This is a genomic window from Xenorhabdus vietnamensis, from assembly GCF_002127535.1.
GTDB lineage: Bacteria > Pseudomonadota > Gammaproteobacteria > Enterobacterales > Enterobacteriaceae > Xenorhabdus > Xenorhabdus vietnamensis.
In genome coordinates this window covers 86,905-144,575 of sequence record NZ_MUBJ01000002.1, presented here as the reverse complement: position 1 = coordinate 144,575, position 57,671 = coordinate 86,905, and the positions used below count along the sequence as shown (strand labels likewise).

The following is a 57,671-nucleotide window of genomic DNA, read 5'->3' as shown; positions in this document are numbered from 1 at the left end:
ACTGGTGGCAGACAAATCGATGGTTCACTGACACACGAGGGGACAACTTATATTATTGAATTAAAATTCACCAAAGAACAATCAGATGCAACAGACATTGATAGCCTCAAAGCTAAAGTAAATAAAATGGCTGATAATACTATGGGAATTATGGTATCGATTGCAGGATACAGTCGTATTGCGGTATCTGAAGCTTCTGGCAGTAAAACTACTCTTATTATTATGGATGCTAGTCACCTATACATGTTTCTTACAGGAAACATGTGCTTCAAAGAAATTATTTCAAGATTACGAAGACATGCATCACAAACAGGAGAATCTTATTTACCAGTCAATAAGTTTGGCGGATAAAATCATTCAAATCAGCCAGTTTAACCACACCCTCACTCTAAAACTGGCTCTATTTCTTTCCTCTCCAATTACAAAAAATATGCCTCCCTACAATTTATCTAACCTGCCTTAGTTTTGTGAACAATGGTTGAAAAAATACTGCTACCAGAAGTCATAGAATAAATCATAGATGATTTCTGGGCTGTGATTTTCATAACCCACAAGGATACGGGCATAACACAGAAAAATGGAATTACTTTAAGCCTGTTTTGGCTATAATACCCCGCACTCCATTTTGGTTTGAAATTGAAGGAAACTTTTTATGAGCCTGAACAACGTACCGGCGGGAAAAGAACTGCCTGAAGATATCTACGTCATCATTGAGATCCCAGCAAACGCAGATCCAATCAAATATGAAGTAGACAAAGAATCTGGTGCTCTGTTTGTAGACCGTTTCATGTCAACCGCAATGTTCTATCCATGTAACTATGGTTACATCAATAATACTCTGTCCCTTGACGGCGACCCAGTTGACGTATTGGTTCCAACACCATACCCATTACAGCCAGGTTCTGTTATCCGCTGCCGTCCAGTCGGTGTTCTGAAAATGACTGACGAATCAGGTGAAGATGCAAAATTGGTCGCAGTTCCTCACACCAAACTGAGCAAAGAATATGATCACATCAAAGATGTGAACGATCTTCCAGAATTACTGCGTGCCCAAATCACTCACTTCTTTGAGCACTACAAAGATCTGGAAAAAGGCAAGTGGGTGAAAGTTGATGGCTGGGATAACATTGAGGCTGCTAAAGCTGAAATTCTGTCTTCTTTCGAACGCGCTGCAAAAAAATAATCCGAACAGATAATTGCGGATTCTGATGCAAAAAAACCTCTGCCTCGACAAGGACAGAGGTTTTTGTTTGTCTCTCGATTTTGTCAGAGTAATCTTTGCTGGCACAATTCATTTATAACTACATAAAAACAAAATCACACAACAAACCACTAATTTTTACTCTTCTCCGTGGCGTTTCAGCCAATCACCACTTGTTATCCTATGCAACCCTTCAACAGACAAGTTATAGAGATAGATCCATGCCTTACCATAAGGTGTTTCAATCAGCTCCCTTTGGTACTCCTGAAAGTTCTTTTTCAATTCATCCAATTCTGTCAGGATCGATGGCGTAATACGATATACTTCACACTCGATTGTGCCTTCACCACGGATAACCGCCGGATAGTGCCCCAGATCATAAATTTCATAGCCTTCTAATCTATGTTCTCCTAACAATTGGGCGTCAGTCATCCAGTGATGATTGCCTTGTTTTCGCCTCAGGCTACCATAAACAATAATTCGCATCTTTAAAACTCAAACTCATAGAGCAAATCTAAAGCTTGATCAATACCAGATACTGCTTCCAGATACAATCTTGGCATAACACGATAACGTAACGTCAGTGTCGCCAAAGAGTCAAAAATGCCAACGCCATACTTCACTTGTAAGTCGTTGGTAATTCTCCCACTGACAACAACCTGAGATTTATTACCTACACCCTGAGTATCCAGGGCCAAATCAGAAACACCAAAAGTTTTCCCAATCTTACCGATTAATTGACCACTCTGGGCAACCCCCAATCCAATCAGCATTGCCGTTATTTGCGAGTTGTCAGAGTCCCCTTTTTCCAAACCTTCACCGCGTAATAAGTAAGATAAGGCTTCCTGTTGTGATTTTACTGGATCAGAAAAGACTTCTACTTTAGGTTTATCTGCCAAGCCCGTGACACGTACACCAGCTATAACTTTGTTTGCTGTCGATTCAGGGTTACGGATAGCTTCAATGTTCAACAATGGCTGCTCTGGTGGGCCAGAGAACAGAATGGTTCCCTTACGAACTTGCAAATCTTGTCCATAAGCATGGAAGCGCCCTTCCGGGATATCAATCTGACCATTCAGCCCCAATCCCTGTTTATCCTGAAGGACTTTCAACACCCCTTTGAGCTGTGCCTTTAAACCAAAGGCATCCAAGTGCACATCATTGCCAATATGAACATTTAAGTTACTTTGAATCAAAATAGATGGTTTTTTCTTCTCTATTGGCTGGAGGTTTTTATCCAACATGACTTCATCAGAAGAAACACCTACCGCTGATTCCGGTAACTCTTGAACCTTAATACGTGCCCATGGGATATTCACATTACCATCGAGTTTCAATAGATTTGGTTTCGCCTCCAACACTAAATCCGGGCTGATATCCACCTTTACCATCGGAGGAACAATGATGCGTAGCTTGTCAGCATTGGCAGCAATTCTGGCGTACCATGCATCTAAATTGCGCCAATCGGCATAACCATTCAGGTTTAGTTGTCCCTTAGGTGTATTAATCATGCCATTTAAATTAGAATTGGTGCCTGCAAACTGAACGGCTAACTGGCCCTGGGTGATATCGAATGGAAGCCAATGGCTACTCATTTTCAAGTCATCAGCTTTAAATAGGCCAAATAACAGAGGGTTCTTAGCATTTCCACCAATACGTAAATTCGCATTTAATCCCCCCTCTGCTTTTTCACCTTTACCCAAAATAGGCTTAATCAGCTTTAAGGACAGTGCTTGAATATCTACATTCCCCGATAATTTTCGGCTGCCTTCTAAATCAGCTACCTGCATATTACCTTTCAACTGTCCATTGCCAGCCAATTTGAATAACCATGACAAATTAGCCCTGCCATTTGTTAACCCTGCATTCAAGGTGAATGTTTCAAAATCAACCGGGAATGTATTACCTTCCACAATCTGACGAACTTGCACACCATCCCCTTGAAGAACAACTTTTGCTTGCGGCAACCCCTGTGCTTCTACCCATCTGATATCAGCATTACCACTGAATACCCCCTTAAGCTGAGTGCTTTTATCAAGGAATGGCTGGATCATGGCTAAATCAAAGCGTTCAAGCGCCACTTGTGCATGGCCGCTGGTTCCCGCTTCAATAGGTTTTGAAATACAAAGATGTGCATTGGGATTAAGCCAGCAATGAGTTCCAACCAAGACTTTTTTCTGTAAATTGAAATAATCTATGGATATCGCTTTGCTTAAACGCCACTCACCGACAGGTGTATCGAAATAAGTATTATTGATGCTGCCTTTCCAGCGCTCTTTTTGGCGATCAAAGCTGCCATTGAGTGCCAACTGGCCTGATACCGGAGCACCCTCGATTTTCAGTTGTAAATCATGTTTCCTTTCTGTGCCCTTAGCGTTGAGTATCAAATTCTTGATAGTTAAATCTGCCTGTTTCAATTGATGTACAACAATCGATAACTGGCCTTGAATCTGTTCAGCCGAGCGCACATCCCCCTTAATAGTGGCGCTATCCACTCTTAAATCATCCTGCCAGCGTACCCTATGCGCGTTCAAATCAGCCACAATCTGTGGGGCTTTCATGTTGCCACGCAGTTTGATATTACCAGCAATAAAGCCAGCTAAGCCCGGAAGTAAACCGTCTAATTGCGGCGCATTAATTTCACCATCGAGTTTCCACGCTTCATCCGTAAGCCGGCCTTGTACACTTAAGGTATTACGTCCAACTACAAGATCGAGTTGAGGAATATCCCACTGACCCGCCGCATTACCTGATGCCTTGCCATATGCTTTAACTACATTTTGTTTCACATGACCATCAAGAGCAATCTTGGGGATCTGTAGCTGCCAGCTTCCGCCATACAGGCTGCCACGAACTGCTATTTTACCATCCATCTTGGCAGGCCATTCTGGCCATTGTTTGGCTGTATTAATGCCATCCAAAACGAGATTGGTATTCCAACTAATGGCCTTACTCCAATCAATTACGCCTGAAATATCTGCTTTACCCTGCAATGCAGCCAAACGCAAACGTGTTAATTTAAGCAATTCTTCATTGCCTTTCGCATCCAACGTCAGCAATGCAGGGGGAAGATCATTGCCCTTAATATCAGAACGAAAAGAAAGGTCGTAACTACTAGCCTGACCATTCAAACGCAATTTGACACCATCAAGCTGATATTCTGGCTTACCTTTCAATGGCCATTGTAATTGGCGGCTTTCTAATGTCAGACGCACAGGCAAATCTGCTTTTGCCAATTCAGTCTGAGCATCCAGACTGGCGGCGACAGGGCCAGAAAGATTCAATACAAGATCAAGCTGCTGCAATAACGCACCTTTTAGCGTTAAATCAATTTTTTGCCCTTTCAAGTCGTCCAGATTTACATCATTTAAATTATCTACATTTCCCGTAGCCACTAAGTTGACTGGCCATTGTTCAGAGAGTTTTACTATCCCCTGTATCGCCAGTGAGCCTTCAGGTGCCTGTAGATTCAACGTTTTTATATTGACCACCTGCCCCTGATTTCTGGCCTGTAGTTGCAAATCATTAATCTTGATGTCGGTATCACCCGTTAAATGAAGATGCCGGCCATGGATACCTTCCACGGTGATATCAAGAGGAATGGGAATATTGGGTAGCTCCGTTAATAGAGGTTTGGCAAACAGCGCCTTCAATGTTTCACCCAATGATTTCTCAGTTTCAGACTGCTGCTTATCCTTTGATTTTGTTTTTTGGACTGTCCCGATTTTTTCAGATGAACTCTTTGGTAATGCCACCAACAATTTATTAATTGCTGTGGGTTTTAATATCAGCTGCTTTTCCTGCCACTGCGCCCCAGTTTTAAACTCATCCAATGTAATGGCGATACCATCTACCTTCACATGAACGTTCTTCAAGGAAAGCAAGTCCAGTGAGATAGGATACGGTGTTTGCAATTCAGTCAATGGTTCCGATTTAGAAGGGGGTGCCGACGGTGGAAGTTCAGCAGTATTCACCGAAATGGCCACACCTTCAGTCGTCAATGCGTTGACACACACCTGACTGTGTTTCAGGCAGGAAAGCCGCATAGAGAGATATAAATTATCAGCATTAACGTTAACTCCCGGCATCTCATATTTCACGCCCTTTAGCGTCAAATTGCGCCAGCCACCACTAACATTGGCAATATCCAATCCGGGCACCCAACGTACCGCGCTTTTAATCACAAAATGCAAGCCAGTTTGTGTACCGACCAGCCCCACAACGGTTATCAATAACAGGCCAACAATCAGCAGGAAAGCAATGCTAACCCTTTTTGCCCACTTCATAGCTCAGCCCCTAAGCCGATGTAAAATTCAACATTATGACTATTTGGATCTCCGATCGGAGTCGCCAAATCAAATTTTATCGGCCCAACAGGTGAAGCCCAGCGCACACCAATTCCCGCACCTGTTTTGAAATTACTCCTCTTAATATCATCCACAGCTTCACCCGAATCTACAAATAAGGCACTCCACCAATTACCATAAATATTGTATTGATACTCCAACGAACCAACCGCCAACTTTGATGCCCCTATTAATTTACCTTCACTATCTGTCGGTGAAATTTTCTGGTATTTATACCCTCGGATACTGCGATCTCCTCCGGCAAAGAAGCGAAGATCTGGTGGCACTTTGTCGAATTCATTAGTTTCTATCCAGCCCAAATCTGCCCGCACTACAAAGCGATGATTCTCCTGATAAGTTCTAACCCAGACGTGATGAGCCTGTAACACAAAAAAATCAACATTGGACTGCCAGGCTGTATCAGAAATATCAATCGAGTAACGCTGGCTGTCTCCCCAATAAGGCATAGTACCGCCACGTTGGCGAATACGGCTGACACTTACTCCCGGATAAAGCAACATAGTAGTGTTTGTTACGTTGGCCTGCGTAAAGTGGCTAAGACTCCAGCGGAGATTAACGCCATACTGCCAGCCCGTAAAACGATCCCAGTTACGGGAAAGGTTCAAAGTTGCCGTATCCGCAATGGTATCGTTAATATCTTTACGTTTATAACCCGTTTGTAGTTGATAATATTCTTCAAGAGGGTTGACCTTAAGCGGCATTTTATATGAGCCATCAATTAATTGTTCTCGTGCAGAAAGGTTAAGGTTAGTACTCAGACTATGCCCACTGGAATTAAGCCACGGTTTTTTCCATTTAACCTGAACATGAGGCCCAACATCTGTCGCATAACCGCCACCCAATTCGACATAATTGGCAGAGCGAGGGACCAAAGATGCATCCAATGGCAATATCTTATCCTTGCTCTCACGCCCCACTTTAAAATCAGGCACAACAACCACAGAGTTAAACCATCCAGTGTTTACCAGGCGGCGGTTAAATTCAGCTAATTGTTCTGAGGTATAGTATTCACCTTGTTTGAAAGGAATCAGGTTATCCAAATAAGTTTCACTAATTTGCGATCTGTGGAATGCCACAGGGCCAAAGCGATAACGTTGCCCGCTATCAAAATCAAAACCCCAGATAGATTCGTGCAGCTCTTTTGATACTCCCAACTCACTTTTCTTCATCACCGCATCAAAATAGCCTTTCTTAACAGCTAAATTAGTCAATGCGCTTTTAAAATCTTCATATTCAGCGTGATTAAGTATCGTCCCTTTTTTGGGCATATTTTTTTTGATAAGGACGGCATAATCTTTATCTGTTTTAGCACCACCTTCCAAACCAACATTGACTTCAGCGACTTTCACAGGTTCGCCAAGCGTTACTTTTGCTGTTAAAACAGGACGGGCGGGAGGTGTATTCTCTTGATAGGTAAATGTAACGGAGGGAGCATAATATCCCAATGGACGAAGCCCTTTTTGTATCGCTTTCTCCACCCTAGCTCGAAAACGTCCATCAGGAGCAACTTCATCAGTGCTGATATTTGAAAGTTGTACTCTGGCATTTTTTTCTAATTCGCCAGAAAGCCCTTCTATTTTTAACCGTAAATTTGCACTATAAGCCGACGGAGTGATGATAGATACAAAAAGCGCACATATGAGGGGATATCGTGACACTCGGACTCCTAATATTTATCTATCTGTAGGGTAAAACCCAACAATATAAAAATGCTGCAATAAATTAATTCTGGTAAAGTTTTAAAGATATACAAGCAACACATAATCATAAAATTCGTGAATAACAGGAGAGAATCTTGCCAAATTCAGTCAATGAAAGCCAACATGTTTCTTCACAGGATGTCCTATCTGGTAGGGCCATCCCATTGACCGTATCACCCTACCATGTCATCACAAAGCATGCGATAAATAATATCCCAGAAAACATGGAAATAGCCTATGTAGGAATGGGATGTTTCTGGGGCGTTGAACGCCTTTTCTGGCAACAGGAAGGCATTTACACCACCTCAGTGGGGTACAGTGGTGGCACTACGCCAAATCCAACTTATGAAGAAGTCTGCACTGGCTTAACTGGTCATGCAGAAATAGTCAGGATCGTATTTGATCCAACCAAAATTACTTATTCACAATTACTCACTCTGTTCTGGGAAAATCACGATCCAGCCCAAGGCATGCGCCAGCATGGTGATATCGGTACCCAGTACCGTTCTGCTCTTTACACGGTTTCACCACAACAGTATGAACAGGCAATTGCCAGCCGCAATCAATACCAGCAAACAATGGAAAAAAATAGCGATCAACGCACTATCACAACGGAGATTAGCGAAACTGGGCCATTCTATTTTGCGGAAGATTATCATCAGCAATATCTCCATAAAAATCCTGAAGGATATTGTGGATTAGGTGGTATTGGGATTTGCTTCCCACCAACGAACAAAAACTAGCCGATTTAGTGAGCCCAATGTTATAATCATTGGGCTAAACTTATTGATCTTGCAGCACCTAGCCGTAATACTTTTTATTTGTATAATTTTTCATCTCGCCTCCAGTGCTATTCAAATAAAACCTACCCTATTACTGGAGATAAAACACGGATACTTTATGTTAAACAGTTTATTAGTAATACTTTTACTTTGTGCTATTAGCGCATTTTTTTCGTTATCAGAAATTTCTCTGGCTGCTTCAAGAAGAATAAAATTAAAAATGATGGCCGATGAAGGGAACCTCAATGCTGCCCATGTCCTTAAGCTGCAAGAAACTCCCGGTATGTTCTTTACTGTGGTTCAAATCGGCCTAAATGCCGTAGCAATCCTTGCGGGGGTAATGGGAGAATCCGCCTTTTCACCCGCATTGAAGGTGCTGTTTATAAAATTCATGCGACCAGAATGGGCAGATCAACTGGGATTCATCTGCTCTTTTACTATCGTTACCAGTACCTTTATCCTGCTTGCTGATTTAACCCCTAAACGCATTGGCATGATTAAGCCCGAAGCCGTTGCCGTGAGAATTGTCAATCCAATGCGTTTCTGTCTGGCAATTTGCCGTCCTCTGGTTTGGTTGTTCAATGGTCTGGCCGACTGTATCCTCAAAATCTTTAAGATCCCGATGGAACGCAATGAAGATATCACATCTGACGATATTTACGCTGTCGTTGAAGCGGGAGCCATTGCTGGTGTACTCCGCAAACAAGAACATGAGTTAATTGAAAATGTTTTCGAACTGGAGTCTCGCACAGTCCCTTCAGCCATGACTTCCCGTGAAAGTATTGTGTATTTTGACAAGAATGAAGATGAAAACAGCATCAAAGAAAAAATCTCCACTCATCCTCACTCAAAATTCCTTGTTTGTGATGGTGACATTGACCATGTTATCGGTTATGTGGACTCAAAAGATTTGCTCAACAATGTCTTGAATGGACAAAACCTCAACCTGAAAGATGGTGTCCAAATCCGCAACGCCTTGATGATCCCTGACACGCTTTCACTCTCTGATACACTGGAAAGTTTCAAAGCCGCTGGAGAAGACTTCGCTATTATTCTCAATGAATATGCCTTGGTAATGGGTGTCATCACTCTTAATGACGTCATGACTACCTTAATGGGAGACTTAGTCGGGCAGGGCCAAGAAGAACAAATCGTTATACGGGATGAAAATTCGTGGCTGGTTGAAGGCGGCACACCAATTGAAGACGTCATGCGGGTTCTGGACATTGATGATTTCCCAGACTCCAGTAATTATGAAACTATCGCGGGCTTTATGATGTTCCGCCTGAGAAAAATTCCAAAACGCACGGATTATGTGAAATTCAGTGGCTATAAATTTGAAGTGGTCGATATCGATAATTATAAAATCGATCAATTGTTGGTGACAAAAGTTGTCGATACTCACGCGCAATCCAATCCTTCCAACAATGAGCAACCGAATGAAGCATAAACATAACGAGGACAAGATCAAAAAACGGCCGTCAGGCCGTTTATTACACTAATGGTATGTATGCTATTGTTCTTATTACACCCTCATCAGTAATGGATAGTCATCAGTAATGGATAGTTGAAAAACCTCATCCCATTTCGGTCTGTAAGCGTAATACTTGCTGATTAACTTCACTCATTACATGGAAATGACGTTTATCTTTTATCCTCGGAAGTAAAATCTTTCCATAATTAAATTCAAAAGCGCCCATGTCCTTAATATATAAACGCCCACGAAATAGAGTTTTTACGTAGAGAGCAATTTTCAGTGGGTTATAATGTCGAAAGATTTTCATCTCTGTTTTTTTTCCTCCCATGCTTCTTACGGTACTGTTCTATTCTTCTATTGCATCACATAATCACTGAGTCAGAAGACACATCACTGTGATGCAAAATGTATAGACTACATATATAGAAATTTGTTCCCCTGAAGATCAAGATTCAATCACTAATTTTATGTAACTTAATGATATTAGTGAGCATTAAGTTATATACTTCATCTTGTTTACTTATATCTTATCCTGAATGTTATCAAATTGTTTATTTTATTGAGGACAGACCAGCTAACAAGCGCTATGCTGAATAAGGTGTTCCTTGATAACATGCCACACCATGATAAATGAGGTATAAAGATGATAAAAAACATTGTGTTATCTGCAATATTGAGTTTAACGTCAATATTTGCATTCGCCCATAACATCACATTAGAACAACAAGTTCCCGCGGTCAGTGTGACAGACAAAGGTGAGCTGTTACTAAAAAACGGTAAATTCAGCTACCAAAATTGGAGCAACACTGAACTGCCGGGTAAGGTAAGAACGATCCAGCACATTGCCGGTCGTAGCGCCGCAAAAGAGATGAACGATCCCTTGATTCAAGCATTGAAAAATGCTGATTTACCCAAGGATAAATATCAAACAACCACCATCGTGAATACCGATGATGCTATTTTTGGCACCAGCATTTTTGTTCGCAATAGTCTTGAGGACAGCAAAAAACAGTTTCCATGGTCACAATTTATTGTAGACAGTAACGGACTGGCTAAAAAGGCTTGGGGACTGGAACCTAAAAGTTCTGCAATCATTGTGCTGGATAAAAACGGCAACGTGAAATTTGTCAAAGATGGCAAGTTAAGTAAAGAAGAAATCACGCATGTCATCAGCCTGATCAAAGGCGAATTGAAAAAATAACCTAAAAATACCTCTGATTTTTAATCGCGGTAATTCTAATAATCGTACAGTGATAATGGTTCTCCCACTGTGAACCATTATCACTTTAATATCAAAAAATGCTGACTCTGAATCCTGGATTCAGAAAAGATTCACGTGGTGTATAATTTAGTGTTTTCCCTTCCCAATCCGTTACGTGCGCCCCCGCAGCAATAGCAATGGCATGGCCGGCACCAGTATCCCAGATGTTGGTCGGCCCAAAGCGCGGGTAAAGTTGAGCCTTTCCCTCTGCAACCATGCAGAACTTGAGTGAAGATCCGGCCGAAAGTATATCGTGCACACCCAACTGGGAAAGATAATCTTTTAACTCCTCATCATCCCTGTGAGAACGACTGACTACCACGATTGGAGGCTTCGCCGACATCACTTTGATAGGAAGTGTCTGACCATTGATCTCTTTCCATGCCTGACGCCCCTGCCCTGAATACAAAACATTCTGCACAGGAACATAGACAACGCCCATCACAGGCACACCATTTTCTACCAGTGCGATATTGACGGTAAACTCACCATTTCGGCGAATAAATTCTTTCGTACCATCTAACGGATCAACCAGCCAATAGCGCTGCCAGTTTTTCCGTTCCTCCCATGTAGGAGGATCTTCTTCTGATAACAACGGGATATCAGGCGTAATACGTAACAATCCCGCTTGGATGATCTTATGAGCGGCAATATCCGCGACAGTAACAGGCGAATCATCCATTTTATGCTCTACTTGCAATGGTTGTTCAGCCTGATAAACCTCCATGATCGCCGCGCCTGCTTCCCGTGCCAATTGGCAGATCTGTTGTAGCATCATACACCTCTGCGTTCATTGTTCAGCTACCCCTTCATACTTTCAAATTGCAATTTTTTGGCTGTACTGCAAATTGAAATCTATTTTGGGTATACCATTTTAAGATACATTTTTAGCGCATTTTTTACTGGAATAGCGAATACTTTATTCCTCTATGATTCCCAAATACGCGTAAAAAAATAGCCGGCTAACCGGCTATTTGCTTAATTATCAATACAATTGCAGAGCAATAGAATTACAAGATTTCCAGTAATTCTACTTCGAAGATCAATGTGCTGTAAGGAGGAATGGACGCACCTGCACCACGCTCACCATAAGCCAGATTGTGAGGGATATAGAGTTCCCATTTAGAACCTACTGGCATCAAAGTCAACGCTTCAATCCAACCAGGAATCACTCCGCTGACAGGAAATTCTGCTGGTGTACCGCGCTGTACTGAACTATCAAATACAGTGCCATCAATCAGGCGACCAGTATAGTGAACACTAACACGGTCGGTACGGGCAGGGATAGCTCCATCACCTTGTGTCAGGACAGAAAATTGCAGACCAGATTCAGTGCTGCTCACGCCTTCACGCTGAACATTTTCCGCCAAGAATTTTTTGCCTTCTTCTGCCATCACCTGCTGACGTTCACGACGAACGCTATCAGCACGTTCATGTATCTCACGTAGCGCACGATGCAATTCTTCTACAGGAATAGCAGGAGCCCGGCTTTCTAATGCATCACATAACCCTGCCAACAGAGCTTCTGGTTCCAACCCTTGTAAGCCAGATTCCTGTAATTGTTGCCCAACCTGCAAGCCAATACCGTAACTCGCACGTGCTTCAATAGACTCAAAAGAAGGTTTTGTCATGAAAATACCTGTTATTAAATAAATGAAGGCTCAAGCATAACAGCACTGCCTAGATGGGTAAACGCGTGAAGGGGATCAATAATAATGTAAAACACCAATTATTGATGTATAACTACTGCCACGTCCTGATATTTAAGGCGTGTTTCGGAGGCATAAAAAAACGCTGGCATTGCCAGCGTTTTTTATCGTCACATATTCTTCAGCTAATCAGAGATTAAGCTTCTGGAACGATGTTAACGTTCAACTGTGCGAATACATCGCTGTGTACTTGGAAGTGAACTTCGTGCTCACCAACAGTACGCAGAACACCGTTAGACAGGCGAACTTCGCTCTTAGATACTTCAACGCCAGCAGCAGTAACTGCATCAGCGATATCACGAGTACCGATAGAACCGAACAGTTTACCTTCGTCACCCGCTTTAGAAGCGATGGTGATAGCGCCCAGTGCATTGATTTTCTCTGCACGAGCTTGCGCTGCTGCCAGAACGTCAGACAGTTTAGCTTCCAGCTCAGCACGGCGAGCTTCGAAGAATTCGATGTTTTTCTTAGTTGCAGGAACAGCTTTGCCCTGTGGTACTAAGAAGTTACGGGCATAACCCGCTTTAACGTTAACTTGGTCACCCAGGCTACCCAGGTTCGCTACTTTATCAAGCAGAATAACTTGCATTACCTTATCCTCTCAAAGTCGTTAATGGACTGAGCCTATTACTGATGGCGATCAGTGTAAGGCAACAGGGACAGGTAGCGTGCACGCTTGATAGCACGAGCGAGCTGACGCTGGTATTTTGCACGAGTGCCAGTAATACGGCTTGGTACAATTTTACCGCTTTCGGTAATGTAGTTTTTCAGCGTAGCAATATCTTTATAATCGATCTCTTGTACGCCTTCCGCGGTGAAGCGGCAGAACTTGCGACGACGGAAATAACGTGCCATTTGGCTAGTCTCCAGAATCTATCAATTCAATCTGCTCGGCATGAAGAACCAGTTTGCTAAGACCATTACGCCCATAATGGGAATTAATGAACCCTGAAACGGCTATTCGGCTGCCGACCGTTATACTGTGAGTATGTTCCTGTAACAACTGTCCGCTGGCAATGACGGGCATTCTGCACCATGACTGCCTGCTGAATCCGGCTTCCTGTTGCTGTGAACGATGTTCAAGCACAAACTGACAATGTGGAATACCAGATGGACTGACTCTTCGTATCGGTGCCTTGCACACTGTGCCAGAGAGCACCAAACGATTGGTTGTCACGGTAATTACTCTTCAGAATCCCCAGCTTCATCAGCATCATCAACCAAGTCTTCTTCCAAGACCAGATCACGGCTGCGACGTTCGTCTTTAGCCTTAACCATTGGTGATGCTTCAGTTACTGCGTGCTTAACGCGCATAACCATGCTGCGGATAACGGCGTCGTTGAAGCGGAAGTTAGTTTCCAGCTCATCAATCGCTTCTTGTGGCGCTTCAACGTTCAACAGAACGTAGTGAGCCTTATGCAGTTTGTTGATTGGGTAAGCCAGTTGACGACGACCCCAGTCTTCCAGACGATGAATCTGACCTTGCGCGTTAGTGATAGTCGCACTGTAACGCTCGATCATGCCCGGAACCTGTTCGCTTTGGTCAGGATGGACCATAAAAACGATTTCGTAATGACGCATTAGCATTGCTCCTTACGGATTATTCAGCCTCCTGTCAGGGTCAGCCGTGGCCCATGGAGGCAAGGAACGTGTTTAGTTACGGCTGAAAAATTGACGCGTCACTATACCCATACAATATAAAAAATTCAAGGTACAGATAGCGAAAAACGCCTTTATTCTTCTGTTGATTTTAAGTTATTCAAATTAAGTCATTCAATGCAGATAAAGAATTACTGAGCACTTCTCTGGCGCACAATTTCAAACAAGCATATCCCTGTTGCAACCGATACGTTCAAAGAAGAAACAGAACCGGCCATCGGAATACTAATCAATTCATCACAATGCTCGCGAGTTAATCGGCGCATTCCTTCACCTTCCGCTCCCATTACCAAGGCCATCGGGCCAGTCAGCTTACTCTCGTATAAAGCATGTGTAGCTTCACCGGCAGTTCCGACAATCCAGATATTATGTTCTTGCAGTAAACGCAATGTCCGGGCAAGGTTAGTAACACGGATCAACGGAACACTTTCTGCTGCGCCACAGGCCACTTTTTTGGCTGTCGCATTCAATTGTGCGGAACGATCGCGGGGAACAATAACCGCATTCACCCCTGCAGCATCCGCTGTACGCAAGCAAGCCCCTAGATTATGTGGATCGGTAACACCATCCAGTACCAGCAGGAATGGGCGATCCAACCGGGATAACAGATCCGGCAAGTCATTTTCCTGATACTGACGCCCCGGTTTGACTCGTGCAATGATTCCTTGATGGACCGCACCTTCCGTTTGGGCATCCAGCCATTGGCGATTGGCAATTTGTACTGCAATGCCGATACTTTCCAATTCCTGCAACAGTGGTGTTAAACGGCGATCTTCACGCCCTTTCAACACATAAACTTCCATGAAACGTTGTGGATCGCGCTCCAGCAAGGCTTTAACGGCATGGATACCGTAGATAATTTCACTCATGACTGACTGATACCTAACTTACTGATATCTTATAAGATACCGAAAAATAGCGGGCGGTAGAATCCGCCCTGATTTACGATAGTATGGACTAACTTTTACGGGCTAATTTTTACCGACCATTATTCTGTGCTTTTTTTCGCACGCTTTGTCTTCAATTTTTCCGTAATTTTCTTAGTCTTGCTTGACAGTTTTTTCTTTTTGCCTTGCTTAGAATTACCCGGCTTAGGCTTTTCCGCACTTTTCTTTTTACGAAAGGTGTTATCTGGCTCAAAATTGGCTGATTTTTTATGATCACGGCCTTTTTTACCATTTTTACGCTCTGGCGTACCTTTTTTTGCCTTATCACGAACAGTTTTACCCTGATTGCGTGCTTTACGGGTCGTTGAAAGCAAGGCAAAATCGATATTGCGCTCATCCATGTGAACCGCTTCCACACGGATCTCTACCTCATCACCAAGACGATAAGTTTGCCCGGAAGATTCACCAATCAAACGCTGACCAACATTATCATATCGGTAATAATCGTTATCCAACGTCGAAACATGCACTAAGCCATCAATGAACAAATCATTTAAGCGAACAAAAAAACCAAAGCCTGTTACGCTGGTAATCAATCCGGTGAAGACATTACCTACCTGATCTTGCATAAAATCACATTTCAGCCAGTCTGCCACATCCCTTGTCGCTTCATCAGCACGACGCTCGGTCATGGAGCAATGGTCACCCAATTGCAACATGTGTTCCATGTCGTTGTGCCAACCCCCAGTTGGCGTCCAGCGATGCTCCGCAGCACTATCTTTTTGTACTGGCTCTTTTTGTACCAGCTCTTCTTGTGCCAACAAATACTTGATAGCCCGATGCAGAGCCAAATCAGGATAACGGCGGATTGGCGAAGTAAAGTGAGAGTAAGAGCGCAATGCCAAACCAAAGTGTCCCCGGTTTTCCGGTTCGTAAATCGCCTGCTTCATGGAACGCAACAACATGGTTTGCAGTAATTCGCGATCCGGCCTGTCGGCAACTTCTTTCATCAATTGCGCATAATCTTTCGGATCTGGCGTCATGCCCCCCAACAAGCTCAACCCTAACTCGTTGAAAACCGAACGCAGGTTCAGAATACTTTCTTCTTTTGGTCGATCATGGATACGATATAACGCAGGTTCGTGATGTTTTTCAACAAAGCGAGCGGCCGCAATATTCGCCAAAATCATACACTCTTCGATAAGTTTATGCGCATCGTTACGTACAACAGGCTCAATGCGCTCGATACGACGCTCAGCATTAAAGATGAACTTGGCTTCTTCAGATTCAAACGAAATGGCCCCGCGCTGTTCACGTGCCTGCTCCAGTGCCTGATAAAGCTCATGCAGATGCTCAATATGCTTCACCAGCGGCTTGTAGTGATCACGCAACTCTTGATCGCCCTGCAAAATCTTCCAAACTTTTGTATAAGTCAAACGGGCATGTGAATTCATCACCGCCTCGTAAAACTTGTAGGAAGACAATTTGCCCTGAGCAGAAATGGTCATTTCGCAGACCATACATAGGCGATCAACTTCCGGATTGAGGGAGCACAATCCATTGGACAGCACTTCCGGCAGCATAGGTACGACTTGGGACGGAAAGTAGACAGAGTTACCACGGCTGCGTGCTTCTGCATCCAAAGCCGTTTGCGGGCGAACATAGTAACTGACATCTGCAATCGCTACCCACAACCGCCAACCACCGCCATGTTTTCTTTCGCAAAAAACCGCATCATCAAAATCACGGGCATCTTCACCATCAATCGTCACCAACGGCAAATCACGTAAATCTACACGGCCCTGTTTGGCAGATTCCGGCACATTTTCATCCAAATCAGCGACCTGCTTTTCTACCATTGGCGGCCAGCTATGTGGAATTTCATGGGTGCGCAGCGCGATCTCGACCGCCATGTTCGTTCCCATGTTTTCACCCAACACTTCAACAATTTTACCGATGGCTTTCGTGCGACGGGTCGGGCGGTTGGTTAATTCAACCACCACGACATTACCCATTCTCGCCCCGCAGATTGCTTCTTTTGGGATAAGGATATCAAAACACAGACGGCTATCATCAGGAACGACAAAACCCATGCCAGCGTCTATAAAGTACCGGCCAACAATCTGGCTGCATTTGGGTTCCAAAACCCGCACGATGCGTACTTCAATGCGGCCTTTTCTGTCTGGTCGCAAAGGCTGCGCCAGTATAACATCCCCATGGATCGCCATTTTCATCTGTTCGGCGGACAGGTAAAAATCTTCTTTGTGGCCTTCCGCACGCAGGAAACCATAGCCATCACGATGTCCAATCACCGTGCCTTTCAATAAATCCAACCGATCTGGCAATGCATAACATTGGCGGCGGGTAAAAACCAACTGTCCATCACGTTCCATTGCCCGCAAACGGCGGCGCAATGCTTCTTGTGCATCTGGAGTGGTTAACTGAAGTTCTTGTGCTAATTCCTGACGGCTTACCGGAATGGTGTGTTTAGAAATGATATCCAAGATGTATTCACGGCTTGGGATAGGAGATTCGTATTTTTCAGCCTCTCGTTCCTGAAAAGGATCTTTTGACATCGTCATTCCTCTGTTGTCATCAGCAAGCTGTTTATCCCCTTGCTTCACTTAGCCAAAAGCAATTGATAAAGGGGACGATTATCTTTGACCATATCGGCCAAAGTATGTTTATCCAACTCTTCCAAAAAATTTTCTACCGCTTGATTCAAGACTGATTTTAAGCGACATGCAGGCGTGATTTGACAGGCACTACAGTTGACCAATGAAAGTGGCTCCAAGGAGCGAACTACATCACCAATTCTGATCTCGTTGGCAGGTTTACCTAAACTGATGCCGCCATTTTTTCCTCTGACAGCATTCACCAATCCTAAATGACTAAGTTGATTGATGATCTTTACCATATGATTACGTGAGACACCATAAACTTCAGTGACCTCTGTAATGCTCGTCATTTGGCCTTCAGGTAAAGAAGCCATATAAATCAAAGCACGTAATCCATAATCGGTAAAACTGGTTAACTGCACACTCACCTCTGGGAGATTGAATATAACGGAATTTATTTGGAACCAAAAAATGTATGTTTATTGGTTTTCGTTAGTTGTTCATCATTATGTGGGTATTTTAAGAATTAAGCAAAACAGGAGACTCGCTTATTTATCTCTTATTACTTTGTTCTAATAACTAAAAAAATAAAAATACCTCAGACAAACCGAAGAAACTCCCTAAAAACAAAAACCGGGCATTAAGCCCGGTTATGTATACTTAAAAGATTAACTATCTATTAAGCATCAAATGGATCACGCAGGATCATGGTTTCTGCACGATCTGGGCCTGTAGAAATAATATCAACAGGAACGCCCGTCAGCTCTTCTACACGTTTGATGTAGTTCAATGCTGCTTGTGGCAATTGGCTGTGATCTTTCACGCCAAAAGTGCTTTCATCCCAACCTGGCAGGGTTTCATAGACTGCTTCAAGACCTTCCCAGTTTTCTGCTGCCAATGGAGTTGTGTCAATGACAGAGCCATCAGCCTGACGGTAGCCAATGCAGATCTTCACTTCTTTCAGGCCATCCAGTACATCCAGTTTGGTCATGCAGAAGCCAGACAGAGAGTTGATTTGGATTGCGCGGCGGATAGCAATGATATCCAACCAGCCAGTACGACGGCTACGGCCTGTAGTCGCCCCAAATTCCTGACCTTTCTGACGCAGGTATTCACCTGTTTCATCAAATAACTCAGTTGGGAATGGACCTGCACCTACACGGGTAGAGTAAGCTTTGATGATCCCCAGTACATAATCAACATAACGTGGACCCAGACCGGAACCCGTTGCAACACCGCCCGCGGTGGTATTGGAAGAAGTCACATAAGGATAAGTACCGTGGTCAATATCCAGCAAAGTACCCTGAGCACCTTCGAACATCACAAGCTCACCTTTCTGAGTTGCTTTGTAAAGCAGGTCAGAAACGTCAACTACCATGCCAGTCAGAATATCGGCAACAGCCAAAATGTCATCCAATGTTTTCTGGTAATCAACGGCGGGTTCTTTATAGTAGTTAACCAACTGGAAATTGTGGTAATCGATGATTTCTTTCAGTTTGATAGCAAAATCTTCTTTATCAAACAGATCGCCGACACGCAGACCACGACGTGCGACTTTGTCTTCATATGCAGGGCCGATACCACGGCCTGTTGTACCAATCGCCTTGGCACCACGCGCTTTTTCGCGGGCGTTATCCAATGCAACATGGTAAGGCAGGATCAGCGGACAAGCTTCAGAAATAAGCAAGCGCTCACGTACAGGAACCCCACGTGATTCAAGCTCTTTCATTTCTTTCATCAAAGCATCTGGTGCTAAAACGACCCCATTTGCGATAATGCTAATGACATTTTCACGTAAGATCCCAGATGGGATTAAGTGGAGAACGGTTTTTTCACCGTTGATGACTAGTGTATGGCCCGCGTTGTGGCCCCCTTGATAACGAACTACGTACTTAGCTCGTTCAGTCAGCAAGTCGACGATTTTACCCTTGCCCTCGTCACCCCATTGGGTGCCCAATACGACAACGTTCTTACCCATTTCAAAAGTTCACTCGGTTGCTTAAAAATGGATTCTACCATCTCATTTAGCACCTTTCAGTATTTTTTGTCACTTCTGTTATTTCGTTTCGTTATATAAATGGTCTGCTAAGTAAGCATTGGTAATGATGACGGAAACAAAAAGCCACTGTATGTTTTTTACAGTGGCCTGATAAACAGCCAGATATAACAGCCGCATTAATGATTTTTTGTCAATGACAGTAATTGCAGTTTATCTGCTAATCGACTTAGTCATTCGCATGACGGAGCTGCTTAGATGGCTCTTTCATATAACGGAAGAAATCGTTATCTGGACTGAGTACCATCACATCATTATTTTTGAAGCTCTTCTCGTAAGCACGCAAGCTACGGATAAATGAGTAGAACTCAGGATCCTGATTGAACGCATCAGCAAATAGTTTAGTGGCTTCTGCATCACCTTCACCACGTAAAGCCAATGCCTGACTTTGTGCTTCTGCCCTAATTTCAGTTGCTTTTTTATCTGCAGTAGCTTTGATCTTCTCAGCTTCTTCCAAGCCTTCTGAACGCAGAAGACGAGCCTCTGCTTCACGGTCAGCACTCATACGCTGGTAAATGGATTCTGAAATTTCCTGTGGCAGGTTGATCTGTTTGATACGAACGTCAACAACCTCAATACCTAACGCAGCCATGCTGCTTGGGTTAATGTCTGGTTGCTTGCTTTTCGTCTCTTTTTCAACCAAAGCAGCAGCAGATGCGATCTCACTATCGGCATCCGTTGTCCCACCTTCTTCATAAGTTCCCTGATTCAGGGCATTGCGCACATCTGTAGTTAAAGTACCGCGAGAATCAGTCACAATGCCTTTTACATTAAGACGACCAATTTCAGAACGCAAACGGTCACTGAATTTACGTCTCAGCAACATTTCTGCTCGAGAAATATCACCGTTACCTGTTGCCAGATAGTAACGACTGAAATCATTAATGCGCCACTTCAAGTAGGAGTCAACGATTAGGTCTTTATTTTCACGTGTCAAGAAACGGTCAGCCTTGATATCCATAGTTTGAATACGGGCATCAAGTGTTTTGACTGTTTCCACAAACGGAATTTTAAAATGTAGGCCCGGATCATAAATGACCGGTTTATTCTCTGCGTCACGTACAACTTTACTAAAACGCAGTACAATGCCACGCTCGCCTTCTTTCACAATAAAGATTGATGAATAGAGAACAACCAATACCGCGATAATCGCAACAATTAATGAATTACGCATAATTATGGTCTCCCTACTCTAATCGTATCACCACTCGAGTTATCGCTACTGTTATAAGTATTCGATTCCGGTCGTTGTGTTGATTGACTTTGATGAATCACCTTCTTGACCGCCGCGTTAGTGGATGCTTTTTGCTGCATTTGCACCTGATCATTCACTGCTTGATCTAATGGCAACAACAGCACGTTGTTACTCTTCTCGTTTGCAATGATTTTACGTGTATTGCTCAACACACGCTCCATCGTCTCAATATACAGACGTTCGCGAGTAATCTCTGGGGCTGCCTTATATTCAGGCAAGATTTTGGCAAAACTCGCCACTTCACCCTTAGCATTCAATACTGAGCTAACTTTATAAGCTCTGGAATCTTCAATAATACGCTGTGCTTCACCGCTCGCTTTAGGTAGTACTTCGTTTTCGTAAGCACGGGCTTCACGAATGGTTTGCTGCTTTTGTTCGCGTGCGGCAATTACATCATCGAACGCAACCTTAACTGCTTCTGGCGGACGAGCAGTCTGGAAGTTTACATCGACCACCGTAATACCCATATTGTATGGACGGATAGTTTCTTCCAGTACCTTCTGAGTATCGTTACGAACAACAGTACGCCCTTCCGTCAGATTTGTTTCCATTGAGTGTTTGCCAACAACACCGCGGACAGCACTGTCTGTAGCTTGACGAAGACTATTATCGGGGCTGGTAACATTGAAGAGATAAGCTACCGGATCAGTAACACGGTATTGAACGTTCATTTCAGCTACTACAACGTTTTCATCCGAAGTCAGCATGGCACCAGATGTTGCCAGATCGCGAACAGACTCAACGTTAACGGCTTGCACTTGATCGATAAACGTCATTTTCCAGTTCAAGCCAGGCTGAACAAGGTGACTGAATTTACCCAATCGAGTAACCACGCCGCGTTCTGTTTCTTTAATCGTATAGAAACCACTAACAACCCAGACAACAACCGCAGCAGCGACGGCAAGGCCAATAAGACGCCCGCCAAATTTTGGGTTCTGTGCAGAACCATTTCCACCTTTGTTTCCACCGAAACCACCGAGTTTTTCACTCAGTTTTCGGAACAAATCGTCGAGATCAGTTGCCCCACGCTTTCGACCACCTTTATTGTTGCCGCCGGAGTTGCCGCCATTATTATCGCTGCTTCCCCACGGGTCGCGGTCCTGTCCGTTATTACCGGGCTGATTCCACGCCATGTTTTAGCTCCACTTTTTAGTTTTTACTGGTTTTTCAGAGGTGACTGCTCTCCACCCGGATGGGTGAGGCTTCCCACGTCACAGGCCGTTGCCTAGCCCTGCCAGGTCTGACAGCGGCCTCAGTGGGCAGAAACGACGAACTTCATCGTTTTTGTAAGCAACCAATATAATTGGGTGATATCTCTGACAGTGCTAATCCTGTCACTGCAATTCTGGCACAGTCATTTCACCACCGCCATTTCATCTCTGCTACTTCATGACTATATGTCACTCTGAAACGGCGGATAAAATGATACCTTGTTTGTCGTCTTGCGCCAATAAATCAGACAACATAGTCTGGTAAATTAGGTTCTTGTTTGCACAAGCGACGCCAATCGACCATCGGCATTCTAACTTCAACGCCAACCAGACCATTTTCTTCCATCCATTCACGTTCAATGGCTTGAAGCTGATAAAAACGGCTGCGCAGACGCCCTGCTTCAGGTGGAAGATGCAATTTATAATGTGCTATTTCACCTGAAAGGCGCTCGGTTAACGCTTGCAACAACAGGGAAATACCTTCACCGGTTTGTGCAGATAACCACACTCTGACCGGACGATTTTCTTCATCACGGTCAATGCGGGGAATAAAATCATCCAACATATCGATTTTATTCATCACCAGTAACGAAGGGATCTCATGAGATTCAATCTCTTCAAGGACACTGTCAACAGCAATGATATTTTCATCCAGACGATTATCTGCCGCATCAACAACATGCAGCAACAACTTTGCCTGTCGGGTTTCCTGCAAAGTTGCCTTGAACGCAGCCACCAGATCATGGGGCAAATGGCGGATAAAACCTACTGTATCAGCCAAAACAACAGTGCCTACATCATCCACGTCTATTCGGCGCAATGTCGGGTCTAGAGTAGCAAAAAGCTGATCGGCCGCATAAACTTCAGCTGAAGTTATTGTATTAAATAAACTGGATTTCCCCGCATTGGTGTAACCGACAAGAGAGACCGTCGGGATATCAGCTTTATTGCGTGCTTGGCGCCCCTGTTCGCGCTGTTTTTCAACTTTGTTGAGACGCCCCAAAATCTGTTTGATTTTGTCACGCAGCATACGGCGATCGCTTTCTAACTGGGTTTCTCCAGGCCCACGTAACCCGATTCCCCCTTTTTGGCGTTCAAGGTGAGTCCAGCCCCGAATCAAGCGGGTGGACAGGTGACGTAATTGTGCCAATTCAACTTGTAACTTACCTTCGTGCGTTCTTGCTCGCTGGGCAAAAATATCCAGAATCACTCCCGTACGATCAACGACACGGCATTGGCACAAGCGTTCAAGATTACGTTCCTGAGCAGGGCTGAGGGCATGGTTAAACAACACCACATCTGCGCCGCTGTTTTTGACAGCTTCAGCAATTTCCTCTGCCTTGCCTTCTCCGACAAAATATTTCGGATGAGGCGCCTTCCGGCTTCCCGTTACAATCTGCACAGGAGAAACACCTGCGGAAGTCACCAATGACTCAAATTCACTGAGATTTTCCGTATCTTTTTCCTGTGAGAAGAAAACATGCACCAGAACAGCTAACTCTCCGCCTTCATAACGATCAAACAACGGTGCAACCCCTCAGGCCAACTAAAACCCAATAAGAAAAAACATAGGTAAAGTCTCCCTACCTATGTTTTTGTTTACGTCAGGCACGGTCACTGATTTACTCAGCGCCATCACTTTCCTGTTGTGCTGCTGGGTTAGTGCCAGCATGGTAATTTCCAACTCCAGTCGGCGCATTCTGGTTATTACCATGATGAGAAACCGGACGGGAAGGCACAACTGTCGAGATGGCATGTTTATAAACCATCTGGCTGACTGTGTTTTTCAGTAAAATGACAAATTGGTCAAAAGATTCAATCTGACCCTGTAATTTGATGCCATTGACCAAATAAATAGAAACCGGAACCCTTTCACGCCGTAAAGCATTCAGGAATGGATCTTGCAAAGATTGCCCCTTAGCCATTCTATATTTTCCTTCATTTTGTTTGTTTTTAACTAAGAACCGATTGGTTCGAAAAAGTAACTACTCAAAAATGATACTTTGTACTAATCAATTGTACACAATCAATGAATTTATGTACTAATAACCTTCATGACTGTATTTAGGGATTGTTTAGGTTGATCGCTATCCAACCAGGTCACATTGCCCCAACTTCTGAGCCACGTGATCTGACGCTTCGCCAATTGACGTGTCGCACAGATACCACGATAAACCATCTCATCATGAGATATTTCGCCCGCAAGATAAGACCACATTTGACGATAACCAACACAACGAATGGAGGGTAAATCTGTATGTAAATCCTTACGAGCATAAAGTGCTTTCACTTCATCTTCAAACCCTGATTTAATCATTTGCTCAAAGCGATCCGCGATGCGCTGATGTAAAATTTCACGTTTTGCTGGCGCGATCGCAAATTGATGAACCCGATAAGGCAGCCCTTCCCCAGACGTTTCAGTCAATTCAGTTAGAGTTTTACCCGAAATCTGGAAAACTTCCAGTGCACGAGTAAGACGTTGTGGATCATTAGGGTGGATTCTTGCAGCAGAAACCGGATCAATTTCCTGTAATTGCCGATGCAATGCATCCCACCCAAGTTCCGCAGCCTGCTGCTCAATCTGAGTTCTAACTGCTTGATTCGCAGAAGGCAAAGGAGATAATCCGTCCAACAATGCTTTGAAATATAGCATGGTTCCACCAACTAAGAGTGGAATTCTCCCAGCCGCCGTAATTTCTGCCATTTCTTGCAACGCATCACGGCGAAAATCAGCAGCAGAATAAACTTCCGCTGGATCAAGAATATCAATCAAACGATGAGGTGCCAGTGTCTGCTCTTCTGCGGAGGGTTTTGCTGTCCCAATATCCATTCCACGATAAATCAACGCAGAATCAACGCTGATTAATTCAACCGGAAGGTGCTGACGCAAAGCGATCGATAATGCCGTTTTCCCGGAGGCCGTCGGCCCTATGATAAAAATGGCTGTCGGCAAATGTTGAGTTTTTAAATCACTCATGATTAAGAAGAGCCACCACTGCTTGTAAATCAATTAACTGTAATAACCCACCCGGTGGCGATCCCACCAGCTGAGGGCAAAGGCGTTCAACATCAGCCAAAAGCTGGACGGCTTGTGCGATGTTCCACGTTTCATGCTCACCACTCACGTGACGAGAAAGCCAAATGGCAACCTGTTCAACGGAAATATCTGACTGTTCCCCAAGATAGTCCAACAGCTCTGGCAAGAGCTTCGGCAGGTTCTGTTGACGCAAAGGCAACGATACCGCATGAATAGTTACTTTTCCATGTGCGACTGTTGATTCAATGCCAAAAGTCTTTAATAGGTCACTATTCTGCTTCAAAACACTCATTTCTGACTGATTGAGAGCAAGTTTTAACGGGATCAATAATGGCTGGGATTTTAACCCCTGTTCCCCTGGGGTCAATTGTGCCTGTTTCAGCCAGCGTTCAGCCACTGATAGAGAAAGCAACCCAATTCCCAATGAGGATTCGATCAAGGTATAGCAGCCTGAGTAAATGCACAATACTTTTCCAAAACTGTATTTTCCCTGCCCCGCTTGCACCGCTGTAGCGGGAACAGGTACTGGGTTGGAAATCGACGCATTTTCCTGCTCATTTTTCTCTGGAAATAACGGGCGTTTTTTTTCCGGTGAAAATTGCATCAGATTTTGGTACAATTCACCCTGATTTTTTTGGTAACTTTCCCCATGATGCCTTTGCGGTATGCTACTTCCTGAATATTGATGTTCTTCGGATATCAGCTTTCCTTTATTATGGTTTTTACTGCCATCATGATGTCGTGAAGATACTGAATCCGCCTGAACCACACGATTGCGGAGAAAATGGTTTTCTCCCGCAGAAGGACGGTTTTCCGGAACCCAGCTCGCCGCTGTTTCCTGACAACCAGTCTCCAACTCATCTCCCGTGCCGCGCTGTTTGAGTACCGCAACCACCCCTTGGTAAATAAAATCATGAACCAAGCGAGCCTGATGGAAACGTACTTCATGTTTGGCTGGATGGACATTGACATCCACTTGGTGCGGATCGATTTCGAGATACAAAACATAAGCAGGCTGTTGCTCACCCTGAAGCAAGTCTTGATAAGCTTGACGAATTGCATGATTAATCAGGCGATCCCGCATCATACGCCCATTGACATAGCAATATTGAATATCGCTTACTGCCGTGGCTTTCACAGGATCAGCAACCCAACCTTTAATGGACAACGAATCATGCTGCCATGACAGCGCCAATGCCTGCTGTACAAAAGCTGCCCCACAAATGGCTGATAAGCGTTTCTCATGCTGGGACTCATCTTTAGCAGGACGATACTGGCGAACCAATTTTCCATTGTGATTCAGGTTAATGGCGATATCTAACCGCGCCAGAGCTATTCGGCGCACCACTTCATCAATATGACCAAATTCCGTTTTTTCCGTTCTCAGAAATTTTCGGCGGGCGGGGGTGTTATAAAACAAATCCAACACTTCGACTGTTGTTCCTACAGGATGAGCGGCAGGTTTCACCGTGACTTCCATATCACGGCCTTCAGCATAAGATTGCCATGCTTCTGTCTGGCTTTCAGGGCGGGAAGTTAATGTCAGCCTTGAAACCGAGCTGATACTAGCCAGAGCCTCCCCACGAAATCCCATACTGACAATCGCTTCCAAATCATCCAATGAAGCTATTTTACTGGTTGCATGTCGTGCCAGTGCTAAAGTCAGATCCTGCTGAGTGATTCCACAGCCATTATCGCGAATCCGAATCAGCTTCGCTCCCCCTCGTTCAATATCAATATCAATGCGGGTTGCACCGGCATCAAGGCTATTTTCCACTAATTCTTTCACTACAGAAGCTGGGCGTTCAACTACTTCACCAGCAGCGATCTGGTTTGCCAATTGTGGGGGTAATATCTTGATAGCCATATTTGACCTTACTTAATCAATTTAGAGCTTAATCACAACTCAGAGCTTATCGAAGCTACTCTGATAGACGTATATTGGTTACTTTAGCGCAGCCTACTATTTATTTTGGTATATTCTATTTATTTTGGTATACCCTATACCTTTTGGTACACCCTATTTATCTCGGTTCAGCCTGCAATGGGTTAGCCAGAAAATAGTGGCGCAATCCCAAATAAATAGCTTGTGCCAATTTTTCCTGATACTGATTAGAACCCAACAATTCTTCTTCAGACAAGTTACTGATAAAACCTGTCTCTACTAAAATGGAGGGGATATCCGGCGAACGCAAAACACCAAGGCTTGCGTGCTCTGGCGTGTGCTTATGCAGGGAACCAATTTTGGATAATTTACTCAACACTTGCACGGCAACGTCATAGCCAACCCGCTGAGAATGCCCAAATTGCAAATCCAGCACCGCCTGACTCAGATAAGGATCAGTACCATTGGCAAGAGCATTTCCCGCACCTCCCAATAATTCTGATTGTTTCTCATGCTTCTCCAACCAATTCCCCAATTCATTGTTTGCACGACGATTGGAAAGCACCCAGACAGAAGCACCTCTGGCACTGCGATTAGGAGCCGCATCCGCATGAATCGAGACCAGCATATTGGCTTTGTACTTACGGGCAACTTCAGAACGCCCGGCCACAGAGATAAAATAATCACCGTTTCGTGTCAATACGGACGTAAACATGGGATCATTGTGCAAAAAGGCGTCCAATTTACGGGCAACGCCAATAGTGACGTTTTTCTCTCTCAGCCCCCGTTGCCCAACCGCCCCAGGATCTTGTCCACCATGTCCTGCATCAATGGCGATAACAATCGTACGGGTTTTTCTTTCTTTTGCAGCTTGAGTAATCTGTTTTTTCGCACCTTGTTCACGGTGATTAGATACAGGCTTAGTTTCTTTTCCTGCCAGTAATGCATCATTTGTAAGTAACTGCTTACTTTCATTTTGCGAGGCATGTTTATTGGGTAAAGATGAACTTACCCTTGCCCCATTGGCTTTCAGTGTCATCACTATTTGCGATTTATTACCGGCATGCTTCACCGTAGAAATAGCCGTGGCCTTATGTGCCAATTCCAGTACCACCCGCTGATGGCGCACATCAGGTGATTTACTGGAACGTACAAGTTTTACCAGATTCTGGCCTGGTAAATTCATTGGCAACCCAACAACTTTACCGGCTTGGCGAATATCCACTACCAATCGTTCAGGAGAATGCAAAGGAAAGAATCGATACTCAGGATGCCCGCCAGTAAATTCCAACGTCACTACGGCCTCAGATGGGCTATTATTCACATGAATATTCGACAACGTAGCCGCCGCTGCTGTCGTCGCGACCAACTGGCTCAACATGAAAAACAAAACACGGGCCATCCCCCAACGGGTACGCCAATTTTTTATCACATTCACGAAAATATTCACGAAAAAGGCATTCATCATGGTCGGGTATTCCTTCATAAGGACTTCAAATTATCCAGCAGACTTTCACCATATTCAGATAACGCAACAAAACGAGCCTGTCGCCCTTCACTGTCATAATTCAAGTGCAACTCAATATCAGCATCAGGTAAAACACCCGCACCCTGCTGAGGCCACTCCACCAAGCAAATGGAATCCTGATGAAAATAATCACGGATCCCCATAAATTCCAGCTCTTCAGGATCCGCCAGACGGTAAAGATCGAAATGATAAACAGGCCGGGGTTGTAAGGTATAAGGTTCGACTAACGTATAAGTTGGGCTTTTCACATGCCCCTGATGACCGAGGGCTTGTAAAAAACCACGGCTGAACGTCGTTTTTCCCGCGCCAAGATCACCGTATAAATAAATAACATAGCCGCGATCGCCAACTGCTGCCACTGCATTACCCAATGCGACTGTGGCATCTTCATTTGGAAGTGATAAAATGAGTTCTTTCATCGAAAAATATCTATTTTGATTTATTGAATTAGAGACTAAACAGGTAGACATATCAGTTAAGTAACTTAACCAATCACCATAACATAATTCAGACATTATCATTTAACATCTTCTACAGCACCGTAACGGCCACATACCGCATTTTTTGTATTCAATCCCTACTGTGTTAAGCTTAATCCCCTCTTTACAGCAGTAATTTAATATTTCATGACAACCCGCCTCGATCTGAATCTTCTAGCAACAAACATCAAGCAATGGGGGCTTTCCCTTGGTTTTCAGCAAGTCGGCATTTGTGACACCGATTTATCGGCAGAAGAACCGAGACTACAAGAATGGCTTGATAAGCAATATCATGGCGAAATGGACTGGATGGCCCGTCACGGCATGATGCGCGCACGCCCTCATGAACTTCTGTCAGGAACTTTGCGAGTTATCAGCGTACGCATGAATTATCTGCCCGCTAAGGCTGCTTTTGCCAGTACACTTAACAATCCACAAATGGGCTATGTTAGCCGTTATTCGCTGGGCAGAGATTATCATAAAATACTACGTCAACGTCTCAAAAAGCTGGGCGACAAGATCCAAGAATATTGTACCGCCCATGAATATCAGGAAACTCTGAATTTTCGTCCATTTGTCGATTCCGCTCCTATTATGGAACGCCCACTCGCAGAAAAAGCAGGACTGGGATGGGTTGGTAAACACTCACTTATATTAAATCGTGAATCAGGTTCCTGGTTTTTTCTTGGTGAGTTGCTGATTAACCTTCCCTTACCCATTGATGCTCCGCAAGAAGAACAGTGCGGACGCTGTGTAGCCTGCATGACAACTTGCCCAACGAATGCCATCGTCGAACCTTACACCATTGATGCCCGACGTTGTATTTCTTATCTGACTATTGAATTGGAAGGCGTTATTCCGGAAGAATTCCGTCCACTGATGGGTAACCGGATTTACGGCTGCGATGATTGCCAGCTTATTTGCCCCTGGAACCGTTTTTCTCAATTAACAGATGAAGCCGACTTCAGCCCGCGTGCAACACTACATACTCCAGACCTACTGGATCTATTCAATTGGAGTGAGGAAAAATTCTTGCGTATCACAGAAGGCTCGGCAATTCGCCGTATTGGATATTTGCGCTGGCTACGCAACATTTCCGTAGCCTTGGGCAATGCCCCGTATCAAGATGACATCGTTTTGGCACTGGAAAAAAGATTCGGTTTAAGTGAAGTTTTGGATGAACATATCCGCTGGGCTATCGCTCAACAAATGGCTCGCCGGAATGCTAATATAATTGAAGTTCACACCTCACAACAAAAACGATTGATACGAGCAATCACCAAAGGATTACCTAGAGATGCTTAATAATCAATCAGACAAATTTATTGTAAAAAAATCTTTGATTTCCTTGTGAATAAAATAAAAATTCTTTTCTAATCAACTAACAAATAGAGAATAAATACTGATCATGACATTTTTTAATTAGATTAATTTTCTCAGTTAATCAATAAGTTAAGTTCGAATCATTGTTATGAATGATAAGTTAAAGAAAACAAATACGAAGACACACCTTGTGGATAACTCTGTGTAACAAGTAGAGCATCATTAGGTGCCTTAATAGGACAATAATGTTAAATATTGTGGATAAAAAAACAAGAATTCAATTCTAGTAGAAGACACCAGAAATCATCAGTGAAGTAATAGTCTATCCGTCAATTCTAGACGCTAGCGGGGAAATTTTCTTCTGCTTCTTCAAAAATGAGGCGGCATTATGTACTTGTTGAAGCAGGATAGCAAGCGCTTTATCGACAATTTATTTTCCAATGAAATTGTATTTTTCATAGGAGTTATATTTTTGATGGAGTAAGGTAGCGGTTCGCATATGAGCCAGTTGAAATACAAGGCATCACTTACAAGATATTACTTGTAAGAAGTGCCAACACGCCGATGCTGACACTTTTCCTTACTGATTATTTTCTTCCAACGATTATTCCTACCAGCGATGATTCCATAACTCTATAGTTAAGATCAGCCGATTTAGTAGATAAAAACCAGATTGTAGATAAAAACCAGATTAAAGCTAAAGCATTCTTATCTGCTCAACTAATGCCCTTGATGCTTCCCAATCATATTGTTTATAAAGACGTCCTAACGTCTGATAAGGAGCACCCGCATAAAACAACTCATATTGGTGATGCCTTGAGGCAAACTCAGATCCAACCACATCCCACACCAGCTTCATCAACCTGACCCTTTCGACCGGGGAAGCAATTGAAGAATACTGAGATTTCTCAATTATTTCCAAAATTTCGTTATTTTCTAAATCTGCTTCGCTCGATGGCAACATCAAAATGCCACCACCAGCCAATTTTCTTATTATTTCCAATACATTGGGATATATTGACTGCGAGATAACCCGATATGTATAAAGCAAAGTTTTATCCGGCAGATAAAACCCATTATAAATTTTAGGGCAATGGAGGACGCTATTGAGCAACCCCTCAATATTCATTGCATAACAGGCTAACTGTGCAAGTGATTCCTTCACCGCAGGGATCTGGTCAACACCGTTTATCTCAACCATAGTCTGAGCCAAACCAGCCAAAAAATGTAATTTCACAGCATAACGAGCCAGACTTTGGATATCCATCATAGCTTCTGTAGCAGTTGTATCGATCTGCTTGAGACACATCTCAAGGTTTTCAAAGATAAATACCCTTTCCCAAGGCACCAGCACATCGTCAAAATAGAGCATTGAATCATTTTCATCAAACCGAGACGATAGTGGGTAATCTTTGGGATTTACGCCTAATTCGTAAGATTTCCTTGAAATGATTTTGATGCCTTGCGTATTAAGTGGCATGGCAAAAGAGAGTGCATACCGTTCATCCACTCCCTGTTTAAAAGGATAATGCGTACCAACCAGAACCTCATCTGCCAGGGCTGCCCCCGTTGCCAGCATTTTTGCCCCTCTGACAATAATTCCCTTAGCATTCTTTTCCACCACTCCAAGAGTGTGATAAATATTCTTAGTATGCTCACCGGGTGTTTTTGAGCGATCGCCTTGTGGATTAATCAACGCATAAGTCAAATAAAGATCTTTCTCACTCACATAGGCAAAATAATTCCGCAAAGCATCGGCCCGTTCCTGTGAATAAGATTCAAATAACTCAATATGCGTTATCATTCCTGTAAGAGCCGCAGCGACATAATCAGGGCTTCTTCCAAACCAACCAACTGTCTGCTTAGCCCACTCATATGCAGCATGACCACGAACAATTAATTTTTCCGGTGTAGATGGCAATTGCCAGTACAGGCCAATCTGCTCACCTGTTTCTGTCTTAAAAGTCATGCTGTCGGCATGCTTAACTTTATAATCATACAAATTCGCAACCGATCTAATAGCACTTCTGAATGCGGGATGATCCACATGATTTGTGATCTTTTCCCCATTAATAAAAATGGTTCTCCCATCACGCAGATCATCAAGATATCTTTCTCCAGTTCTTATCATCTTTTCTACACTCCGATCTCTTAACGACAATTTATTTAAAGGCCAAGAAAAGAAGTTTTTAATCAGCACCAGCGATGAATATACAAAGACAATTCTCCCTATTCAGGGAATAACATAACCACAATGCATATGCGTATCATCAGAATATTGCTGAAAATAAGGATCGATTAGTGCCAAAAAAAATAACTTACTCTTCAATAAACTGGGATATATTCATTTGGCTTAATCAGAAAAGCGATATCAAATTCCAGCATCATCGTGATAATGAATAACAGATGGGTTTACTTAATCAATGGAAGTTATGGTTTTAAATGAGACTGATTAAAATGACATAAATTTAAAATACAAAAAATAAATCGTACAGGAGGTTACATAGGAACTATTTTCATGCTCTTATTTTCATATTATTCAGCATTATTTTATTTAAGTTATCAATTAAACAAGTTCAATGATTATTAACAAAAATAAAATGATACTTGGAAAAAGTGCCAACATCTCCCCATTAGCACTTTTTCCCCTCATCAATAAAACGACAAGATAAAAAGTAAGACTAGGATATTTTAATCTTCTCAACTAATTCTTTCGAAAATTTCCAATCATAACGATCATAGAGGCGATTAAGCGTGACAAAATGTGAACCGGAATAAAACATTTCATATTGCAGATGCCTTGATGCAAACTCCGAACCAATCGAATCCCAAACCATTTTCATTAGCCGGACTTTTTCTACTGGGGAAAGAATAGATGAATACTGTGTTTTCTCGACCACACTTAAGATTTCATCATTCAGCAAATCATCTTCACTGGATGGCAACATAATGACGCCACCGCCTGCCAAATTTCGTATCGTGTCCATTACCTTCGGGTAAATAGATTGAGCAATAACCTGACAAGCATAAAGCTGGGTTTGATCCGGAAGATAAAATCCATTATGTATATTGGGGTTATTGATCAGACTCCTAAAAAGTCCTTCAATATTCATTGCATAGCAAGCAAGTTCTGCAAGAGATTCTCTCACAGCAGGGTATTTATCAATCCCATTGGCTTCAGTCATCGCTTGAGCTAATCCTGCAAGAAAATGCAACTTCACAGCGTACCGGGCCATACTTTGGGTATCCATCAGCATTTCAGCCCCTGTGGCGTGAAATTGCCTGCGACACATCTCAATATCTTCAAAAAGAAATACACGCTCCCAAGGCACAAATACATCATCAAAATAGAGTACTGCATCATTCTCATCGAATTGGCATGATAACGGATAATCTTTGGGGTTTACACCCAACCCATAAGATCGCCGTGAAATAATCTTAATACCTTTTGTATTCAAAGGTATAGCAAAAGACAGAGCATAACGTTCATCAATGCCTGGTTTAAGAGGATTATGTACACCAACCAGAACCTCATCAGCCAATGGAGCTCCTGTTGCAAGCATTTTAGAACCTCTGACAATTATCCCCTGTGCATTCTTTTCAACTAGTCCTAATGTGTGATAAATATTTTTAGCGTGTTCACCGGGTGTCTTTGAGCGATCTCCCTGCGGATTTACCAGTGCATAAGTCAGATAAAGGTCTTTCTCACTCACATAGGCAAAATAATGTTTCAAGGCATCTGCTCGTTCTTGTGAATAAGATTCAAATACATCAATGTGAGTCATCATTCCAACCAATGCAGACGAAACATGATCAGGGCTTCGGCCTATCCAACCAGCACCTTGCATAGCCCAATCATAAGCAGCTTGGCCTCGTTCTATTAGCTTCTGGGCTGTTGTCGGAAATTCCCAATATCGCCCGATTCGATTACCCAAGGCCGTTACGAAAGTCATTTTTTCAAAATTTTCTTTCTGCCAATCATATAAACCAGCAACTGTTCTAACCGCATTTTTAAATGCGGAGTGATCCACATGATGAGTAATCTTTTCTCCGTTTATAAAAATAGTGCGTCCATCACGAAGATCCTCAATATATTGCTCCCCAGTTCTTATCATCTTTTCTACACTCCTTCAGTCCATACAACTCGTTTTAAAGATCAAGAAAAGAAATTTTTCTATTTAGTACTGAGCGCCCAACATACAAAGAAAAGTGTTCCCATTGAGACCCCACATGACCACGATACATTTGTGCATCATTAAAATATTGAAGCAGACGAGAGCCTTTTAATGATGCTGATGAACCCGCATTTCGAAAAAGCATATCAATACCTTCACTTGCTAAACGACCAGCTTGTTGCAACTGCCCCCATAAACGTAAATTCTCATCTACTGTCATAGGCAATCGATGCTGTTCCCAACGCTGGCAAAATGAAGCGTATTTATCGAGCGCATTAAATAAAACAGCCTCTGCTGAATCAGAAAGTAAAGTTGCTAAACCCAGTGTACGAACAAATACCATTTCATTTATATCACCGGGCTTTTCATATTTTTTGAATTCTTCAAGTGCTGCTTTACTCGCTCCAATAATAGGAACAAGCAGGCTAGCGTGATAAGGTGCCATCAAATAACCTAGATACATGGGGTTCTGATGTATTCTTGTTCCTTCAGTGCCATTATCAACATTTTGATCTGCATAAAATGCATGAGAAGGAACAGTCATTCTCTCTGGTACAAACACTGAATTCAGCCGAATACTATTAGAGCCACTTGCCCACATACCTAATGTCTTGTATTCTCCCCAATCATCCAATATTTCAAAATCTCGCCTAGGAATAATGCAACTCATCGAATATTGGCTAGATTGTAGTGAATCACAAATAACAGTGACAATTGCATGTGTTGAATAAGTAATGCCACTACAGTAGGAAAACACCCCATCAATAATATATCCTTGATTTACTCTTTTACACGTTCCTGCCGGAAGAGCCTTGTGTGCCGCAATAAACTGCTCATCATTATTAAAAAGCTCATCCTGAACAGACTCAGGCCAATGTGACGCAACTACGAAAGTGTGTGAAGCACCAAGAGTTAAATTCCAACCAAGGGATGGATGTCCTTCTGATATTGCCAGCATGATTCGATAATATTCAGCAAAAGAAAATTCAAAACCACCATATTTTTTAGGTTGCAATAAACGGTAAACTCCCTGTTTTAAAAAAAATTCATGCAACTCTCGAGAATATGTCCCTAGCTTATTATGTTCGTCTTGTTTTTCCCTAAGTAAATACCGCATATCTAAAGCCATCTGATGAAAGTGGAGAGCTGATGTCGGTATTACATCGCAGTTTTCCCTCAATGCAACATACATGGTATTTTGCATTTTTAGCTCCTCATTAACGTTCAATTTCCCTGAAACGAGCGGTAAATTGTCTTAAGATCTTAGATTCATATTCAAATTCAAGAGGTTTCAATGTGTCAGCTTTTTTAACAACCTCAATCAGAGAATCAGCGACATAATTCATATGATTGTCAGTATAAGTTCGGCGCGGAATAGTTAATCTCATTAATTCAAATAATGCGGGCTCCTGTTGTCCAGTAATAGGATTTCGTCCCATCATTAATGAACCTATTTCAGTTGCTCTGACACCGCTTTCTAAATATAGGGCGTTACAAAGAACCTGAGCCGGGAAATTTTCTGGTTTAATATCAGGGAATATTTTACGTGCATCAACAAATACAGCATGCCCCCCAACAGGAGTTTGAATAGGAATACCTGCTTGTTGTAATTTATGCCCTAAATATTCAACTTGAGTAATTCGACTATGTAGATGATCTTCCTCCAGCGCTTCCTGCAATCCAACAGCCATTGCTGCCATATCCCGCCCAGCCAGCCCTCCATATGTTACAAATCCTTCCATCGGAACACATCTTAGCTGAACTTGCTTAAACAGGGATTCGTTATTACGGAAGCAGCATAAACCGCCAATGTTTACCATACCATCTTTCTTTGCAGACATAGTAAATATGTCTGCCTCACTAAACATTTCTTTAACTATGTTGGGTATAGTTTCGTGAAAAAAGGCATGATCTCTTTGTTTTATAAAATAGGCATTTTCTGCGAATCGTGCTGCATCGATAATAACAGGAATACCGGCATCACGAGCCATTCTTGCTGCCGATCGGATATTATCCATAGAAACTGGTTGCCCTCCTACACTATTACATGTAACTGTAATAATAATGGCAACAATATTCTTTAGGTTATTTTTAATTTCATTGGATAATTCATTTAAGTCAAAATTACCTTTCCAGTCATCCGCAATTTCTGTTTGTAAAGAAGAAGAACAAATAAAGTTATTAGCCCTAGCTCCAGCCAATTCTACGTGAGCTTTTGTTGTATCAAAATGGTGATTAGACAAAAATACAGGATCAGAAGCACCTTTTTCCTTTGCTAATTCCACAAGTACTGGAAATAGTATTTGCTCTGCCCCTCGCCCTTGATGCACCGGAATAGTGTATTGAAAATCAAATATCTCATTAACAGCCTGTGATAATTGGTAATAACTCTTACTTCCTGCATAAGATTCATCACCTAAAAGTATATTAGCCCATTGTCGATCACTCATGGCTCCTGTACCGCTATCAGTAAGCAGATCAATAAATACATCTTCTGATTTTAAAATAAATGGATTCAACCCTGCTTCTATCAGTGCTTTTTTACGTTGAGCTTTGGTTGTCATTCTTATTGGCTCAATCATTTTAATACGCCAAGGCTCTGGCACAGATTTCGACATAAATGTTGCCCTCAAATAATAACTATTGTTGTTATTAAAATATTATTGCTACATTAAATATTCTTTTAGAACTGTAATTTGTTTATCACTAAGTCCGATCTTTTTATTCTGATTCAGAATATGCTTTATAGCATTCAAACCACGATCACCATATTTATGTATATATTCTTTAACATATTCTACTGAGTCGGAAAGAAATGCTATATCAAACTCTAACATTTCCCTGACAACTAATAACGGTACAGGTGAGCGCAAAGGGTAAAAGTCTGAGTTACGTAATCCTTTTTTTTCACAAGAACTAAAAAACTCTCCCAACATTAATCCAGCATGTAAAAATATGGGTTTCATTTCATAATGCAAACGAGCAATATTTTCTTCTGAATGAATATCATCCCATACACTAACAATAGTCTTAAATTGAGTTGCTTCACCAGTACGGGGTTCTTGCTCATGAAATAGATAAGAAAGACTGATGATATCCTGCCTGATTTCCTCTGCTGTTCGATCTTTGGTTTTTATCTCAGTAAGCCAAAATGTTTCTTTTTTCATAGAAATAGGAGTATAGGGACAAACAACACCCGATCTTCCCAATTCAGGGTGTGGGTTACATAAATATTCAACACACCACTGGGCAGTCATCTTCAAGGCACTTAAATTGCATTCATCAGACAATAACACGTCTGATATCGGAATAAGTGTTGGAGCCAAATTCGTTTTCATTGTAACGCCTCCAAGCTAAATTCTTATCAAACATTTTGTTATACCTGTATTAATGAGAACGTACAGCTATTCGATCATTTCTTAAAGTCACAAAACAAATGACAACAGCTAACAATGTTATTCCCATTAAGGTATATGTCAGGATACTGAAAGCACCGCTATAAATGGTCATTAGATCTTGTGGCGATAAATTAACAAACAATCCTTTGGCACTCTCAAAATTCCCTGTTGTCAGGTTATTCGCTGCTGTCGAAATCACATTTGAAGATTGTTGGGAAGCCTGCCGCAAATCCATATGCAAAAGGAAATTTAGCATAGCCAAAGCGCCAGCCACACATACCGCCTCACCACAAGCCCTCATGGTCGTGAAAATACCCGTTGCCATTCCTGCCCGCTCGATAGGAACTACTCTGATTGAAAGATCATCCATCAATCCCCAAGGGAAACCCGTACCAATGCCAATCAACAATAGCGGAAACATTAACATTATCGGCTCGGTCCCCACAGGCATATTTGCCAACCATGCCAGCCCAACGGCGGCGCACAGTAAGCCCATGCAAGAAAGTATTGGTGATGATATCCAGCGGGTCAGCAACGCCGCGAGAAAAGGCACAACAAGCATTGGAGCTGATAGTGCAATCATCATTTTTCCTGCTTCAATCGCGCTGTAACCTTCAATTCCAATCAAACGAATCGGGAATAATACCAGTAAAACAATAAAGCAAACGGCAGTCGCCAGAGGCAAGAATTGCACTCCAATAAACTTTTTAAATCGGAAAAGTGATATGTCCAGCATTGGACGGGCATGAGTTAGTTCACAGGCAATAAAAACAGCCAGCATGATCACTGCTGCACTAAGCAAGAAAATAACAGGGACGCTGCTTATGCCACTCTGCGGAATTTGCATAATGCCAAATGTCAGCAGTACAAGAAATGACGTAAAGCTGAATAAACCTTTGATATCGAGTTTAGCCGCATCCGGATCCCGGGAATCCCGCATATGAAGTCCACCGACGATTAATGCAATACCACCAAACAAGGCCCCCAATAGAAAAACAGAACGCCAGCCTAGCGTTTCGACCAAAACACCCGAGATTACAGGCCCAAATGCCAATCCAACACCAAAAGCCGTTCCCAGTAGCCCGAAAGCCTTTGTTCTGGCTCTCCCTTCAAATTCTTGCGCCAAGGAAGCATTCCCTCCCGCCATAGTTAAGGCGGCAAAAAAACCTTGAACACCACGGACTAAATCAAGAAAAACCACATTATTGGCAACACTGACGATAACAGAAAATAGCGTAAACCCCGCTATGCCGATCACAAACATCTTCTTGCGCCCATATTGATCAGCCAGCGCACCAGCAGCCATCACGGCACTGCCAAAACTTAAGGCAAAAGCATTAATGACCCAAGACAAAGCAATTCCACTACCTCCCAATTCAGCTTGGATCGCGGGCAATGCTACAGCTGGGCCAGTATATTCCAACGGTAAAATCAACCCTGCCATGCAAACAGCCGCTAAAACCCAATAGCGGCTCCATGACTTTTTCTCCACCATCTGCATGTCATGTTCTCCACAATGTTTTTCAAGACATAATCTCTCGATCGTTTGATTCTACTTATGTAAAATCAGCAATAATATTGCTATATGCTCAAATATAAATTGCGGGAATAGCATGAATTATGATCTGACGCTCTGGCACCTTTTTTTCCGTATTGTCGAAAGAGGAAGCCTGACAAAAGCAGCAAAAGACTTACGATTAGATCCTTCTGTTGCCAGCCGTCGCCTGGCCTCTCTTGAGCATCAGCTCAAGGTGCAATTGATTAATCGTTCGACCCGAAAACTTAGCCTGACAGCCGCTGGCACTTTGGCATACGAGCAAATGCGCCCCTTACTGCATGAAGTAGAGGGAGTATTAGGTGATATCAGCAATAAATCATTGGCTGGTAAAATCAAAATAACCGCTCCTGTAAACTTTGGGGAGCGTTATGTCACGCAATGGTTAACGCTTTTCCAGCATCAATACCCTGATATTACTTTCGATTTAGTGCTTTCTGACAGTTGCTTAGATCTCAGACAAGAAGGTATTGATCTTGCCATACGTATCGGGGAATTACCTTCTTCCAGTTTAGTCGCCAAAAAATTGGGCAATATGCCCGGAGTATTATGTGCCAGTCCTGAATATTTGCAGAAACATGGCACGCCAAAGCATCCAAAAGATCTGAGTTACCATAAATCGATCATTTATTCGCTTCACCAGCATATCTCCCCCACTCGCCTGCAACTATCCCGCGATCATGAAGTAGAACAAGTAGAGCTATCTGGCGATTTTTATCTGAATAACGTTGGTGCAATTTACCAAGCTGTCTGCCACGGAGCAGGGATTCATGCCGGCCCAGTCTGGTTGTTCAATGAAGCCATTCACAGTGGGAATTTAATCAGATTACTACCTGATTGGCAGCTACCTGCATTACCTGTTCATCTACTAAGAATGAAAAGCCACTATATGCCCAACCGGATATCGATATTAATGGATTGGATGATGTTATGTTGGCAGAAAATAGAAGAACTGGAATGATGTTTAGCAGGAAGAATATTAACAGAAAGGATCTGTACGTGAGAGTGGGGGCTTTAATTGTTAGGGGTAATTTAATGTATTAATGATTCTTTTTTTGATGAATAGATTCTTTTTATCAATCTCAACAACAGAATGAAGAAATGAATAGATCAGAAAAACAGATAGATAGACAGATAAAAATAAGATGGAGAAAATTGGAGCGGGAAACGAGACTCGAACTCGCGACCCCAACCTTGGCAAGGTTGTGCTCTACCAACTGAGCTATTCCCGCGTCACTGATGGTTAATATTATTAACCTGAGACACCTGAATGCTGATTTCAAATTCGGTTAACGATATGATCCGAAAAACCTGCATATCAGGAACGGGCGTCATTATGAACGTGTTCAGATGAGATGGCAAGCCCTTTGCACCCACTCCTGAGCTAAACGCTCAAAAGACATTCGCCCAAATTTGATACAAAAACCCATACCATAATCCCAGTAATATCCCAGTCATTACCTTAAATACCCCACGGCCAGCAATTAACATTAAATAAACAATTAACTAACATCTAATAAGATTTATGGTTGTCGTAATTATTTTGTGGAAATAGATTAGCATCGATTTTGGTCGTTACTTAGATGATTATTCTCCTGAGAGAGGGTCAAAAATATGGCTCGATATTATCAATCTAAATTTGTCACGGGCATTGAAGCGCTGGTTGACCTTCTACTCGCTCAAGCTGAGCTGGATGAAATCCACAATCTCAACACAGCAGGGTTTGTTTCGGGCTATCGTGGTTCACCTTTAGCTCGTTTAGATCAAGCATTATGGCAACACAGTAAAGAACTTATCCAAGCCAATATTCGTTTTCAACCTGCTGTCAATGAAGATCTTGCAGCCAATGCCCTGATAGGAACACAAAAAGTCGAAACAGATCCGGATCGGCAAGTTAACGGTGTTTTTGGTATGTGGTATGGCAAAGGACCTGGCGTAGATCGTTCTGGTGATGCACTCAAACATGGTAATGCCTACGGTTCCTCTCCGCATGGAGGTGTGCTTGTTATCACCGGAGACGATCATGGCTGTGTCTCTTCTTCCATGTCCCATCAATCTGATCTCGCGATGATGGCATGGAATATGCCCATTTTACATCCAGCATCAATTGCTGATTATCGTGATGTCGGCTTATGGGGCTGGGCGGCATCACGTGTAAGTGGTGCATGGTTTGGCTTTAAAGCAATCAGTGAAGTTGTAGAAAGCGGAGCCGTCATAGAAAGTAAACCATTCCCTGATTATAAAATTCCGCAAGTTGATCCTGGCCCCGATGGGCTGCACTGGCGCTGGCCTGATCTTCCCGGCCCACAAATTGAAAAGCGTCTGGCTTATAAACTGAAAGCCGTTGAAGATTTCGCTAAACTTAATCCCATTGATTACCTGCTCACCCCTTGTGAACATCCACACGCTTTATTGGTCACTGTAGGCAAAGCCCATAAGGATGTTATGGAATCCCTGCGTGCCGGAGGCTTAACGCCTTCAGATCTGGCCCAACAAGGCGTTGCCCTTCTCCATGTCCGTTTGGTTTATCCTTTATCACCACTTCTCAGCGAACTTGCCACCCAAGCCAGTAATATTTTTGTCATTGAAGAAAAAGCCGCCATCGTTGAAATGTTACTGGCACATCAATTGGTTAAATTACAAAAAAATACCAACCTGATAGGCAAACATAACCATCTTGGTGAGAAATTGTTGCCCACTGATGTTGAATTACGTCCTTCACGGGTTGCCGTCCCACTTTCTGGATGGTTACAGCAATTCAATCTATTTCTTGCCGTGCCTCCAGAATGGTCCATAGATACCATTCAGCACGATGACACTTTGCCAAAACGCACACCTTATTTCTGCGCCGGATGTCCTCATAGCACTTCAACGCGCTTACCGGACGGTAGCCACGCCCAGATTGGCATAGGATGCCATATCATGGCTGCGTGGATGGATCGCAACACCGGAAGCGGTCTCTTGCCAATGGGGGGAGAAGGTATCGACTGGATAGGACATGCTCCGTTTGTGAATCGTTCCCACGTTTTTCAAAATCTGGGAGATGGTACTTATTTCCATTCTGGTCACTTAGCCATTCGTCAATCGGTCGCCGCAGGGAGCCACATTACTTACAAATTGCTGTTCAATGATGCCGTGGCAATGACAGGTGGGCAACCGCTGGATGGAAATATTTCCATATCGCAAATTGTTTCTTTGATGCAGGCAGAAGGTGTGAAAGAAGTCGTTGTCGTGACGGATGATCTTGATAAATACAAAGGTAAAAACAGCCTTCCTGCCAATGTGAAACTCTATGAACGGGATTATCTCGAAGATGTGCAAAAACGCCTTCGAGATATTGTTGGCGTAACAGTTATCATCTACGAGCAAACCTGTGCCACCGAACTACGCCGTAAAAGAAAGCGGGGCTTAGCACCAAAAGTAAGGAGCCATGCCGTCATCAATGAATTGGTTTGTGAGGGATGTGGTGACTGTCAAATACAATCGAATTGTCTTGCCGTAACGCCGGTTAAAACGCTTTTAGGCACGAAACGCAAGATAGACCAACACGTTTGCAATTCAGACCTTTCTTGTCTGAAAGGATTTTGTCCCAGCTTTATCACCGTCGAAAATGCCAATCTACGTTCAGATCTCAGCAAAATCATCCCACATACTGAGTTAGACAAAATTATTCACAAATTACCACTGCCAACGCTGACTTCTGTCGCAACGCCTTATGAAATCCTGTTAGTCGGCATCGGCGGTACAGGAATCATCACCGCGGGGCATCTACTTGCAAATTCTGCACAATTAGATAATTGCTTCGCCAGTTTGCTGAATTTTACCGGTTTTGCCCAAAAGGGAGGGGAAGCCATAGCTCATGTTCGGTTATGCCGTGATCAGGACAAACTGCACCAAGTCAGAATTGATCGCGGACGAGCCAATCTGATCATCGCCGCTGATTTGGTGGCAGCAACAGGACAAAACGCGCTGGAAGTGATGTCGAGGGGATCAACAAAGTGCATACTGAACACCCACGAAACACAAATCGGTACTATGCTTCTCTCCCCTATGCTGGATTTGGATCACCGCAAAATGCTAGACACCCTTAGCCAACATATACAAACATTACGCTCCATTGATGCAGAAACGTTGGCTGCTCATCTAGTCGGTGACAGAGACCAAACAAATATCATATTAATTGGTTATGCTTGGCAACTCGGCAAAATCCCAATCACATTATCTTCCATCAACAATGTTATTCAAGAACTGGGAACCTCAGCAGATAATGCTCAGCGGGCTTTCTGCATAGGCCGCATCGCGGCAGCACAACCAGATATTCTGCAAAAATACCTCAATATCACTCCACAAGAAAATATAAAAAGTCTGGATGATCTCATTATGCATCGGTATCAATTTCTGGTGGATTATCAAAATGAAAGATATGCAATGCATTATCTCAGTCGTGTTGCCCAAGTCCAAATGGTGGCTCAGCAGATCGATGCAGAAGAAATCACTAGATCCGTTGCTGAAAACTTATTCAAATTGATGGCATATAAAGATGAGTATGAAGTTGCCCGTCTCTATGTCAAAACGGGTTTTTTCGATAAACTCCGCTCACAATTTGACAATACAGATACCATTCGCTTTCACCTCAGCCTTCCGCTCTTCAATCGCAAAGATCCTCGTACAGGCCAACGGGGAAAAAAGGAATATGGTTCGTGGATCATTCCTGTATTGCGTTTCCTCGCTGCATGCAAGCCACTGCGTGGTACTGCTTTCGATATCTTTGGCTATCAGGAAGAGCGTAAGCAGGAAAGAAATTTGCTGCTTGAGTATGAGAAATTAATTGACGTTTTGATCGAAAAAATGGATCGCTATAATTTGGTAACCTGTCAGAAACTCGCAGAGCTTCCTAATCAAGTACGTGGTTTTGGCCATGTGAAACAAAAAGCGATAAAAAACATGATGGAACGTAAGGAAACATTGCTGAAAGAATTGCAAAAAGTGATGTGATAATACGTGTTGGACATTATTAATAGTAATGCCCAACACTTTTCGGACAGCTATATATATCAATGAACCCGTGCCAGATAAAAGCGACTGGCTGCCCCATGAACTCTGCCATCATGCCCATTGTAATGGGTCAGATTGTAACAGGCTAAACCGCGGCACCACTAAGTATTCACATGGACGTTGATCTTGGTTAGATATTTTGAGAATAAAAAAAGCGCCCAAAGGCGCTTTTTTTGACTTGCAGACTTTAATAAAAATCTACCGTCCTGAATCTGGAGCGGGAAACGAGACTCGAACTCGCGACCCCAACCTTGGCAAGGTTGTGCTCTACCAACTGAGCTATTCCCGCATTTGTCATGGCTGCTGTCAGCCGACTTTTTTACACCTAAATAACTTTGAATTTGGAGCGGGAAACGAGACTCGAACTCGCGACCCCAACCTTGGCAAGGTTGTGCTCTACCAACTGAGCTATTCCCGCATATATTTTGGTGTACTGTACTTTGAAATTCTTCATCGGTACGGGGAGCGCATTATACGAGAAATTATTCCTCTGACAAGCCCCACAACACAAAAAATTGCATTTTTTCTCTGATTGATGATTAAACCAACAAATCATCCGCTTAACCATCAATACAGAGATTAATTTACGTACAAATCTTGTATCAAATACCGCTATTTATTTTTGGATAAAATGTTCACGGTAATGCACTAATTCAGCAATGGATTCCCGAATGTCATCCAGAGCCTGATGAGTATTTTTCTTGCTGAACCCTGACAACATCTCTGGCTTCCAACGACGAGCCAGTTCTTTAAGCGTACTGACATCCAAATAACGGTAGTGAAAATATTTTTCCAATTCAGGCATATAACGGAATAGGAAGCGCCGATCCTGCCCCACACTATTACCACAAATTGGTGATTTTCCAGCTGGGATCCATTGCTCCAGAAAAGCAATGGTTGCTTTTTCAGCTTGTGCATCATCAAACTGGCTCTGCTTTACGCGTTCCACCAACCCACTGGCGGTATGCGTCCGTACATTCCAATCATCCATCAATGCCAACTGCTCGTCCGGCTGATGAACCGCAATCACAGGCCCTTCTGCAAGGATATTCAGTTCCGAATCGGTGACAATGGTCGCAATTTCAATTATGCGATCGCGCTCGGGATCTAACCCGGTCATCTCTAAATCTATCCAGATAAGATTGTTCTCACTTTTTGACATGATATATCCTAGTTTCCTTCAAAAGAGGTAGTCTGTCTCTGTGGTGTATCATAACGTTTTTGATCATTCACAGCGATAATCAGCAAGATAAGTGAAATAAGTGAGGTTCGGTGGCTAAAAGTAAACTTTCCAAAGGGCAGCAACGCCGTGTACAGGCCAATCATCAACGCAGGTTGAATAAGGTTGATACCAATAAACCAGAAATGGATGATAGCCAATTTGGTGAACCACAGGAAGGGCTGGTGATCAGCCGATTCGGGCAACATGCCGATATTGAAGCGGCAGATTCATCCATACAGCGTTGCAATATCCGCAGGACAATACGTTCATTGGTCACTGGAGATCGCGTTGTATGGCGCCCTGTTCTGCAACTCCAGTCTGATGTCAAAGTTAATGGTATCGTAGAAGCGGTTCATGAACGCACTTCCGTACTTACACGTCCCGACTACTATGATGGCATCAAACCAATTGCATCAAATATCGACCAGATCGTGATTGTTTCCGCTATTTTGCCTGAACTTTCATTGAATATTATCGATCGCTATTTAGTCGCATGTGAAACACTCAACATCGAGCCTTTGATCGTACTCAATAAAATCGATCTGTTGGATGCCGAAAGCCGTGAATGGGTCAATGACGTCATGGATATCTACCGCCATATCGGCTATCGCGTACTGGAAGTTTCCAGCTATACTGGTGAAGGTATCCCTGAATTAACCTCTTTGCTGGCTGACAAAATCAGTGTATTCGCGGGACAATCCGGCGTCGGGAAATCCAGCTTGCTCAATACCCTGCTGCCTGACAATGAAAAAGATATCTTGGTCAATAATGTCTCAGATAACTCTGGTCTCGGCCAGCATACCACCACCACCGCTCGCCTTTACCATTTCCCACTGGGGGGAGATGTAATCGACTCTCCAGGAGTCCGTGAGTTTGGATTGTGGCATCTAACGCCAGAACAAGTTACACAAGGCTTTGTCGAATTCCGTGAATATCTGGGAGGATGCAAATTCCGTGATTGCAAACATCTGGACGATCCTGGATGTGCCTTAAGGGAAGCGTTAGAACAAGGTGTCATTGCTGAAGAACGTTTCGAAAATTATCACCGGATTCTGGAAAGCATGGCACAGGTTAAACCCCGCCGAAATTTCACAGACGGTCAAAAATAAGACAATAATTAACGATACCCTGACATTCAAAATAATGGCAGGTACAATAGTCACCTTTTGTCCAATTTGCCAAGAAAAGATCCAAGAGGTTCACGTGCTGGATAATTTTAAAATCAGGCTACAATATTTACTTCCAAAACAATGCATTACAAACTTAGCAGGCTGGTTTGCCAATAAAAAGGCTGGCTGGCTGACACAGTTTGTAATCAAGGCTTTCGCCAAAGCCTATAAAGTGGATATGAATGAAGCAAAAGACCCTTCATTCACTGCTTACTCGACATTCAATGAATTTTTTGTCCGCCCCCTTAAAGAGGACATTCGCCCTATCGTCAATGAAGCCCATCAATTGGCTCTGCCAGCAGACGGCACGATAAGCCAGCTTGGAGCGATCCGCGAAGATCAGATCATCCAAGCCAAAGGCCACTATTACACGATAGAAGCACTGTTGGCAGGGCAGCACCAACTGGCCGAACAGTTCCTCAATGGTCAATTTATCACGACTTACTTATCGCCAAAGGATTATCATCGTGTTCATATGCCATGTGACGGCGTTCTTAAAGAGATGATTTATGTTCCTGGTGATCTGTTTTCAGTTAACCCATTGACAGCAGCCAATGTACCAAACCTGTTTGCACGTAATGAACGTATTATCTGTTTATTTGAGACAGCATTCGGACCAATGGCACAAATTCTTGTTGGCGCTACCATTGTGGGTAGTATTGAAACTGTCTGGAGCGGTTGTGTCACACCTCCGCGTGAAGGGGTCATCAAACGCTGGACCTACCCGACAGAAGGCCAAGAGGGTGAAATTTCCCTCAAAAAAGGAGAGGAAATGGGGCGCTTCAAGCTGGGTTCAACAGTTATCAACCTGTTTGCTGCAAACCAGATTAGTTTTGCCAATAACTTATACAGTGGTTCGCAAACCCGCATGGGAACCATGATGGCGCAAGCCATCACACTAGAAGAACCTTCAGTGAACACTGACGAATCAATAAATAAAGATATCGTTAGCTAATTTTAGATCCAAGGAGCCCCTTATTGTGCGCCTGATTATCAGTTTACTTTTCAGTCTATTAATTGTGAATTCGGCTTTTGCCTCTGTAACATCGTTGGATGAAAACCAACTGAAGCAAATTAAAGATAGCAAAAGCTCACAAGATTCTGAAATCGATAAAGCACATCAAGGGGCTATAGATTGGGCTAACAAAGCCAAATCTAGCAATGCGAATGCCCAGAAGTATAAACAAGCAATTGATGAATTTTCCAATATTACCAAAAAATTACGTGATGAAATTCTTACTGAAAGCAAGATCACCACGTCCATTCCTGCCAATCAGGATATCAGTCAGTTAGAACAACAAATTATCCAGACAAAAAGCGAATTACAGGAGCAAGAAAACCAATTACAGCAAGAACAAGATGAAATCCAAAAAATCAATGAGTTCATAAGTCAATTTCCTCAAAAACAAGCTGAAGCAAAGCACTTGCACTCTGAAGCAATTTCTCGGCTTAAGTCTATGAACTCACCTTCCACACCACTGGCCAATGCGCAATTGACACAAGTTCAAGCAGAAGTCGAGGCTCGTAACGCTACAATCAATGAACTGGAAGTAGCTCAACTTTCTGCCAATAATCGTCAAGAAATTGCGCGCATACGCACAGACTTATTCAAAAAACGCTCTTATCGACTGGGTAGTAAACTCCAGCAATTGCGCAGTCAGTTACATATCCAACGCCAGCAGAAAGAGGAAGTTGCATTAAAGAATACAGAAAAGCTGGAAGAGCTAGTGGAACAGAATGGAGGAAAACATACAAAATTCTTGCAGAAGGAACTCCAGCAAAACAGCCAATTGTCACAAACATACAATAAGCAAATGGAGAGCATGGACTCCATTAGCGCACAACAACACCAGGCAGCCAATGGTATAAAGCGAGCTAAACAAGTACTCAACACAATCCGTGAACAAGAACAATGGCTAAGCTCATCCACAACACTAGGCGAAACTTTAAGGGCTCAGGTCGCCCGCCTTCCAGAAATAACAAAATCCCAGCAATTTGACAAACAAATTGTCGAATTACAAGTCAATAGACTGAAATATGAGGAAATGCTGGAACGTACACCACTCTCTTCCGAGCAAAAACTGCCTACATATGATTCACTGACACCAGCGCAAAAGGCTATCTATGACTCATTTATTCGCACGAGAAAAGATATATTAAACAAATTGATCATAGCATGTGACAATAAAATAGCGGAATTGACAAAACTCAAGGTAGCCAATAGCCAATTAAATGATGCTTTAAAAGAAGTACATGATGCTACGCACCGCTATCTATTCTGGGTAATAGATGTCAATCCCATATCGTTGAATTATCCGCTGCTAGTAGTGCAAAATCTGGCAAACCTGCTGTCCTCGGGAACGTTCACTCAGTTGGGTGCCGCAATCCACTATATGTTGACCACGCAAGGTACATTACTCTATTTGGTGGGGTCTTTGTTACTGGTCATTTTCAGTATTAGCTCACGCCGCCAGTACCATGCTTTTCTTGAGCGCTCCAGCAATCGTATTGGCAAGGTGACACAAGATCATTTTTCTCTGACTGTGCGAACAGTTTTTTGGTCTATCGTCGCTGCATTACCACTACCAATGCTTTGGTCAGCCATTGGCTACGGCCTGGAAAATGCATGGCCGTATCCGATAGCTGAAGCAATAGGCAGCGGTATAAAAGCAACAACCCCGATTCTGTGGGTTTTCATGCTCAGTGCTGCATTTGCCCATCCCAATGGTTTATTTATTGCTCATTTTCACTGGCCGGAAGAACGCATACAACGGGCTATGCGTTTCTATCGCCTTTCCATTTTTCTGATCGTGCCTCTTATGATGGCATTGGTCACCTTTAATCATTACAACGACCAGAAAATTATCTCAACCCTCGGCAGGCTGTGTTTCATCATGCTGTGTATTTCACTGAGCTTGGTCACCAGCAGCTTAAAACGAGCCGGCATTCCACTCTATATGGCCAAACATGGTTCAGGCGAAAATATCGTTAATTCTGTTCTATGGTGGATACTGCTTGCTGCCCCAATACTGGCAGCACTAGCTTCGAGCCTTGGTTATCTGCAACTCTCGCAGGCACTACTGGGACGCTTAGAAACGTCTGTCGTTATCTGGTTTTCACTATTGATCATTTACCACATTGTGCGTCGATGGATGCTAATACAACGCCGAAAAATCGCTTTTGAACGGGCAAAACAACGCCGTGCGGAGATATTGGCCCAGCGTGCTAAAAGTGAAGAGGATTCAACCAACATCAATAGTAGCGTAGAGGGTTCAATCGAGGTTGAGGAGCCTGTCATTGATTTAGATGCCATCAGTGCCCAGTCGTTAGGATTAGTGCGCTCAATCCTAACAATGACTGCGCTAGTCTCTATGCTCCTATTGTGGTCTGAGTTACATTCAGCTTTTTCTTTCCTTGAAAATATTCGGCTCTGGGACGTTAGTACAAATACCAACGGAGTTGATAGTATTCAGCCAATTACCGTGGGCTCAGTATTAATTGCAATCTTAGTTATTGTCATTACGACACAACTTGTCCGTAATTTACCAGCCTTATTGGAACTCGCCCTGTTACAACATCTGGTGCTGACACCAGGAACAGGTTATGCCATTACGACACTGACCAAATACAGCATTACGCTCATTGGCGGCTTGATTGGTTTCTCTCTGGTAGGGATTGAGTGGTCGAAGCTACAATGGTTGGTTGCTGCAATGGGGGTTGGGCTTGGTTTTGGCTTGCAGGAAATTTTCACCAATATCATTTCCGGACTGATCATCTTATTTGAAAAACCGATCCGCATTGGTGATACCGTAACTATCCGTGGTTTGACCGGCAGTATCACGAAGATCAACACACGGGCAACAACGCTGTCTGACTGGGACAGGAAAGAGATTATCGTTCCCAATAAAGCATTTATTACAGAGCAATTCATCAACTGGTCACTGTCTGACACAATTACCCGTATCGTCCTGACGATCCCAGTTCCGGCTGATATTAACTCCGCCCATGCCACCGACATATTAACGTCTGCAGCCAAAAGCTCACCATTAATTCTTGATAACCCGATGCCGGAAGTGTACTTAGTGGATTTGCAGCAAGGCATTCAGATTTATGAACTGCGTGCCTACGCCGCAGAGATGGGGCATCGTATGCCTGCCCGTCATGAAGTACATCAACACATTTTGCAGGAATTCCGCAAAAATGATATCACTTTGCCATTCCCACCGTTCCAGGCTCGTGTTGATGTTTTTGGGCAAGAAATCCGCAGTGCGACAACTAATTTCACGGGTCGTAATCCCCCACGTAAACCGGGAGAGCTGTGACCTTACACCAACATGACCAGACGCATACCTTTTCAGGTTAGTGGATTATTGGCATTAAATGGCGTTTCTATTTTGGGAAACGCCATTACCGAAATTGCCATTCCATGGTTGATCTTGGAAATATCCGGCAGCCCACTATTAGTTGCCTCTGTGATGTCTGCAAAAATCCTTCCCCTGCTCTTTTCTGTTTTCTTTAATGCCCAATTGGTGGATAAATACGGAGCATACCGCATTTCCCTGTTATCTGATTTGGTAAATTTTCTCAGTGTGCTGCTGATCCCTGTGTTTTACACTATGGATATCCTGCATTTTTACCTGCTGGCTGTCTTACTGATATTTTCCACTGTTTTAGATTCTCCAGGGCGCTTGGCGAAAGACGTCATGCTAGCAAAAGGGATCAAACAGAATAAAAGCGAGAATGAGTTAATCAATGGGATAAACAGTACTATTGAAAATATTTGTGATCTGATCGGTCCCATCATTGGCTCACTGATTATTGCTATGTTCGGTACGATCAACGCCCTGTATTTCGATGCAGTGAGTTTTTTAGTCGTTGCATTGGGACTGATCATCCTGAAAAAACATTTTGTCGCTAATATCCATCAAGTGATTAAAACTCCCACCCTGCCACATCATTATTTTCTTGAAGCATTCAAATACATTACTTCTGAGAAAGAGATTTTTGCCGTACTTCTCATTAGTGCAATAGTGAATTTTGTGATCACTCCATTTCTGATTGTTTATTTACCCTATGTGAATAAGCAAGAGTTTAATTCTGTTTTAAGCCTCGGTGTCTCAATGGCTTGCTTTGGCGTGGGAACAACACTCTCTTCATTACTATATGGAGTTTATGGCAAATATTTTTCCAGCAATCGCATTATCATTACTGGTTATAGCTTATTTACCCTGTGCCTGATATCTATGAGCCAATTTAATGAGCAATATGCCTTATTTACCCAGCTTTTTGCTATTGGCATTTGTATTGGTTTTACCGGGCCAGTCGAAGTCACTCTGATGCAACGTCAAGTACCAGAAAATTTGTTTGGCAGAATAATGACTCTATTTTCCTCTACGCGATTTCTTTCGGTGCCGGTTGGATATCTTGGTTTTGGTGCGTTGCTGGAATCCAGCCTTGCCGAGCAAACGCCATTGATAATGTCTGCCATAATACTGGTAGGATTAATAAATTATTGGTTGATATGTAAAAGAGCCAAATAAAACATATCCCCTTTTTCCTTCAAGTTGCAGCTTTATTGACGCACTGCAACTTGAAAGACGAAGGATATATTGAAGAATAAATAATACCACGTTACTGACGCATACCAATTGCAAGACGATTCATCCCATTCATCAGCGCAATCGCAAAAGTCAAATCAGAAATTTCCTGATCTTTGAAATAGTCTTTCAAAGGTAAATAGGCATAATCGTCTGCGTGTGTCGTCACTACATGAGTAAGAGCTTCAGCCCACTCCAACGCCGCCTTTTCACGTGGACTAAACTGACTGCTGACCCGCCATCCGGCTAATTCAGCTAACCGACGTTCTGTTTCTTGGTGTTCTCTCAAAGTTTGAGAGTGTTTGTTTAAACAGAAAGAACAACCGTTGATTTGAGATACACGCAAATAGATCAATTCAATCAACAGTAAATCTAGCGAGCTTTTTTCCAACCCTTCTTTTACCGCACGGAACCCCTGCAATAGTTCTGGAGATAATTTGTAGTAAGCAAGGCGTAAGCCATTCATAAATAATATTCCTTATTTTAATATCGCAAGCACTATATTCCAAATAAATTATTTATGCAAAGAACATAATTATTTTTATAAAAAATTTATTCTCTCAAAAAGAAATCAATGAAATAAATTATACAATTAGCAAAAATAAAAAAACGCCACTAAAGGATGAAGTGGCGTTTTATATTATATGGCAAACTAAACTTTTAATTCATACTATATATACCCTGAGACATTAGGGTAATTTTTTCGGATCTTCTCCGAAATCATTATCGCCAGTCGTTCCTTCCAGGAAGAAAAATATTAATAAAACAATATTGGCAAATGGAATCAGGGTCATCAATAACCACCACCCAGAATGATTAGTATCATGAAGGCGGCGCACTGCTACAGCCAGACTTGGAATAAGAGTTAAAATTCCATAAACAACCAATAATCCAAAACCAGCACTTTCATTAATTGCTGTTCCAAGTATAAATAAGGCCACAGATATAATAATATCAAATAAACGGAACATCCAATATTCTTTACGATGCGCACGCCCTGAAAACTCAGCATAATTTTTTAAAACACTAAGATACCAATTCATAATGTCTCTTTATTGAATTTATATAAAAGAAAATCAGGCAAACTATAAATTATGGTAAATTTTATACTTATTTATATTTTAAAGTCTATAATAAATTATGACCTGATTAACACCTTCTTATTCATGCTATTATTAGATAGTAAGTTAAAAAACGCTTCCAAATGCAAAATTATAAAAATAAACAACATAAATATCTCTAGCACATATCAAAGTTATGTATAATTTGATCAGAAAAACAAAACTAATTATTCTATTATTAACCTAGGTTAGATTATGATTCATTTTATAAAAGTAATTAATTATGTTATTTATGCAAAATCATTAGTATAGATATGAAAATATCTATTTTTTTCCGGGCGGACTTGGTTTTTGATAGCATTTTTTTTGATATCCAACTTTCTTTTTGTCAGTTGCCGTTTCTATCGGAATGTACTTATTCTGTGGTATATCAGCAATACCTCAGGTGAGCCTGAATTCCTTGCCACAACTGCCATGTTTTTCGCTATCTTTATTCTTTTCTTAACCCCTTTTATTGGCAAGCTTATTGACTTTTTTAATCGAAAATCAATCCTAATATTTATCACAATCATCACACTGGGACTTTTTCTGTTTTTTCCCTCTCTAATAACGGCTTTTTTAATCGCCTATATGCAATGATTTGTGCCTATGCATTTATCCAAATCTATTTTGCGATTTTCTATATTACACGGCAGGGGGTTTATCAAATGTGACTGGGAGTATGACTGAGAAAACGCCTATCATGGCATAAAAAACAGCACCATATCGGATGCTGTTTTCAAACAATTATTCAGATTATTAGCTTCAAATAGCTTTCAACTTGATACATTTTCCGCAAATAACAAGAAACGGCATCATCAGCATTGGAACCAATAACTTCCATATCAGGCAGGATGTCTTTCAAGCGCTGGTGCGCTCCTTGCATAATGCAGCCCTTACCTGCCACACTCAACATTTCCTGATCATTCATGCCATCGCCAAAAGCAATGCAGTCACTCAATTGGTATCCGATCGCTTGACAAACTTGCTCCAACGCATGACCCTTAGAAACACCACCCGACATCACTTCTAAACAATTTCTCAGTGAAAAGCTGACATTGACCCTTGCCCCCCAACGCGCTTTAATCCTCTCTTCCAAATCCACCAAATAATCATGATCTTCACTGGTGTAATAAACCTTGCACACACCATCAGTGGGAAAACTATCGCGTTGAAAAAGCTGGTAATGGAAAACTGACTCCTGAAAAAATTCCTCTTGCTCAGGAGCGTCCTTATTCATTAACCAATCATCATTATTGAAGTAATTAGTCAGGATATTGGGATTATCAAACTCCAATAAACACAAATCATGAGCAATCTGAGGATCTAAGTTGTGGCTGAATACTAATTCATCCTGAGTATTGTGAACTCTTGCACCGTTGGAAGTGATCATATAAGCATCAATGCCCAGCCCATCACGGATCTGTCCCACATCAATATGATGGCGCCCTGTTGCGAAAATAAAATGAATTCCTTTCTCCGTCAGCAAGTTCAGAGTTTCCTTGGTATACGGGGTTAATTTATGGTCGGGAGACAATAAAGTGCCATCTAAATCTGAAGCAACAACATGGTACATGGTTATGGTTCCTAAACTAGATCAGTGCTGGTCAAAAAAATCACAAATTGCATTGAGAGCCTGTGCCCGCAATACATCTTCTTCGAACAGGATTTCATGATGAGCCCCGTAGATAATCAGAGGACTTTGTTCTTCTTTTCCTGTTCCCGCTTTTTGGCGAGATTCGCAAAAAGCCAGTAACTCCCGATTATTTACTACCTTATCTTCACTCGCTTGTAATACCATGAGTGGAGTCTGAATTTTACCCGCATTTTCAATCAGATGATCGCCCATCAGCATACTTTCACGCATCCAATGGTAAGTCGGCCCTCCAAGGCGCAATTCAGGATAATCAGCATAGTAACGCACATAACGTTGGTAACGTGCATAACTGTGCGTTAATAAATTGATAAAATAGGGCAATGGTTGCCATTGTCCCGTTGATAAAGCATAAGCGGTACGCCTTTTGAAATAAGGTTCCGCCTGGTTGACCAGAATATTGGCCAACCAACGGGGCATCGGTAAATAAATGCCAAACATCGGTGCACATAATGCCGCAGCACGAAAAATCGGCTCTTGGTAACGGATCAGAAAACGACTCAAGATCGCACCGCCCATTGAATGGGCCAGTGCATAACAGCGATGAGACTGACGGGTAAACACTTCAAGCTCAATAAGCTTAGTGAAATCATCCACATAATGATCGAACTCTTCGACATGGCCTTTTTGTCGATCATCCAACATTCGCCCAGAACGACCTTGCCCACGATGGTCAATAATGAAAATATCGTAGCCCAAGTGGTAAAAATCGTAAGCCACTTCTGGATATTTCATATAGCTTTCACTTCGGCCGGGCAAAATCACGAGTGTTTTGTCATGGTGGGGAGAACAAAAGGAGACATAATGGATGGGAACATCATCAACTCCCATAAATTGCCTTTCTTCCCTCGTTTGCCAAAAATTCAGTAACAGTCCATTTGTAAAGGCAGAGAACTGAGGTTCACGGTTTAACCAGCTTGCTTTCAATATCTCAGGCACCATTCATCATCCTCTGTCATATTCTTTATTTACTCAAACCCTTCAAAATGCTCACGGATCAACGTCATAAATGCGTCTCCAAAACGTTCCAATTTCCGTTGCCCAATACCATTAATCAACAAAAGTTCATCTGGTGTTATTGGATACTGTTCTGCCATCTCAATTAATGTAACGTCATTGAAAACAACAAAGGGTGGAATATTGTTTTCATCAGCAATGGACTTACGCAATTTACGTAACTTAGCAAATAATTTTCGGTCATAGTTTCCACTGTACGATTTGTTTTGCTGATTTCGGCTTTTCAAATTCTGGATACGTGGCACAGCAAGTTGCAGAGATATTTCACCACGCAATACAGGCCGTGAAGCCTCAGTCAGTTGCAGCGCAGAATAGTTGGCGATGTTTTGGCTAATCAGTCCCAAATGAATGAGCTGACGCAAGACGCTCATCCAATGCTCCTGACTCTGTTCTTTACCAATGCCATAAACAGGCAGTTTATCGTGCCCAAAATCTCTAATGCGTTGATTATTCGCACCACGTAGCACTTCTACAATATAGCCAATCCCAAAACGTTGTCCAACACGATAGATACAGGATAGCGCTTTCTGTGCCTCCACCAGACCGTCGTAACGCTTGGGGGGATCAAGGCAAATATCACAATTGCCGCAGGCTGTTTGCCTGCTTTCCCCGAAATAATTCAGCAACACCAAACGCCGGCAAGTCTGCGCCTCTGCAAACGCGCCCATGGCATTGAGTTTGTGTCGTTCAATGTCCTGTTGTTCACCCGCGGGTTTTTCTTCCAAGCAACGACGCAGCCACGCCATATCCGCAGGATCGTAAAATAATACAGCTTCTGCTGGTAAGCCATCTCGCCCGGCCCGGCCCGTTTCTTGATAATAAGATTCGATATTGCGGGGAATATCAAAGTGCACAACAAAGCGCACATTAGGTTTATTAATCCCCATACCAAATGCTACCGTTGCTACAACGACCTGCAAATCATCGCGCTGGAAAGCATCCTGTACCCATGCACGTTGATTGTTTTCCAGCCCTGCGTGATAAGGGGCAACACTTAACCCCCGCTTTTGCAAACGCTCCACAGTTTCTTCCACTTTAGTGCGACTATTACAGTAGATAATCCCACTTTTTCCTTGCTGACCACGAACAAATGACCAGAGTTGATCAAGCGGTTTATATTTCTCCACTAAGGTGTAGCGAATGTTGGGACGATCGAAGCTACTGATATGGATAATCGGCTCATGCAACTCCAATAAACGCACGATATCCTGACGGGTTGTTTTATCTGCTGTTGCCGTTAGTGCAATCACAGGAAGCTCGGGGAAACGGCGGCGAAGTTGCCCTAATGCGCGGT

General features: G+C 42.8%; 46 protein-coding genes and 3 tRNA genes (2 of these 49 only partly in view). 12 read left to right on the top strand and 37 right to left on the bottom strand.

The genetic code is table 11. The features are described from left to right. Window positions 1-351 carry the 3' portion of a hypothetical protein gene (locus Xvie_RS02775; protein ID WP_208612504.1) on the top strand. Its footprint begins 564 nt before the window's first position, so only the last 351 of its 915 coding nucleotides appear in the window; its start codon lies beyond the left edge, outside the window; it ends in the stop codon at window positions 349-351. A 301-nt stretch (window positions 352-652) separates the two neighbouring features. Beyond that, window positions 653-1,183 carry an inorganic diphosphatase gene (gene ppa, locus Xvie_RS02770; RefSeq protein WP_086107854.1) on the top strand — a complete coding sequence of 177 codons (531 nt, stop codon included), beginning with the start codon at window positions 653-655 and terminating at the stop codon, window positions 1,181-1,183. Window positions 1,184-1,339: 156 nt separating this feature from the next. Here the strand turns inward: ppa and Xvie_RS02765 are convergent, their stop codons facing one another. Genes Xvie_RS02765 through tamA form a run of 3 tightly spaced genes read right to left on the bottom strand, consistent with a single transcriptional unit; the run spans window position 1,340 to window position 7,226 of the window. Then, complete coding sequence (locus Xvie_RS02765; protein ID WP_086107853.1) at window positions 1,340-1,687, bottom strand: gamma-glutamylcyclotransferase family protein; 348 nt, start codon at window positions 1,685-1,687, stop codon at window positions 1,340-1,342. 2 nt (window positions 1,688-1,689) lie between these two features. Further along, entirely contained in the window at window positions 1,690-5,487 is a 3,798-nt protein-coding gene (gene tamB, locus Xvie_RS02760; protein ID WP_086107852.1) for an autotransporter assembly complex protein TamB, read from the bottom strand. Next, window positions 5,484-7,226, bottom strand: coding sequence for an autotransporter assembly complex protein TamA (gene tamA / locus Xvie_RS02755; protein ID WP_086107851.1), 1,743 nt, complete (start codon window positions 7,224-7,226; stop codon window positions 5,484-5,486). Before tamA ends, tamB begins: the two co-directional genes overlap by 4 nt. 137 nt (window positions 7,227-7,363) lie before the next feature. Here tamA and msrA point away from each other — a divergent pair, with 137 nt between their 5' ends. Continuing rightward, window positions 7,364-8,011 carry a peptide-methionine (S)-S-oxide reductase MsrA gene (gene msrA / locus Xvie_RS02750; RefSeq protein ID WP_086107850.1) on the top strand — a complete coding sequence of 216 codons (648 nt, stop codon included), beginning with the start codon at window positions 7,364-7,366 and terminating at the stop codon, window positions 8,009-8,011. A 157-nt stretch (window positions 8,012-8,168) separates the two neighbouring features. Then, window positions 8,169-9,500, top strand: a complete 1,332-nt coding sequence (gene paeA, locus Xvie_RS02745) for a polyamine export protein PaeA (protein WP_086107849.1) — start codon at window positions 8,169-8,171, stop codon at window positions 9,498-9,500. A gap of 127 nt (window positions 9,501-9,627) precedes the next feature. On the opposite strand, the gene Xvie_RS02740 is transcribed toward paeA, so the two are convergent. Then, the gene (locus Xvie_RS02740) at window positions 9,628-9,834 is read right to left on the bottom strand and encodes a DUF1107 domain-containing protein (RefSeq protein WP_086108065.1); all 207 of its coding nucleotides are present in this window, start codon (window positions 9,832-9,834) and stop codon (window positions 9,628-9,630) included. Between the two features lie 336 nt (window positions 9,835-10,170). On the opposite strand from Xvie_RS02740, the gene Xvie_RS02735 reads away from it, so the two are divergent. Further along, window positions 10,171-10,728 carry a YtfJ family protein gene (locus Xvie_RS02735; protein WP_086107848.1) on the top strand — a complete coding sequence of 186 codons (558 nt, stop codon included), beginning with the start codon at window positions 10,171-10,173 and terminating at the stop codon, window positions 10,726-10,728. 91 nt (window positions 10,729-10,819) lie between these two features. Here Xvie_RS02735 and cysQ read toward each other — a convergent pair whose 3' ends face one another. From cysQ to tsaE, 18 genes are all read right to left on the bottom strand, one after another. Continuing rightward, window positions 10,820-11,563, bottom strand: coding sequence for a 3'(2'),5'-bisphosphate nucleotidase CysQ (gene cysQ / locus Xvie_RS02730; protein ID WP_086108064.1), 744 nt, complete (start codon window positions 11,561-11,563; stop codon window positions 10,820-10,822). 235 nt (window positions 11,564-11,798) lie between these two features. After that, complete coding sequence (gene bamJ / locus Xvie_RS02725) at window positions 11,799-12,419, bottom strand: BamJ family beta-barrel-assembly machinery protein (RefSeq protein ID WP_086107847.1); 621 nt, start codon at window positions 12,417-12,419, stop codon at window positions 11,799-11,801. A 214-nt stretch (window positions 12,420-12,633) separates the two neighbouring features. Further along, window positions 12,634-13,086: a 50S ribosomal protein L9 gene (rplI, locus tag Xvie_RS02720; protein ID WP_086107846.1), complete on the bottom strand. Its 453-nt coding sequence runs from the start codon at window positions 13,084-13,086 to the stop codon at window positions 12,634-12,636. Between the two features lie 38 nt (window positions 13,087-13,124). Further along, window positions 13,125-13,352, bottom strand: coding sequence for a 30S ribosomal protein S18 (rpsR, locus tag Xvie_RS02715; protein ID WP_000135199.1), 228 nt, complete (start codon window positions 13,350-13,352; stop codon window positions 13,125-13,127). Window positions 13,353-13,356: 4 nt separating this feature from the next. Next, window positions 13,357-13,674: a primosomal replication protein N gene (gene priB, locus Xvie_RS02710; protein ID WP_086107845.1), complete on the bottom strand. Its 318-nt coding sequence runs from the start codon at window positions 13,672-13,674 to the stop codon at window positions 13,357-13,359. 5 nt (window positions 13,675-13,679) lie between these two features. Next, a complete protein-coding gene (gene rpsF / locus Xvie_RS02705; RefSeq protein ID WP_086107844.1) occupies window positions 13,680-14,078 on the bottom strand; it encodes a 30S ribosomal protein S6 in 399 nt (132 codons plus the stop codon). A 209-nt stretch (window positions 14,079-14,287) separates the two neighbouring features. Continuing rightward, window positions 14,288-15,025 (bottom strand): 23S rRNA (guanosine(2251)-2'-O)-methyltransferase RlmB, encoded by a 738-nt coding sequence (rlmB, locus tag Xvie_RS02700; protein ID WP_086107843.1) that lies wholly within the window; start codon window positions 15,023-15,025, stop codon window positions 14,288-14,290. 119 nt (window positions 15,026-15,144) lie between these two features. Further along, the gene (gene rnr / locus Xvie_RS02695) at window positions 15,145-17,619 is read right to left on the bottom strand and encodes a ribonuclease R (protein ID WP_086107842.1); all 2,475 of its coding nucleotides are present in this window, start codon (window positions 17,617-17,619) and stop codon (window positions 15,145-15,147) included. A gap of 44 nt (window positions 17,620-17,663) precedes the next feature. After that, window positions 17,664-18,083 carry a nitric oxide-sensing transcriptional repressor NsrR gene (nsrR, locus tag Xvie_RS02690; protein ID WP_086107841.1) on the bottom strand — a complete coding sequence of 140 codons (420 nt, stop codon included), beginning with the start codon at window positions 18,081-18,083 and terminating at the stop codon, window positions 17,664-17,666. Window positions 18,084-18,340: 257 nt separating this feature from the next. Then, complete coding sequence (locus Xvie_RS02685; protein ID WP_086107840.1) at window positions 18,341-19,639, bottom strand: adenylosuccinate synthase; 1,299 nt, start codon at window positions 19,637-19,639, stop codon at window positions 18,341-18,343. Between the two features lie 247 nt (window positions 19,640-19,886). Beyond that, window positions 19,887-20,891 (bottom strand): protease modulator HflC, encoded by a 1,005-nt coding sequence (hflC, locus tag Xvie_RS02680; RefSeq protein WP_086107839.1) that lies wholly within the window; start codon window positions 20,889-20,891, stop codon window positions 19,887-19,889. Window positions 20,892-20,893: 2 nt separating this feature from the next. Further along, window positions 20,894-22,105 (bottom strand): FtsH protease activity modulator HflK, encoded by a 1,212-nt coding sequence (hflK, locus tag Xvie_RS02675; RefSeq protein WP_086107838.1) that lies wholly within the window; start codon window positions 22,103-22,105, stop codon window positions 20,894-20,896. 322 nt (window positions 22,106-22,427) lie between these two features. Then, window positions 22,428-23,708 carry a ribosome rescue GTPase HflX gene (gene hflX / locus Xvie_RS02670; RefSeq protein ID WP_086107837.1) on the bottom strand — a complete coding sequence of 427 codons (1,281 nt, stop codon included), beginning with the start codon at window positions 23,706-23,708 and terminating at the stop codon, window positions 22,428-22,430. A 97-nt stretch (window positions 23,709-23,805) separates the two neighbouring features. Further along, window positions 23,806-24,108, bottom strand: a complete 303-nt coding sequence (gene hfq / locus Xvie_RS02665) for an RNA chaperone Hfq (RefSeq protein WP_086107836.1) — start codon at window positions 24,106-24,108, stop codon at window positions 23,806-23,808. A gap of 110 nt (window positions 24,109-24,218) precedes the next feature. Next, the gene (gene miaA / locus Xvie_RS02660) at window positions 24,219-25,160 is read right to left on the bottom strand and encodes a tRNA (adenosine(37)-N6)-dimethylallyltransferase MiaA (RefSeq protein WP_086107835.1); all 942 of its coding nucleotides are present in this window, start codon (window positions 25,158-25,160) and stop codon (window positions 24,219-24,221) included. Next, complete coding sequence (gene mutL, locus Xvie_RS02655) at window positions 25,153-27,087, bottom strand: DNA mismatch repair endonuclease MutL (protein WP_086107834.1); 1,935 nt, start codon at window positions 27,085-27,087, stop codon at window positions 25,153-25,155. The genes miaA and mutL overlap by 8 nt, the downstream gene beginning before the upstream one ends. Window positions 27,088-27,244: 157 nt before the next feature. Continuing rightward, window positions 27,245-28,573, bottom strand: coding sequence for an N-acetylmuramoyl-L-alanine amidase AmiB (gene amiB / locus Xvie_RS02650; protein ID WP_244175422.1), 1,329 nt, complete (start codon window positions 28,571-28,573; stop codon window positions 27,245-27,247). Between the two features lie 14 nt (window positions 28,574-28,587). After that, window positions 28,588-29,052 (bottom strand): tRNA (adenosine(37)-N6)-threonylcarbamoyltransferase complex ATPase subunit type 1 TsaE, encoded by a 465-nt coding sequence (gene tsaE / locus Xvie_RS02645; RefSeq protein WP_086107832.1) that lies wholly within the window; start codon window positions 29,050-29,052, stop codon window positions 28,588-28,590. A 207-nt stretch (window positions 29,053-29,259) separates the two neighbouring features. Between tsaE and queG the strand changes: the two genes are divergently transcribed. After that, the gene (gene queG, locus Xvie_RS02640; protein WP_086107831.1) at window positions 29,260-30,417 is read left to right on the top strand and encodes a tRNA epoxyqueuosine(34) reductase QueG; all 1,158 of its coding nucleotides are present in this window, start codon (window positions 29,260-29,262) and stop codon (window positions 30,415-30,417) included. Window positions 30,418-31,132: 715 nt separating this feature from the next. Here queG and Xvie_RS02635 read toward each other — a convergent pair. The 6 genes from Xvie_RS02635 to Xvie_RS02610 form a co-directional block, all read right to left on the bottom strand. Continuing rightward, on the bottom strand, window positions 31,133-32,566 hold the full coding sequence (locus tag Xvie_RS02635; RefSeq protein WP_086107830.1) for a 4-hydroxyphenylacetate 3-hydroxylase family protein: 1,434 nt from the start codon (window positions 32,564-32,566) through the stop codon (window positions 31,133-31,135). A gap of 550 nt (window positions 32,567-33,116) precedes the next feature. Then, complete coding sequence (locus tag Xvie_RS02630; RefSeq protein WP_086107829.1) at window positions 33,117-34,550, bottom strand: 4-hydroxyphenylacetate 3-hydroxylase family protein; 1,434 nt, start codon at window positions 34,548-34,550, stop codon at window positions 33,117-33,119. Window positions 34,551-34,584: 34 nt separating this feature from the next. Then, window positions 34,585-35,814 carry an acyl-CoA dehydrogenase family protein gene (locus Xvie_RS02625; RefSeq protein ID WP_086107828.1) on the bottom strand — a complete coding sequence of 410 codons (1,230 nt, stop codon included), beginning with the start codon at window positions 35,812-35,814 and terminating at the stop codon, window positions 34,585-34,587. A 13-nt stretch (window positions 35,815-35,827) separates the two neighbouring features. After that, window positions 35,828-37,228, bottom strand: coding sequence for a tryptophanase (locus Xvie_RS02620; protein ID WP_086107827.1), 1,401 nt, complete (start codon window positions 37,226-37,228; stop codon window positions 35,828-35,830). A 48-nt stretch (window positions 37,229-37,276) separates the two neighbouring features. After that, a complete protein-coding gene (locus Xvie_RS02615) occupies window positions 37,277-37,948 on the bottom strand; it encodes a DUF6875 domain-containing protein (RefSeq protein ID WP_086107826.1) in 672 nt (223 codons plus the stop codon). A gap of 49 nt (window positions 37,949-37,997) precedes the next feature. Further along, window positions 37,998-39,509, bottom strand: coding sequence for an MFS transporter (locus Xvie_RS02610; protein WP_086107825.1), 1,512 nt, complete (start codon window positions 39,507-39,509; stop codon window positions 37,998-38,000). 112 nt (window positions 39,510-39,621) lie between these two features. Here Xvie_RS02610 and Xvie_RS02605 point away from each other — a divergent pair, with 112 nt between their 5' ends. Further along, window positions 39,622-40,524: a LysR family transcriptional regulator gene (locus Xvie_RS02605; RefSeq protein WP_086107824.1), complete on the top strand. Its 903-nt coding sequence runs from the start codon at window positions 39,622-39,624 to the stop codon at window positions 40,522-40,524. A 195-nt stretch (window positions 40,525-40,719) separates the two neighbouring features. On the opposite strand, the gene Xvie_RS02600 is transcribed toward Xvie_RS02605, so the two are convergent. Then, window positions 40,720-40,795, bottom strand: a tRNA-Gly gene (locus Xvie_RS02600). A gap of 382 nt (window positions 40,796-41,177) precedes the next feature. Here Xvie_RS02600 and Xvie_RS02595 point away from each other — a divergent pair. Beyond that, window positions 41,178-44,558 (top strand): indolepyruvate ferredoxin oxidoreductase family protein, encoded by a 3,381-nt coding sequence (locus Xvie_RS02595; protein WP_086107823.1) that lies wholly within the window; start codon window positions 41,178-41,180, stop codon window positions 44,556-44,558. 273 nt (window positions 44,559-44,831) lie between these two features. Here Xvie_RS02595 and Xvie_RS02590 read toward each other — a convergent pair. The 3 genes from Xvie_RS02590 to orn form a co-directional block, all read right to left on the bottom strand. Beyond that, window positions 44,832-44,907 (bottom strand) — tRNA-Gly (locus Xvie_RS02590). A 53-nt stretch (window positions 44,908-44,960) separates the two neighbouring features. Further along, window positions 44,961-45,036: transfer RNA gene (locus Xvie_RS02585), tRNA-Gly, on the bottom strand. Window positions 45,037-45,234: 198 nt separating this feature from the next. Beyond that, on the bottom strand, window positions 45,235-45,780 hold the full coding sequence (gene orn / locus Xvie_RS02580; protein ID WP_086107822.1) for an oligoribonuclease: 546 nt from the start codon (window positions 45,778-45,780) through the stop codon (window positions 45,235-45,237). A gap of 110 nt (window positions 45,781-45,890) precedes the next feature. On the opposite strand from orn, the gene rsgA reads away from it, so the two are divergent. The 4 genes from rsgA (at window position 45,891) to Xvie_RS02560 (ending at window position 52,549) form a co-directional block, all read left to right on the top strand. Then, complete coding sequence (gene rsgA, locus Xvie_RS02575; protein WP_086107821.1) at window positions 45,891-46,949, top strand: small ribosomal subunit biogenesis GTPase RsgA; 1,059 nt, start codon at window positions 45,891-45,893, stop codon at window positions 46,947-46,949. 94 nt (window positions 46,950-47,043) lie between these two features. Then, entirely contained in the window at window positions 47,044-47,964 is a 921-nt protein-coding gene (asd, locus tag Xvie_RS02570; protein WP_167376223.1) for an archaetidylserine decarboxylase, read from the top strand. 25 nt (window positions 47,965-47,989) lie between these two features. Then, window positions 47,990-51,331, top strand: coding sequence for a miniconductance mechanosensitive channel MscM (mscM, locus tag Xvie_RS02565; protein WP_086107819.1), 3,342 nt, complete (start codon window positions 47,990-47,992; stop codon window positions 51,329-51,331). Window positions 51,332-51,343: 12 nt separating this feature from the next. Next, window positions 51,344-52,549 carry an MFS transporter gene (locus Xvie_RS02560; RefSeq protein ID WP_086107818.1) on the top strand — a complete coding sequence of 402 codons (1,206 nt, stop codon included), beginning with the start codon at window positions 51,344-51,346 and terminating at the stop codon, window positions 52,547-52,549. A 91-nt stretch (window positions 52,550-52,640) separates the two neighbouring features. On the opposite strand, the gene Xvie_RS02555 is transcribed toward Xvie_RS02560, so the two are convergent. From Xvie_RS02555 to recQ, 5 genes are all read right to left on the bottom strand, one after another. Continuing rightward, window positions 52,641-53,072: a carboxymuconolactone decarboxylase family protein gene (locus tag Xvie_RS02555; protein ID WP_086107817.1), complete on the bottom strand. Its 432-nt coding sequence runs from the start codon at window positions 53,070-53,072 to the stop codon at window positions 52,641-52,643. 223 nt (window positions 53,073-53,295) lie between these two features. After that, window positions 53,296-53,649: a DUF805 domain-containing protein gene (locus Xvie_RS02550; protein ID WP_086107816.1), complete on the bottom strand. Its 354-nt coding sequence runs from the start codon at window positions 53,647-53,649 to the stop codon at window positions 53,296-53,298. Between the two features lie 808 nt (window positions 53,650-54,457). Then, a complete protein-coding gene (gene yigL / locus Xvie_RS02545) occupies window positions 54,458-55,282 on the bottom strand; it encodes a sugar/pyridoxal phosphate phosphatase YigL (RefSeq protein WP_086107815.1) in 825 nt (274 codons plus the stop codon). A gap of 21 nt (window positions 55,283-55,303) precedes the next feature. Further along, window positions 55,304-56,302 (bottom strand): lysophospholipase L2, encoded by a 999-nt coding sequence (gene pldB, locus Xvie_RS02540; protein WP_086107814.1) that lies wholly within the window; start codon window positions 56,300-56,302, stop codon window positions 55,304-55,306. A gap of 26 nt (window positions 56,303-56,328) precedes the next feature. After that, window positions 56,329-57,671 carry the 3' portion of an ATP-dependent DNA helicase RecQ gene (gene recQ, locus Xvie_RS02535; RefSeq protein ID WP_086107813.1) on the bottom strand. 484 nt of this gene lie beyond the right edge of the window, so only the last 1,343 of its 1,827 coding nucleotides appear in the window; its start codon lies beyond the right edge, outside the window; its stop codon occupies window positions 56,329-56,331.

Excerpts from the sequence above, each read along its gene's own strand:
- rplI (WP_086107846.1), bottom strand. The coding sequence starts at position 13,086 with ATGCAAGTTATTCTGCTTGATAAAGTAGCGAACCTGGGTAGCCTGGGT.
- miaA (WP_086107835.1), bottom strand. The coding sequence starts at position 25,160 with ATGAGTGATTTAAAAACTCAACATTTGCCGACAGCCATTTTTATCATA.
- Xvie_RS02550 (WP_086107816.1), bottom strand. The coding sequence starts at position 53,649 with ATGAATTGGTATCTTAGTGTTTTAAAAAATTATGCTGAGTTTTCAGGG.
- queG (WP_086107831.1), top strand. The coding sequence starts at position 29,260 with ATGACAACCCGCCTCGATCTGAATCTTCTAGCAACAAACATCAAGCAA.
- Xvie_RS02625 (WP_086107828.1), bottom strand. The coding sequence starts at position 35,814 with ATGCAAAATACCATGTATGTTGCATTGAGGGAAAACTGCGATGTAATA.
- hfq (WP_086107836.1), bottom strand. The coding sequence starts at position 24,108 with ATGGCTAAGGGGCAATCTTTGCAAGATCCATTCCTGAATGCTTTACGG.
- mutL (WP_086107834.1), bottom strand. The coding sequence starts at position 27,087 with ATGGCTATCAAGATATTACCCCCACAATTGGCAAACCAGATCGCTGCT.
- hflK (WP_086107838.1), bottom strand. The coding sequence starts at position 22,105 with ATGGCGTGGAATCAGCCCGGTAATAACGGACAGGACCGCGACCCGTGG.
- orn (WP_086107822.1), bottom strand. The coding sequence starts at position 45,780 with ATGTCAAAAAGTGAGAACAATCTTATCTGGATAGATTTAGAGATGACC.
- Xvie_RS02555 (WP_086107817.1), bottom strand. The coding sequence starts at position 53,072 with ATGAATGGCTTACGCCTTGCTTACTACAAATTATCTCCAGAACTATTG.
- Xvie_RS02610 (WP_086107825.1), bottom strand. The coding sequence starts at position 39,509 with ATGCAGATGGTGGAGAAAAAGTCATGGAGCCGCTATTGGGTTTTAGCG.
- yigL (WP_086107815.1), bottom strand. The coding sequence starts at position 55,282 with ATGTACCATGTTGTTGCTTCAGATTTAGATGGCACTTTATTGTCTCCC.
- Xvie_RS02615 (WP_086107826.1), bottom strand. The coding sequence starts at position 37,948 with ATGAAAACGAATTTGGCTCCAACACTTATTCCGATATCAGACGTGTTA.
- Xvie_RS02605 (WP_086107824.1), top strand. The coding sequence starts at position 39,622 with ATGAATTATGATCTGACGCTCTGGCACCTTTTTTTCCGTATTGTCGAA.
- rnr (WP_086107842.1), bottom strand. The coding sequence starts at position 17,619 with ATGTCAAAAGATCCTTTTCAGGAACGAGAGGCTGAAAAATACGAATCT.
- ppa (WP_086107854.1), top strand. The coding sequence starts at position 653 with ATGAGCCTGAACAACGTACCGGCGGGAAAAGAACTGCCTGAAGATATC.
- bamJ (WP_086107847.1), bottom strand. The coding sequence starts at position 12,419 with ATGACAAAACCTTCTTTTGAGTCTATTGAAGCACGTGCGAGTTACGGT.
- tsaE (WP_086107832.1), bottom strand. The coding sequence starts at position 29,052 with ATGAAAGAACTCATTTTATCACTTCCAAATGAAGATGCCACAGTCGCA.
- hflC (WP_086107839.1), bottom strand. The coding sequence starts at position 20,891 with ATGCGTAATTCATTAATTGTTGCGATTATCGCGGTATTGGTTGTTCTC.
- pldB (WP_086107814.1), bottom strand. The coding sequence starts at position 56,302 with ATGGTGCCTGAGATATTGAAAGCAAGCTGGTTAAACCGTGAACCTCAG.
- Xvie_RS02560 (WP_086107818.1), top strand. The coding sequence starts at position 51,344 with ATGACCAGACGCATACCTTTTCAGGTTAGTGGATTATTGGCATTAAAT.
- rlmB (WP_086107843.1), bottom strand. The coding sequence starts at position 15,025 with ATGAGTGAAATTATCTACGGTATCCATGCCGTTAAAGCCTTGCTGGAG.
- Xvie_RS02735 (WP_086107848.1), top strand. The coding sequence starts at position 10,171 with ATGATAAAAAACATTGTGTTATCTGCAATATTGAGTTTAACGTCAATA.
- rpsF (WP_086107844.1), bottom strand. The coding sequence starts at position 14,078 with ATGCGTCATTACGAAATCGTTTTTATGGTCCATCCTGACCAAAGCGAA.
- tamB (WP_086107852.1), bottom strand. The coding sequence starts at position 5,487 with ATGAAGTGGGCAAAAAGGGTTAGCATTGCTTTCCTGCTGATTGTTGGC.
- amiB (WP_244175422.1), bottom strand. The coding sequence starts at position 28,573 with ATGATGAATGCCTTTTTCGTGAATATTTTCGTGAATGTGATAAAAAAT.
- Xvie_RS02635 (WP_086107830.1), bottom strand. The coding sequence starts at position 32,566 with ATGATAAGAACTGGAGAAAGATATCTTGATGATCTGCGTGATGGGAGA.
- cysQ (WP_086108064.1), bottom strand. The coding sequence starts at position 11,563 with ATGCTACAACAGATCTGCCAATTGGCACGGGAAGCAGGCGCGGCGATC.
- Xvie_RS02765 (WP_086107853.1), bottom strand. The coding sequence starts at position 1,687 with ATGCGAATTATTGTTTATGGTAGCCTGAGGCGAAAACAAGGCAATCAT.
- Xvie_RS02685 (WP_086107840.1), bottom strand. The coding sequence starts at position 19,639 with ATGGGTAAGAACGTTGTCGTATTGGGCACCCAATGGGGTGACGAGGGC.
- rpsR (WP_000135199.1), bottom strand. The coding sequence starts at position 13,352 with ATGGCACGTTATTTCCGTCGTCGCAAGTTCTGCCGCTTCACCGCGGAA.
- paeA (WP_086107849.1), top strand. The coding sequence starts at position 8,169 with ATGTTAAACAGTTTATTAGTAATACTTTTACTTTGTGCTATTAGCGCA.
- Xvie_RS02595 (WP_086107823.1), top strand. The coding sequence starts at position 41,178 with ATGGCTCGATATTATCAATCTAAATTTGTCACGGGCATTGAAGCGCTG.
- Xvie_RS02740 (WP_086108065.1), bottom strand. The coding sequence starts at position 9,834 with ATGAAAATCTTTCGACATTATAACCCACTGAAAATTGCTCTCTACGTA.
- Xvie_RS02630 (WP_086107829.1), bottom strand. The coding sequence starts at position 34,550 with ATGATAAGAACTGGGGAGCAATATATTGAGGATCTTCGTGATGGACGC.
- Xvie_RS02620 (WP_086107827.1), bottom strand. The coding sequence starts at position 37,228 with ATGTCGAAATCTGTGCCAGAGCCTTGGCGTATTAAAATGATTGAGCCA.